Origin of the sequence: Megamonas rupellensis DSM 19944 (assembly GCF_000378365.1) — a bacterium.
Lineage (GTDB): Bacteria > Bacillota > Negativicutes > Selenomonadales > Selenomonadaceae > Megamonas > Megamonas funiformis.
The window spans coordinates 1-57,671 of sequence record NZ_KB899577.1; the positions used below are offsets into that span (position 1 = coordinate 1).

Genomic DNA, 57,671 nt, shown 5'->3' on the forward strand with positions numbered 1-57,671 from the left:
CTACAATATTATAAATAGTGTATTTAACAAGTTTTAAAATTCGGCAAGCTTCACCATCAACTAATTTATATTGAATTTCACAAATGCCACCAGTCGGATTAGCATTTGTATCATCTTCTAAATAAAGTGGAAATGTTCTTTTGACATACTCCCCATGCCTAAAGGCAGGGGATTCTTGGATACAAACGATACTTGCCTACTAAAATAGCAGGTCTTACTATATCTCTCCAAAGAAGGTTGATGCCCCAACCTTCCATATCTAAAAAAATTTATTAATAAAATATATTCTCTCTATCTTATTCTAGATAAATAAAAAAAATCCTATTTACCTAAAATATATCTTTCAATACCATAAGCTACACCATCTTCAAATACTGATGGAACTACAATTTTAGCACTATTTCTAGCTTTTACACTGCCATTTGCCATTGCCATACCCATTCCCACTGTAGATAAAATTTCAATATCATTATCTCCATCGCCAAAAGCATAGCTATCTTTTATATCTATATTCAATAACTCTAAAACCTTTAATGCTCCTGTAGCTTTGGAATTTTCTTTAGCATAGACTTCTAGATGGCAATAATTATGGTTCATATCCTCTACATAAGTCATATCTTCAGGCAAATTCTCTATGATATATTTTCTATCTTCATGTCTAGGTGAATCTATTTCTAATTTATAAACATCTATAGCTTTTTTATCATAATCGAAAGTCAATTGGTCAGCAAAAATTCCGTATTGCCCTAAACGATAGATTAGATATTCAAATTTTTTATCTACATAAGTATGAAAATCTCCTTGTAAGCTATACTGCATATCATGTTCATCACAAATAGATGTGATTTTTTCCACAAAAGATTTTTCAAGTGGCGCTCTATAAATAATCTTATCGTGGAAAAATATAACTGAACCATTGAGCAATACATAGCCATCGAAACCAAAATTTCTTATTTTTTCATCAAGAAAAGCAAGTGAACGACCACTAGCAATAAATACATAATGACCTTGCTCTTGCAATTTACGAATCGCTTTTTGTACGTTTTCACGCATATAACGATAATCTGGATGTGTACCTTCAATCAAAGTTCCATCAATATCAAAAAATACTGCTTTCATAACATACCTCATTACTAAAAATTTTATCTTTATTTTAATAATCTCTTTCAATCAATTCTATTTCTTGCTCTGTAGGATATATTCCATGCTCATAAATTTTTTCATAAATTCTTGGAATATTTTTCAATCTATTATTCATATCTATTATATCAAAGGATGCTAAATCTATATCATCATCTAATAACCATTCACAATAATTTTCATATTCTTCACCACTTTTTTCACTATAGGCTTCAGCAATACTTTTTAATCCATCAATACCACCACAATCTTCAATAATACCATATCCTTTACCTTTTAATACACGTGGTAAATCCTTTTTCGATAATCTTTCATCTATGATAATTTTTTCTAATTTTACATTTATTTCCCAATCATCACCAAAATCATATGTAAATCTAGTTTTAGGCATCATTGGTGTAATAAAGTGTTTCATTTTCACATCAAAAATATTAAAGTCATAAATCCTTTTATCTAATTCATTAGTTTCACTATCAGGTAATCCTATCTTTATTATATTTAATAAAAATTTTCTTGGTATCTCTATATTTTCTCTTCCCAATTCCTTTATTAATTTAGATTTATTCAATTCCATCTTAAATTCAAAATCAAACAAATGATTAGCTCTCATTTCAAAAAGAGTCATAACAATATATGCTAATCTTGCTAAAGAGATATCTTCCGAAACTTGAAAACGACGCCACATTCTTGGTTTATAACCTTTTAATTCAGCATTAAATTGATAAATCGAACAATTTGTCATAATATATTACCTTTTCTTCATTATAATTTTTTAAATTCTTCTTATAAAAATATTTGCATTATCTTTAGGAATATTGTACCATAAAAAAAAACTAAAATATATTAATATATCCGTTGTGCTAGTTAATTTCTAATAATTGTACTGTGTATACTAAAAAGCATTGTTCCAATCTTAGTTGAAATCCTATTAAAGATTTAACACATATTCTTTCTATGTCGAATAGATTTACTCAACTAGAAAAAAATGTTTCTATATATCTTCTCTTTCTTTTTAAATCATTTGTTATTTTTTCATCTTCCCGTATCTTCATATATCCCTTATCTGCAATAACTTTACTACATCTGTATTCACTAAGCAACGTTTTTACCAATGCAGTATCAGTTTTTGAAGCTTTCGTTACAACATATGCTCTTATTAGTCCGTTGTTATCAATTTCAAAATATCCTTTAAATCCGTAATAATACTGTTTTTTTTAGCATTAGCACAAGCCGGCAATGGTAAGCTGTCCATAATCAAATAAGCAGGATTTGGAGAATAGTTTTCAGATAAACTGATACATACGCATGTATTGTAGGGAAAAAAGAGCATTACAGCAAATACGATTAAAACGGGAAAGTTCAAGAATTTGACCTGGTTTAAAAACAATATTTTTCAAAAAGGAATAAAAACGGAATTGATTTGTAATATCTAAAGAAACCTGCCAACATAATAAAGAAAGAATAACAGCATCATTTAATTTTGATTGAGTAACATTTCTACGATATCGAATACGAAGTTAAAATTTGAAATTATTTGATTTACAATGATATTGCTTCAACATTATGCACACTTCTTTGAGTTGGTATACTTAGAAATGTACTCTTGTTAAACCTTTTTTCAAGCTATTTTTTAACTAGCACAACAGGTATATTATTAATAATTTATTATAGAAAGTAGTATGATTTTATGTCGCGCGTTTTTGATAAATTTTATTTTAAGCCTAAACAAACAATTTTAAGTATAGATTCTTTAATTAATGCTTCTCGATCTCATGATGAAAATATTGCTCCTTTTATTAACAACATGTTTTGTCCGGAATGTCTTCAAGCTCAATTAACATTCTGCCATGAAACCTCTAAACATAAAGCTTATTTAAAAAGAATTCCATCATCGAGCCATGCTCCTAATTGTTCATACAATTATAAATATGCCTCTAATTCCAGTATTAAAAAATATATTACCAGTTTATCTTCCAATCAAGTTGAAGATAAATTAAATTCTATTTTACATTTGTTAACGCGAAAAAATATAACAAGTACCTCTTTAATAGATAATTCTAAAGCCAATTCAAATAATCATAAAAATCCTTTATTAGTTTATGATATAAATAATTCTGTTTCTGGCGCTCTACCACAAAAAAAAGTTAATTCTTATTTAGATCCAAATATTATTGGTAATGATATTTATCTTTTCTATGGTGAGAATATTAAAATCAAACAAAATATCATTGATAAAAATAATAAAAAATTTTATCTTTTAGAGTTTAAAGCTAAAAATAAAAACCAAGAATGGACTTCCCGCTTTAAAATATTTAGAAATACTATACGCGATATTATAGATGAAAATGCTGAATATTATATTGCTACAATAGGCACACTAAATTTAAATTATTCAAAATTACAAATATCACCATTACTTCCTAATGCGTTAAAAATTAAACTCATGCCTAAATAAAACTATTTAACTATCCAAATTTAATAAAAAATTACTGAGGTTATATTATGTATCAACTAAAAAACTCAATAAAAAATACCATACACTATTCTTTTCTACTAAGTACAACTAATGCTATAACTCATATTGGTTATGGAATTGATAATAATTATGTTCGCTGTTGTTCTACATCTATTGTTTCTTTCTGTAAAAATAATCCTTAAGAAAAGTTTCATTTTCATATAATCTCTTCTATTATTTCCAAAGAAAATCTCAATAATCTACAAAAATTAGCTGAAAAATATAATATTAACTCATTGTGCTAGTTCATTTTTTATTGTATAAACTAATAAACATTGTTCCAATCTTAATCGAAATCCTAAAATAGATTGTACTCTTATTCTTTCTATATCAAATAAATTTACTAATTTAGAAAATACTGTCTCTATATATTTCCTCTTCTTTTTTAGAAATTTACTATTTTCTTGTTTCTTTTCTTTCATATTTTTTCTTGATGGTGTCCAAAACCATATTCCTTCTTTTTCCAATTTCTTTTTTAATTCATTACTTAGATATCCTTGGTCTGCTAAAATATATTGACATCTATATTGTCTTAACAAATCTTCTACCATTTTTATATCATGTTTAGATGCTTTACTCAATGTATATGCCCAAATGTATCCATCACTTCCTACTTCAAAGCTACCTTTCAATCCATAATAATATTGCTTTTTAGTGGCATTATAGCCAATATCTGCATAATCTGTAAGTACTTTACATCTTTTATTACGAAGAGGTTGACATAATGGTAGTGGTAAACTGTCAATAATTGTGTATTTAGGATTATTTGAATGTTGTTTTAATATACCAATACGTATCCATTGCAAAAAACAAAAAGCATTATTGCAAATACGATTAAAACGTGAACGCTCAGGAAGAGAAGATTTAGGAAAAATATTATTTTGCAAAAAGTAATAAAAACGAAGCTGAGTAGTAATTTTAAGCTCAACTTGCCAACAAAGTAAAGAAATAACAAGGACATCATCTAATTTACAGTGCTGAATATTTCTGCGATGGCGAATAGAAGAAGGAACATATTTTTGGTATAAAGGTTGAATAAATTTGTACCAATTTAATAAATGGGATTGAAATTTTAAAGTATTTAGCTTACAATGAGATTGGTTCAACATTAGATACACTTCTTTGTGATGAAATACTTAGAAATGTACTCTTGTTGAACTTTTTTTGCAAGTAAAAATTTTAACTAGCACAATACGTAAGATCTAATTATATTAATGGAGGTTTCATTATGTCAAAAGAGAAGATTATATCTAGTCTAGATAATCTTATTTTTGCTTGTCTAGTTATTTATTCATTAACTTTTATTACTAATATTAATACCAAATTTTTATTTTTCGCTTTTTATATATGTATTTTAAAATTATTTTTTATTAAACCCAAAATTAATTTATCCACAAAACATATTCATTTTATAATATTATTTATCACCTGTTTATTTATATCTCTTATATCTAATAACTTATTACAATTAGATAATATTACTGAATATAAATCTGATGTTCTAAATCCTCTAATTGGACTAATTATATTTTTTATTTATAAAATAACCTATAAGAAATTTTTAATATTATTATCAACTTTTTCTATTTCATTATCTATAAATGCCTTAATTATTTTATATCATTCTTATTTAGGAGAAGTTGGTCGTCCTGTAGGATTATGTGATTTTCATTATATGTTTTTAGCTGGTGTTAATTTATTAATAATACCATTTATTCTAACTTATTCTCTAAATAAAACTACATATTATAATAAATTACATTGGTTATTTCGTTTTACTATTTTTATAAATATTCCTGCTTTAATATTTGAAAATACTCGTATTGTTTGGTTAGCTTTTTGTATCATTTTTCCATTAGTAATTTTCCTAGGAATAAAAAATAAATTCAAAGCATTTCTTATCATTTGCTGTATAGCTATCTATAGCTTTGGAATCTTCCAAATGTCTCCACAATCCACAAATAGATTAGAAAGTATTACTAATAATAGCTATGAAAACCAACCTAATTATGAACGTTTATTAATGTGGCAATCAGCTTCTAATATGTTTATTGAACATCCTATTTTTGGTGTAGGCTATGGAAATTACTATACTAACTATATTTCAGAATATCGTTCTCCTTTAGCCAGAGAATACCAACGTCACCCACACAATACGTTCTTAGAGAAATTATCTGAAGCTGGTATTTTAGGAGGTATTAGTTATTTATTGCTAATATTATATTTTATTTTTAATAGCGTAAAAACTTTTATAAAAAACAAAAATCCTATTAATTTATCTTATTTAGCTTGCATATTAGCATATTCTATTGGTTGCTTAACAGATTGTTTATATTCATCATACAATTTAAAAGAATTAACTTATATATTTTACTTATTTACAGGAATATATTTGATTTTAAATTCTTATATAAAACAGGAGCATCAATATGAATAAAATTAGTATTATTATTCCTATTTATAACGTAGAACAATATTTACCACAATGTTTAGATAGTATTATTAATCAAACATATAAAAATTTGGAAATTATTTTGATAAATGATGGTTCTACTGACAATTCTGGTAAAATTTGTGACAATTATGCTAAAGTAGATAATCGCATCCATGTTTTTCATAAAAAAAATGAAGGTGTTAGTTCTGCTCGTAATCTAGGATTAGAGAAGTGTACTGGTGATTTTATAGGTTTTGTTGACCCAGATGATTTTATAGAACTTAATATGTACGAACTACTCTATAATGAACAACAAAAAACAAATGCCGATATTATCTGGTGTAACTATTGTAAAATATCATCTACAGGTAATATTATTTATCTAGGAGAAATAAATAATAACACTTTCTATGATTTAAGTCTAAAAAACAATAAAAAAATTTTTTCTAAAAACTTTTATTATATATTAAACATGAAAACATATATATGGAATAAATTATTTAAAAGAAAACTTTTTTATAATATTCGATTTCCATTAAAAAAAACTTTTGAAGATTTATTCATCTTTATGAGTTTAATTCTACAAACAAATACTATACAATTTATTTCTAAAACATTATATTATTATAGACAACGAGATACTAGTCTATGTGCAACATTTAATACATCAAAATTTAGTCTAGATTTTATCGAAGCAAGTATTATCTTTGGTATAGACTACAATTATTTCTACAATTCGAAGAAAGAATTAAATTTATATTTATTTAACATTTATCGTATAGCATTAAAAAATATTCTATTTAATAAACATAGAAATAAATTTCAAATACAAGAAAAAATAATTATAAAAGAAAGCAGAAAATTATTATATTCAAATTTACCATTTAAATACAAATTGGATATCATTCGAAGATGTTTAAATGTAAACCTATATTATAAAATGAAAATTAATTTTTCAACAAAAAAATTAAACTTTTAATATAAATATATTTTTTCAACATATATATTATATAGTAAAAATTTAATTTTATACTTTATTTTTCTATTATTAAAATTTTTTCTTAATCTAAAAAATAAAATAATATTTAAACTTATGAGGTATCTATGAACTTGATAAATTCTATAAAAAATACAATTACATTCGATTATAATACTAAAAAAAATAATTTTTCTTGTATTCATATTGGTTATGGCATTGATAACAATTTTGCACGATGTACAGGGACATCAATAACTTCTTTTTGTATAAATAACCCATCAAATAATTTTCATTTTCATATTCTTATATCGAACATATCCTCTGACAATATTATTAAATTTAAACTTTTATCTAAAAAATATTCTACTATTATTACTATATATGAAATTGATACATTTTTTTTAGAAAATTTAAATTTGCCAACAAAACAATATTGGAAATTACCTACTTATTTTCGATTTATTTTACCTCAAATTTTAAAAGAATATACAAAATTATTCTATATTGATGCTGATATAATTTGCATAAATGATGCTACCTCTTTATTTAATATAAATTTAGATAATAATATTATTGCTGCTGTTGCTGAACCTAATAATAAAATAATACTACAAAGATGTTCTACTCTAAATTTAAAAAGAAATATATATTTTAATGCCGGTATGTTAATTATTAATATAAAAAAATGGAATCAATTAGATATTTTTAAAAAATTAATACTAGAATTACAAACTAATCCTGATAAACTAGAATGTTTAGATCAAGATGCATTAAATATCGTTTTACAAGATAATGTCAAATATATTCAAGACTATTATAATTATCTCATTTTATATAATAGAGGTAAAAACTTAACACTCACTAATTCTAAAATTATATTATTACATTTTGCAGCTATACCTAAACCATGGCATTTAGCATGGACATTAAGTCCTAATTGTAATTCATTTACCAAAAATATTTATAAAAATTATGAAGATAATTCTCCTTGGAAAAATACTCCTTTAGTTATACCTTCTCATTATAAAGATATTCGTCGTTATGCTAAATATCTAAAACAACATAAATTATATTTAAAAAGCTTAAAATGGTATATAAAATATTCCATTGCTAAAATAAAACAACTTTATATTAAATAATACATTAGTACACACATCATAATTACTAGATATCTTTCATTAATAATTTTCCTATATCTATAACATTACTATTTTTCATTAATTTAATATAATTTTTATTATGATCTGTATTTATTAAATTCATAAAACTCATCGCTTTTTTACTACCATTAGAAAATTTATTAACATTTAATAATGCGGATGATTGATAACTTATTACTGATTTTAACTTAGAATTTGAAGCAAATAATAATTCAGCCGGTTCTATTCCATTATATATTTTTAACTGTTTAAAATTATTTTTATAATATTCTAGTTTTTCTTTGCTATCATTAGGATGAGGTTTATAATACAATACAGCTTTATTTCCTATTGATAATAATATTTTTTTTAAGCATTGTACTTCTTTTTCAATTGTAAATAAACCTTTTTCTACCATTGGTTGACTTAAATATAATATACTTTCTTCTTGAAATACTTCTTTTAATAACTGCTGAGATTTTAAATTTTGCATTGCTTGATTTATCATTTCAACAGTTATTTCTTTTGTCGCAGGCGATTTTCTCTGTAAAAGCCATGGTTGATACATGATATCTAATTTCCCTGCAGGACTTTCACCTTCTGCTTCTGTATTAATATACATATTTCCTTGTATTCCTGATATCCACTTTAATAAATATGTTTTTACTTTATGAAATAATGCATGACTCTTTTTACGCCTTCTATTTTCATTAATATATGAATATACACCATCTTCAAAACGATAAAATTCATTTTTACCAACAGCCATTACTAGTAATTGATTTACAGGAGATATATCTACCCCAATAAAAACTCTATCAATATTTAAGGGTTTAATATTTTTTTTTACATAATTAGCTTGTTTACGATAAGATTCTTTTTTATTTCTACTAGATAACCAATCTAATAATAAAAAAACTTGTTTATATCCACATTTTGTAGTTGACATATATGTCATTAACTCATTTATTTTCCATTTTTCATATCCATGAGGATGCATTAACACCAAATAATTTTCATCATTCTCATAAATACTATGTGTCAATATAAAGCAAGTTAATAAATGATATGGTGTATTTACTACAAATAAATTTTTCATAATTTATTTCCTCTATAATTTACTTTTTATTTTATAAACAGCATACTTTAAATACCAATATATTGATTTTAATTTTTTATTATATATAGCATAAGATTTTCCCATATGTTTCATTTGCTTATATGTCTTAGGTTCATCTAATGGTACATTTTTCCATAAAGAAATATTTGCATACTTCTCAAAAAATTTTTTTACTGGATGCATACACCATTTTTGCCACGGTTTAAATTTACCTACATAATGTAAAAAAACTACATCAGATGGTATATTATATATATATCTATTATGTTTATGCCTAACATCAAATTCATAATTATATATTTTATCCATATATATACATTTATTTTCTAAAATAATATTTAATATATCTTGATCATTAAACATAAATTTTTTCTTACTTTTTAATAAATTTAATATTTTATCATTAATATCATTTTTTATCCATTCTTTTATATTTATATACATGACTCCTGCATTAAAATATTTATTAGATATAAGTCCCAATTCTTTTATTTGTTGTTTTTCTACATATTTATTAGCCTCTTCTATTACTCCTACAATATTATCATCTATATTAAAATTTTTTAATAATTTAATACTATTAAGACATATAATATCTGCATCTAAATACAATACTTTATCTGTTATATCTTTTAAAATATTTGGTATTAAAAATCTATTATATGTTGCATGACTAATATATTCTGTTTTGGGTAAATTTTTAAATATATTTTCATCTATAACATATATATTTATTACAATATTATTATTTATTGCGAACTCTTGAACAATTTTTTCATTATCTTTTTTTATTTTTTTAATAATTATGTGAAATATTATATTTTCATCTCTATTATTTTCTAAAATAGATGTCATTAATACGCCTAGTGGTCTTATAAAATCATCATCTATACCAAAAACAATATGAAAATAATCATTTTTAATATCATTATTACCATAAACTATCTTTTTTTTTATTATATTCATTTTTTACTCCAAGTATATATTTATTTTTTTACTATATTCTTTTTTATATGATAATGCATATATATCACTTAATAGATTAATAATTATATTTGTTTTATTTAAATTCATTTTTTTAAATTCATTTTCTATTAAATTTTTATTTAAACTAAAAGCTTTTATCCATCCTTTATATCTAGCTATCCATCTAATTTTCTTTAATAAATTTGAAGATAAATATCCTACTTGATAACGGTATATTGCATATCCATAAGGATTTTTATAATATAATTTTTCACCTTGTTTTGTATAACCATCTTGTTTATACTCAAATAAATAAAATACATCATTTATTAATTTAATAGGCTTATCATAAGAAATTTGATAATATAACACATTTTCAGTAACAAATTTTTCATTTTCAAATACAGGAAAACTATATTGTTTTAATATTCTACTTATCCATATTAAAACTAATTCTCCTCTATATTTATGTTTTTCATATAAATCAAAAAACGATATTTTTCTCTTATCATCTATCCAACGTTTCCCCGTAGGATTTCCTGATAAATCACCTCTTCTCGAACAATATGCTACAAAATCAATTTCATTATTACTATCATTTTTCCAATAATTAATAATTATTTCTACTGCATTATTTGTTAATATATCATCTGAATCTACACATACAAATAATTCTGTATTGCATAATTCTACTGCCTTATTATGTGCTACATGTTTTCCTGAATTTTTTTGATATATATATTGTATTTCTATCTTATTTTCTTTTTTCCATTTATTTACTAACTCTTTAGTATTATCGCTAGAACCATCATCTATTATTAACCATAAAAAATTTTTATTTATTTGTTCACATAAAGACTTATATAAATCTAGTAACAGTTCTGCCCTATTATATGTAGGTGTAAAAATAGTTAAATATTTCATATTATATCTTTTATCCTTCTCTCATAATTTTTATACATAAGCTCTAAATTAAACTGCTCATGAATGAATTTATCTGCTTCTTTTACTAAAAGATTTCTTAAAGTTATATCTTCTTTCAACTTTATGATATTATCAGCTAAATCGAATTCATTATTTTCTTCAACTAATAATCCTGTTTTATTATCTAAAATAATTTCATTCACTCCGGCTACATTAGTTGCTATTATTGAGGTTTTTGAAGCCATTGCCTCACATAATACTAATGGTAACCCTTCATAATGTGTTGCTAATACAAAAACATCTAATTTAGGAAGTATTTCTTTAATATTCCCTTCAATTATTTTTATATTCTCTCTCAAATTATGTTCAACAATATATTGTTCGCATTTTTTTCTAGTTTTGCCTACACCCATTAATACTAAATTTATATTTTCTTGCTTTTCTTTTACCAAATATTCTATAGCTTTTATTAAAGTCATTTGATCTTTTTGTTTACTAAAACGTGCAACCATTCCTACAGTAAATATATCATGCTTTTCTTTTATTAAATCAAACTTATTGATATCTATACCATTATATATCACTTCAACTTTATTTTCATCTATACCTTGTTTAATTAAATGATTTGCTACACCTTTTGATACGCAAATATACTTATCTGTATATTTATCTAACTTTTTTGTTAAATATCTTCTAAACGGAGTATACTTTTCTGTATTATGTTCCACATGAATCAACTTTACTTCTATCTTAGCATAAGCCAACGCTAATTTTGTCCAAATATGTGTACTATATCCATGAACAATAATCAAATCTGGTTTACTATGTCTTATAAATTCACCCAATGATAAAATATAATCTATAGTACATCTATCTTTTATGACAATTATTCCTTTTAAATCAGTATTATTATATTTACGAAAAATATCTATTATTTCATATCCTTTAGTTTTTAAATAATTACTTATATCTATCGCAATATTCAAAGAACCTGATGGATTTCCCGAAACTATACTTAAAATTTTTTTCAATTAATTCACTTCCCTATGATTTTACCATCCAATTACCATCCAATTACCATCCAATTACCTTCTTTAAATTCAAGGACTTTCAGCTCTTACCATCCAATTACCATCCAATTACCATCCAATTACCATCCAATTAATTTCCCATTCTTAATCTATCTGCTAATTTTTGTACTCCTACATAAAGTTCTAGTTTTGTTAATGATTTTGAATATGCTCTACCTCGTCCATTACCTGTAATTACTATTAGGTCAGTATCACTTAATTCTTTTATTGCTCTTTGAAATACATATTTACTAAGTTTTAATTCTTCTTTTAACTCTTTTGCTGTATATTTATTTTTACCATTTTTATCAATATAAGTAAAAATCAACTTAGCTTCCTTTGATAAATTCGGATATGTAGAAATTACATCTACTCTCCATATTTTTATATTTGTTTCCTTAAAATTAGTTTCTACTTGTGGTTGTTTAAAACTATTAGTAATTGCAAAATCAAATATTTCTGGTCCGCCAGAACCTGCTCTCTCTGATAAACCTAATCTTCTAAATAATGTCATTATTACGGTATTTCTTGGACATGAATTTCCACCTTTTATAAATTCTTCTGTAGAAACTAACATCATTCCTGGATTATTAAATTCATAATAATTACTATATACATTAACAATTATAGATGATGTACTCACATAATAATCAGCATGGACAATCATATTTATTAATGCCTCTCGTAAAATCACTAGTAAATTTTCTGGAGATTTTCTTATTAAATTTTTCTCCAATTCAAAATCATCTTTTATTGTACTTTGTAATTTCTCCATTATAAGAAAAAAATAATTCATTAAATTTAAATTTAAAAAGGACATATCATCGGAAGCTACTCTATCATTCCATCTCGCATTATTTCCTCTTCTATCAAAATAATCTAAATGAAAATGCGGAAATCTATTTATTATAGCATCTATTTTTCCAAAAAATAATAAACCACCTTCTGTTATATAATATTTATTATCATTATAATCTAATTTTAAGGCTCCCATTTGTATTAAGAATTTTAATATATCCATATCCAAATACTTTTTATCATGTGTATGCTCAAAAATGTGTTGTCTATACTTTTGTATAGATAATAAATCTAAATCTCTTTCTATTGTATAATTTTTTAATAAGCCTACATCTTGAGCTAAATTTCTATTTCTCAATAGTATTTGTAACTGTTCTATATTAACTTTTACATCTGCTGAATTTAACCTAATATATGTATTTGTTAATACATTATTTAAATAAATAGGTTTCTGTTGATGAGTTGCTTCTGGTACATTAATAATAATTATTGATTTACCTTCTATTTCCTCTATTTGTACATCTTTATTAGATAAAAGATTATAATTTACTTTATTAGTATTTGATATACAGGTCCAAAAATCATCACATACTTTAGCTGGGTTTTCAACACCTGTAATTATAAATTTGTTTTCCTTTATATTTTTTATTTCAGTAATACCTAAAATAATTTTACCACCATGTGTATTTGCAAATGCACTATATGTTGACCAAACATCTTTCGGCAAATTTCTTTTACACTGTTTACATTCTATATCTTGATTTTCTGCTTCTAAATTATTTATAAAAGTAATTATATTTTCTTCTGTCTTCATTTAACATTAATATCTCCTATAAAACATTAATTAGTTTTATTATCTATTATCTCATTATATACTTCTATAATCTTTTTTATCATTATTTGATTAGCAAAATCTTTTTCTACTTTTTTCCTTGCATTTATTCCCATTTTGCTACATAAATCTTTATCTTGAGCTAATCTATTTATCTTATTTACTAAATCATCATCATCATTATATTTTACAAGAAATCCTGTTTCTTTATCACTTATAACTTCACTAATGCCACCAACATTAAAAGCTATAGCTGGCTTTTGCATTGCCATCCCTTCAGCTAAAACCAATCCAAATGTTTCAAAATATGATGGTAAAACCATTACATCTGCTATATCTATATAATTTTCTACATCTGTCTTATGACCTAATAAATGTACTCTATCTTGTAAATGATATTCTTTTATTTTTTTCTTTAAATCACTGAAACCTTTTCCTTTACCAATTACTACAAGATGCCATTTTTTACTAATTTCATAATTTTTCAATACATCAAGTAAATGCTGATGTCCTTTATTTCGCAAATTTTTAATACGCGAAACTATAATCATAGTAAAAGCCTCTTGTGGTATATTATATTTTTTTCGTAATAAATTTTTATTTTGTCTATTTGGCTTAAATTTTTCAATATCTACACCATTATAAACAACTTGTATTTTTTCAGCTAAAAAGCCTTCTTTTATTGCAGATTTCCTAGAAAACTCACTTACAGCAATAATCTTATCCACTTGATTTATAATGTCTTTCACTTTTGCTGGTAATACACCATGAGCTGTATATACTATAGGAATATCTAATTTATACTTATTTCGTGTCTTTACGACTACAATACCTGCTGCTTCCGAATTGGCATGTATTAAGTCTATATTATATTTTTCTACAATACGTTTTAATAATAATCCTGATATAAACTTACTTAATCTAATCGGTAAAAAAAAATGTTTTATTCCTTCTTTTTGTAATTCAACCGCCAACGCTCCACCAGCAGAAGCAATAAATACATTGTAGCCTAATGATTTTAAACTACGAGCTACTAATGCTACATATGATTCAGCACCACCTATATTCATACGAGGTACTAATAATAAAATTTTTTTCATAAAAAATTACTCCATAATTTTTCTTAAAGAATTAACAATATTTTCTACCTTTATATTTTCTGTTAAAACCTCGCAACGATATAATGATTTTTCAGGAGCCCATGCGTCTAGATGTGCTTTTGTATGAATATAAAATAAACAAACTGTAGGTACATCTACTGCCAAACCTAAATGCATAGTCCCTGTATCCACACTAATTAAAGCTTTACAATTAGCTAGTAGCGCTCCAAGTTGAGCAATAGTTGTCTTATCTACTAAATTTATAAAATCATCTTTAGCTATTTTAGACAATTCTTCTCCATATTCTTTTGCTACATTCCCTGCCCCTAATAGTAATAAAGTATAACCTTTACTTTTTAATGTTTGTATTAATTCTTTACAATCTTTTAAAGGCATATCTTTTTCTTTCTTTTTAGATGTAGTACATATTGCTACTAATTTATTATCTTGTATATTTAAACCTTCTAATAACACTTCAATATCATCATATGATGATTCTGGTGGTATAAATTTCATCGGTAATTCTCTTATAGCTTTTTTACTATATTGTTCTAATAAAATACTATTTTTAGTCTGTACTTTTGTCTTACCATGATAATCTATTTCTCTAGGATTATCTAATAAAAAATTTATTATACCTTTATTTTCAGCATATACTTTTTTAGCCCCAAATAATTTTGCTAAAACAATACCTCTTTCATTACCATAAATAACAAAAGCTGCTTCAAAGCCTAATTTAAATTTTTCTTTATATTCTTGATAAAAATTCCATGCTCCCTTTACACCATGATGTTTACCCTTTTTATCATAAGCTACTACTTCATCTACTCCATCACAGTAGGTTGCTACTTCTACAAATGGCTTATTAACAATAAAAGTTATATGTGAATCTGGATATAATATTTTTATATTTCTACATAAAGGATTAGTAAGTAAAGTATCTCCAAAAAAAGATGTATTAATAACTAAAAATTTTTTCATAAAATCTTTCCTTAAAAATTTATTGAATATCTTCTTCATATTCGTATAATATATTATTATACACTATATCTAAGGTTAGGAAAAATTATTATGTTTATACTATTATTGATTATTTTATGTATATTTTTTATCTTATATTTAAAATTTAAAAATTATGTACCAATTCTAATGTATCATCGTATAGCCGATATTCCTGGTGATAGAAATGCTCTACCTAAAGAAAAATTTGCCGAGCAACTAGAATATTTATCCACGCATAATTATCATACTATTACACCAGAACAATTATATAATCACTTCGTAAATAAGACTAAATTACCTAAAAATCCTGTTCTACTAACTTTTGATGATGGCTATCAGGATAATTATCTTGAAGCCTTACCGCTATTAAAAAAATACAATATGACTGCTGTTGTTTTTCCTATTTACAATTGGATTGGTAAACCTAACAAATGGGAAAATTTCGGTAAACAAGAAACTACTACCATGAATTTAGCAGAATTAAAATCTTGGCTTAATCACGGTCTAGATATCCAACCTCATACTGCCAACCATCCATTCCTAACTCAATGTAATGAGGAAAAATTAAATTTAGAAATTATTGATACCAAAACAAAATTTGAAAAATTATTAGATAAACCTATGGATTATCTTTGTTACCCATATGGTTTTTTCAATCAACAAGTAATAAATATAGTAAAAAAAGCAAATTATAAAATGGCATTTGCCATCTTTGAAAATGTTCCACTTTGGCATATTGACCTTTTTGCTCTTCCACGCATTCCTATACCTTCACACCAAAAAATGTGGGAATTCAAATTAAAAGTAAGCTCTATTCACATTATTTTCGTTGCAATGCGAAAATGGGAACGACAATTTAAACAGCTAAAAAATAAATTTAAATAAAAAAGAGCCTTAAGAATAAAAAAATTCTTAAGGCTCTTTATCTATCTAAAGCGAAAATATCTTATATGAATATATCTTCTTTTAAAGGAAATATCATATGTACAGCAAACAAGAGCTATATATGCTATGATTTCACAGCTTTCTTCCAATAATTGATTATAATTACCAAATTGTACCAAACCTCTATCAAATACACATTGACTCAATATACTTGTTACTATAAAAAACAAAAATTCACCTAATGGAATGTACCAGCAAATTCCTTGTCTTCTGCTTTGATAAAAATATACTACCAATAAAATCAAGGCTATTAATATTAAAATCCCTACTATTGGATAAACTACTGAACCATACCATAATTCATGCACTTTTACAAAAATCTGTTCACCATTTTTATCTATACCAATAGGATAAAATACACGACCCCAACTCAATTCTCTACCAATCATCAATATATAAATTATTATCGAAGCTACATAAAATTTTATACTATCATATAAAATAAAATCTCGTATTTTCCCTATACAAATTGCAATACCTAAAAATAAAATTACAACTTCTAAATTCTCTAAAAAATGATTTTCATAACTATATTCTATAGGTAAAACAAATGATAACCCAATAAAAATAATAGCTAAAATACACAAAATAACTAAAGCTTTTGTATATCTAATTTCAAAATTTAACATCTATATTCCTTCTTTATTTCTTTTTAAATGATATATCATAAGTAAAGCATACTAAAGAACAATATGCTAATATCTCTGTGCATTCTTCTAATAATTGACCATAATCTGCTAAAAACTTGATTAAATTTTTCTCAAATACTATCTGGCTCAATATCATCATAATTATAAATAAACGAATGCTATATCTAGGTATACTACAAATAATCTGTTCTTTTTTTATGTATTTATAAGTTTGTATCATTAAAAATAATGCTATTAAAACTAGTACTGCAATTATAGGATATACTATTGGACCATACCATATTTGATGGATATTCATAAAAATTTGTTCACCATTTTTATCAATACCGATAGGATAAAACACTCTACCATAACTTAATTCTCTAGCAATCATAACAATATAAAAAATACCACATGCTAAATAAAACTTATTAATTTTATCTTTATTTAAATTTGCAGTTTTATATAACATATTTATAAAACCAATTCCTAATACAAATACTTCTAGATTTTCTAACAAATGATTTTCATAACTACATTCTACCGGTAAAATAAAAGCTTGAGGCAATAAAAAAACCATCAAACCAATTAAAACATAATATGTCTTATGCATATATTTATCTACACAAACCATCAATACCATCCTTTACAAAAATTTAAATTTATTTTCATCTAAAATTCATTTTTATAAAATATACTATAATTGAGATAGTAGAATATTTTTTATCTATAAACAATAATAAAGAAGTAAATTTTAAATAATTTACTTCTTTATTTTTTATTATTTTTCAAAACTAGATTTTTCTGGCAAAATTCTATCAAATGCCTGTTTTATTCTTTCTTTCATAGGTTCAAAATCCACATTATCATTGTCATTTATACATATCATAGGCATTGCTTGATTTTCTATAATTTTAAATAGTTCTTGATTTTGTTCTACTCCATTATAGATTTCATAAACCTTACCTTTTACATGTCTTCCTATTGGATAAAAATTTCCTCTAGTCAATTGCCAATAACGAATAAGCCAATTATCTAAATCTAATTTACTTCTAAACTTATGTGACGAAGTATCATCTAATGATTCATATTCTTTTTCCCAAATATCTTCATATTCACTTTTCAAAAAAGAAAAAGCTAAATGATTATTTGCAAATCCTTTAAATCTATGTTGCCCATAAAAGATTAAATTACGTAAAGCATTCCAACCATAAGCTAAATTTACCCATTTACTAAAATGCTTTTTCATCTGTTCCTTTTTATCAAAATGTCCATTTAAAATTGTTACACAATTTAATTTTATAAATGGCATCATATCTTCTTTAGTAGTTGTACTAATTGTACTAGTTATCGCAAAATCTGTCGGCAAACAATCTTTACCTGCAAAAAACAATTCTCTTTTTACTGGTCTTAATAAAAACATATCATCATTAAAATAAACAAATCTTTCTGCTAAACCGTTTATTCTATGCAAATTTAATTCAATAGGCTGGGAACTAAATGTAGGTAAATATTTTTGTGGTATAAAATCGCTATGTTTAGCAATATTTAATTTGGGATTATCTATATTTAACCATTTAGGCAAATGACCATAAGTTACAAAATGTATTTTGTTAACCCATGGTGCAAATTTTTCTACAGCTCTAAACCAATATTGCATATTATCCCAATCACGAAAACGCACATTACGATTATCTGCATTTTTATTGGGACTATACTTTGCTTTTTCTGCTTGCCATACTGGATCATTACCATCAACCCAAGTAACTACAAAGTCAATTGGATAATCTTTTTCTATCATAATAATCTACCTTCTATGCTTCATTTTATTTTCATTTTTTAACACTATAATAAAATTGGGTTTTTATACATTTTTAATAAATAACATTAATAAGAAATCATAAAGTATAAAATGATTTCTTATTAATATTATTTATTTTTCAAAACTAGATTTTTCAGGTAAAATTTTATCAAATGCTTGTTTTATTCTCTCCTTCATAGGTTCAAAATCTACATTCTCATTATCATTTATACATATCATTGGCATCAATTGATTTTCTATACTCTTAAATAAATCTTGATTTTGCTCTACGCCATTATAAATTTCATAAACCTTACCTTTTACATGTCTTCCTATAGGTTCAAAGTCACCTTTTGCTAATTGCCAATAACGCATAAGCCACTGATTTTCATCTGTTTTATTTCTAAATTTATGCTTGCAAGTTTCATCTAACTCATCAAATTCCTTGTCCCATAAATCTATAAAAGTTGTTTTTAAATATGAAAAAGCCAAATGATTATTTGCAAAACATTTAAAATGATGTTCTCCACTTAATATTAAATTTCTTAAACTATTCCAACCATACTCTAAATTTATCCATTTACTAAAATACTTTTTCATTTGTTCTTTTTTATCAAAATGAGTATTTAATATTACTATATTATTAAACTTAACATATTGTACTGTATCTTTTTTATCAGCAACACTCAAAGTACTAGCAATAGCAAAATCCGTTGGTAGGCAATCTTTACCTGCAAAAAATAATTCTCTTTTTACAGGTCTTATTAAAAACATATCATCATTAAAATAAACAAATCTTTCAGCTAAACCCTCTATCCTATGTAAATTCAATTCAATAGAATGTGAACTAAATGTAGGTAAATATTCTTTTGGTATAAAATCACTATGTTTAACAATATTTAACTTTGGATTATCTGTATTTAACCATTTGGGCAAATGACCATAGGTTACAAAATGTATTTTGTTAACCCATGGTGCAAATTTTTCTACAGCTCTAAACCAATATTGCATATTATCCCAATCACGAAAACGCACATTGCGATTATCTGCATTTTTACTGGGACTATACTTTGCTTTTTCTGCTTGCCATACTGGGTCGTTGCCATCAACCCAAGTAACAACAAAGTCAATTGGATAATTTTCACTCATCTTTTAACAACTCGCTTTGTCTTAATTTTTCTATGACTTGATTTGGTTTTATACTTGCTAAGCAATCTATATTTTTAGCACAAGTACGCTTCCAACAACCATCACATTCATGACCTGCTAAAATCACATTTTCACTTTGTCTATATGGACCATTTCTATTAGGATCTGTTGGCCCCATAAGCATAATTGCAGGAATATTTAATGCAGCCGCCAAATGAAGGTTTCCTGTATCTCCTCCTACAACAGCCTTTGATAATTTAATAAGTCTAGCCGTTTGCATCAAACTCGTTTTTCCCACAAAATTTACAATATTATTTTCTCTAGCTAATTTAATAATAGCTTGTGATTTTTGTTCATCATCTTTTCCAAAACCAATTAAGACTACTTTTAGCTTATATTCTGCTAATAAATCACTTAATTTAGCAAAATTTTCCACAGACCAACATTTATTTATCCAATTAGTGCCCACTGCAAAAATTATAAATTTTTGATTTAATATATTCTCTTTAATCAATAAATTATCTACAAAATCAATTTCCTCTTGTGTATTAACTAAAGGAAATACTATATTTTCTGTATCACAATCTAAACATTTAACAGTATCTAAATATCTATCTACAATATGACCATTTTTATTATTGCCTACTATACGTTTACTGATTAAATTGCTACCTTCACGCATATCTACATAACCTATTTTTTTCTTTGCCTTGGCAGCAAATACTACAGCTGCTGACTTAAATAAACCTTGTAAATCTATAGATATATCATATTTTCTTTTTTGCAATAACTTAGCAAATGGTCGATAATTTTCTTTAAAACCATTCCATGATTTAAATGCTTTTTTATGAAAAATAATTATTTCATCTACATATGGATTGTGTTTCACCAATTCATATGCTGTAGGTTCCACAACCCATGTAATATGCGCATTAGGATATCGTTTTTTCAAAACATATGCTACAGGTAATGCATGAATTACATCTCCTATTGCACTTAATTTTACAATTAAAATATTCATAAAAACCTCATCAAATTCTTATCAAATATTATATATTTTCCATTCTTTGATTTTACCAATATTTTACAAAATAGTAAATACTTATTTACTATTTTATCTAAATAAAAACTACATCTCTAAAATATATACCTTAAAGATGTAGTTTTTTATTTATCAATATATCTCTAAAATTCTCTGTATGATATTTGTAGTAGAACAACCCTCTACTACTTTTATAAATTTTATCTTACCACCATATTTTTTTACTGTTGCTGTTTCTGGAAGAGATTCTTCTGTATAATCTCCACCTTTTACATAGATATCTGGTTTTACTTTACTGATTAATTTATCAGCTGTTGTTTCATCAAAAATAACTACATAATCTACAGCTTTTAAACTATCTATAACCTCTGCTCGCTCTTTTTGCGGAACAATTGGTCTTTTGTCTGATTTATACTGCTTTACAGACTGATCACTATTTAACCCTAAAATTAAATAATCTGCTAATTTACTAGCTTCATTTAAATAACGAACATGACCTGCATGTATTAAATCAAAAGTGCCATTAGTAAGTGCTATAGTTTTATTACCCTTACGCAAGATTTCACAAAACTTTTCAATATCTTGTATATCTATAATCATCACTAAAATCCTATCTGTAATTATTATTTTTTCAATACAGCAATTAATTCCTCATCAGAAACTGTAGCTGTTCCCATTTTACGTACAGCAATACCAGAAGCAAAATTAGAAAGTTCAGCTGCTTGACTTGGCATAGCACCTGTAGCTAATGCTGTAATAAAGGTAGCAACACATGTATCGCCTGCTCCTGATACATCAAATACTTCTGATTTATCAGATACTGGGATATTATGCACATCTCCATTTGCTTCAAATAAAGTCATACCTTTTTCGCCACGTGTAACTAAAATTCCCTTTGCTTGCATTTTTACTAAAAATTCCTGTGCCGCTTTATATAAGCTATCTTCATTATCTATTTTATAGCCTACAGCACTAGCTAATTCTGCATCATTTTGTTTTACATAATCAGTACCTACAAAATTGAAAATAGCATATCGAGAATCTATTATTGATGGTATATCATATTCTTTACTTAAAGATAAAATTAAATCACGAATTTTAGGTGTAATTGTTCCACTGCCATAATCGCTCATTACTACACCTTGCATCTGTGGCATGACCATTTGAATGTAATTCATCAATTCTTTTTCATATACTTCACTGATAGCTTCATTACATTCTCTATCAATACGTACTACCTGTTGACTTACTGTAGCTCTGCCACCTGCAATAACACGTGTCTTAGTAATAGTTTTGCGATTTTGATCACAAAACATACCTTCAGTATTTACATTATTTTCTTCTAATATTTGCTTTAAATTTAAAGCACCTTTATCTTCGCCTAAAATACCTACAGCAAAAGCCTTTCCGCCTAATGTAGCTACATTATTAACTACATTAGCAGCACCGCCAGCCACTGTTTTTTCTTCTGACTCTATCAATACTAAAACTGGCGCTTCACGAGAAATACGAGAAATATCACCTTTTAAATATATATCAGCAATCATATCACCAATAATTAAAATGCGTTTTCCCTTAAATTTTTCTACAAAATCAATCAATTCCGGCTTCATAAATTCACCTTTTTTCTCTATATATTAGAAATTCAAGAAATTAAAATGTAAACTCCATTTATCTTTTTTCTGTTCATATTTTAATTCAGTTTCTACACAATGCCAATCATGATACCAATAATAATCTAAATCTCTTAAACGAAGCTGATCTGACGCATCATATCCTGTTGCTACAACAAAGCGATTTTTATCATCAATAGTATAACTTAGACCTGCGGATACTTTTTTGGAATAATCTTCCAATCCATACTGGAATAAAGTATTTTCTGCACTAACTCTTGAATAATGATATCCTGTATAAGCTACTAATCTATCAGTTAATTCACCAAGTAAAGTCACATCATAATACAAACTATTATAATTGCTATCATCATAATCTTCATAAACTAAGCGATAACCTATGCTTGGAAATAATCTAAATTTACCTTCTGTATCTAAATTTATAGGATCATGATGAAGAGATAAATTATGTTCACGATGCCAACTTTTAATATTATTTTCTTCCCATAAACCATATTCATTATACAAATTAAAACTAAGTGGTGTATCACCTATTCTACTGCCATAATTATATATATATGCTATATTCTTTTCTAACCAACGATCATCATCATCTTCATATTTACCATTTTCTACTTTAAAAGTACTACCTGCATTATTCCAAGCTACACCATAAATATTTCTCATATCATGCTTAGTAGTATATTTTAAATCAGCATAAGCTTTTACATTATCCATCAGTGGTGCATCTAATTTATAACCGATAGATAAACCATCATCATCATTTATACGAATGCGCAATGGTATCCATTGATTATTTCCATCGCTATTAGCACCTATTTTAGTACTATATTCATCTGTTTGATAAATAACTTGTCCTTTGATCAAAAATTTCGCATTATATGCTACCATATGATCATCAGGATAAATTTCAATTTTATCAGCAGTCAAACAGTAATCTGGTTTTTTCGCAGGACAACGTGTCATAGTGCCATTGTAAATTATATAGTAATCAGGATAAAATTCTACTTGTTCCCCTGAAATATATCTATTATCTACACGACCTTTTACATTATTCATTACACCAGTTTTTTCATTATAATTATATTTTGTTTTCTCACTGTTGATATCAAGTGTTGGATTAGCTACCTGCATAACATGAGCATGAACAGGTATATCCACATCACCTGTATTTAAATTACCATTTGCATCTTCAGTAGTCATGCGTGAATAATTCTGAGTGATTTTTACATTGCCCTTACCATATACTTCACCTGTTACTGAATCATACATAATATCATTGCCCTCAAAAATAATTGGTGCTTCTTGAGGATTTTGTATAACAATGCCTTCTTTTTCATATTGAGCATCTAATTCTGCTTTAAATTCATTAATAGCTTTATTTTTTTCTTTATCTCTAGCTTCACGACGTTGGTCTTCAACATAATTTAAGATTTCAACATCAGTATCTGAAGCTAATACTGGCTGATTATATGTACATAAAGATAATGCACTTAATGATATCGCCCACAATATTTTTTTCTCTATTTTCATTAAAATATTCACCTATCTTAAAATAAATTTAACTAAATATACTTAAATTATTATACCATGATAATATCCTCTTTGCCGAATTACTTTTCGCTAAAATCTAAAAGGACTCTACATTTATTGTAGAGTCCTTTTTATTTATCTATTATATTTTTCTACTAAGGAACACAAATGCATTGCTTTTTCGTCTGTCAATGCATCTTTTTGCATACGCCAGCCCCAGTTAGTGCCTACTGTACCAGGTAAATTCATTCTAGCATTACTATCCAACTTCAAAACATCTTGCATTGGCAATATCGCCATCTTAGAAGCACTAGCATATGCTAATTTTACCAATTCATCTAATAAAGCCTCATTATCATCAACTTTAACTTCTAATAAATCTGCTAAAACTGCTTTATCCTGTGGAGATATATCCTCTTTAAGCCAGCCTAAAGTTGTATTATTATCATGAGTGCCTGTATAGACAATGCTATTTTTCGGACTGATAAAGTTTAATTTATGATATTTATTTGCATATAATTCAAATTGCAAAACTTTCATGCCTGGGAAATTACAACTATTTTTTAAAGCTTCGACTTCTGGAGTGATTACACCTAAATCTTCAGCAATAATTGGCACATCACCTAGATATTCTTTGATTTTATCAAATAAATCTTTGCCTGGACCTTTAACCCATTTACCAACACGAGCATTTGTAGCCATGCCAGATACTTCCCAATAAGCTTCAAAACCACGGAAATGGTCAATGCGAATTATATCTACTAAATTCAACAATGTAGCTATGCGTTTACGCCACCAACTATAGTCATCTCTTTGCATTACCTTCCAGAGATAATGTGGATTGCCCCAAAGTTGACCATCTTCACTGAAATAATCTGGTGGCACTCCTGCTGCTGTCTTTAAGGTGCCATCAGCATTCAAATTAAATAAATCTTGATGTACCCATACATCAGCACTATCATGCGATGGGAAAATTGGAACATCACCGACTATTTGTATGCCTTTTTCGTTTGCATAAGCATGTAAATCTTGCCACTGTTTAAAGAAAATATATTGTTTAAACTTAGCATAAGCAATATCTTGTGCCAAAGAAATTCTGCAAGACTCTAAAGCTTGAGGTTTACGCAATTTTATGTCTAAATTCCATTCATACCATGGTAAGTTTTTATAATATTTCTTTAATGCCATGAATAATGCATAATCTTCAAGCCAATAACTTTGTTGTTGACAAAAAGCTGTATAGTCTGCATCTGCTACAAAATTAGCAAAAGCTTTTGTTAAGATTTTTTCTTTATAAGCTTCTACTTTTACAAAATCTACTTTATCAACATCAGCTTTATAATCTAAAATAATATCTTTAGCTTCCAATAAATTAATTTCCACCAATTTTTCAGGTGAAATAAGCATAGTATTGCCAGCAAAAGCAGATGGAGATTGATATGGAGATGCTCCATATCCCACTGGATTTAATGGCAGAACTTGCCAAATCTTTTGTTTAGCTTTTACTAACCAATCCACAAAATTATAAACTTCTTTTCCTAAATCACCAATACCATAATCAGATGGAAGTGATGTTGGATGCATGATAATACCAGCTTTTCTAGCATATTCTATATTTTCTTTTTCCTGTTCAAATACTAGAGCTGTGAGCGGTTCAATTTCTATCTTAGCTTTATTATCTATGATTTCCACATCAGGATACATATTAGTTATTTCATGTAATTTACGCTGACAAAAACCATGAACATCAATTTCTATCGTCATAGTCTTTTCTTGATGACGATTTAACACCACTAAAATGCAATCATCATCCATTTTTTGTCCAAATCTATCTTTGCCTAATTTTGTAGTTCTCATATAAGCTAAGACATCATCTTGAGCATATACTGGTATATACCAACCAGTTTGCAATACTTGTCGATGATTGCGCAGTGCTATCATACGTGTAAAGAAATGACGTAAATTATTATCCGCTTCATCCCATTTATAGCTTGCTCTATTATGTGGGTCGCGATATCCCTGCATACCGATTTCATCGCCATAATAAATTGATGGTACCCCCGGCAATGTCATCTGCCAAATAACAGCTAATTTCAAACGAGCAATAGCTAAACGTAAATGAGCATCATCTAATTTGAATTTTGCCTGTACGCTAGCTGGCACATTTTCTACACTTGGAGCTTCGCCTAATATAGTCAAAATACGTTCTACATCATGACTACCTAATAAGTTCATCATAGCATAGAGATTTTCTTCAGGATAATTTTCATGCTGATTTAAAATACTTACTTCTGTTTCTTGAGCTGATTTATTTTTCAAAATAAAATCTAAAATAATTCTGCGCAATGGATAATTCATCGCACTATCCATTTCATAGCCACAAAGATATTCACGATGAACATTGTACGCTATTTTATTTGAAGCATCTTCCCATACTTCACCGATGATAACTGCATCTTTATCTAATTTCTTCAATTTTTGATAAAAACAACGTGTAAATTTCTGTGGCAATTCATCAATTACATCTAAACGCCAACCACTTATGCCTTTATCCATCCAAAAATTCATTACACTATCTTCACTGCGAATGATAAAATCCATATATGATGGTGTTGTTTCCTTTGTGTTTGGCATACTTGTAAAGCCCCACCAACAATCATATTTACAAGGATATTCCTTGAAATCATACCATTCATAATATGGAGACTCTTTGGATTGATATGCACCTACACTGTCAAAATTGCCAAAGCGATTGAAGTATATACTATCACTGCCAGTATGACTAAATACCCCATCTAAGATGATGCGAATTCCCATCTCTTTAGCTTGACTACAAAGCTGTGCAAATTCTTCATTAGTACCAAACATTGGGTCTACTTGATGATAATCTGCCGTATCATAATGATGATTAGCACGTGATTTAAAAATAGGATTAAAATAAATCACAGATATTCCCAAATCTTTTAAATAAGATAATTTCTCTTTTATACCTTGGATATTTCCGCCAAAATAATCATAAGTGATTACATTTTTAGTATCTGGGTCTAAATAATACATTGGTGGTTCATTCCAATCACAATGAAGCACCGCATGTTTTTTCTGTGGAATATTATTGCCACTACGATAAAATCTATCAGGGAAAATCTGATACATAACGGCTTTTTTAAACCAATCTGGCGTTTTTACATCTTTTTTAAATACTGTAATCTGATAAGATGGTGGCACCTCTAATGCTTCTTGACCAATACCACCCATTTGCGCCTTATTATTGCCATAATATAATAATTTACCATCAGCTAATTCAATTATAAAATAATACCAAACAAGACAACCATCTTCAGGCATATCTAAATCAATAAAATAATGTTTTTCATCCCATGAAGATTTTTTTAAATTATAATATATTGAACCACAAGTTTCTTGCCATGTATGTAAACGCACCAAAGAAACTTTATCTTTTAAATCAACATCAATTGCCAATCTCACAAAAGATTGTGTCGGCACTGCCCCTATAGGACTGCGATAATATAGATTTTGCGAATCATGAAAAATCATTTATATTATCCCTCCCCTGATTAAAACTTTAATTAAAACTTCAATCATCTATAAAATAATTATCGCTTAATACAGACCTTATTTTGTTGAGTAAGCAAAATTTTATAAAAGTCGTATTAAGCGATAAAATTTTTATTTTAAACTAATTATTAAGCCTTTAAGCTATTATACAATTCTTTATATTGTTTAGCTGATTCTTCCCAGCTGTAATCAGCAGTCATAGCATTTTCTACAAGATGAATATGTTTTCTATCATCAGCAATACCATCTATTGCACGTTTGATGGAGAATAATAATTCATGTGCATTGTAGTTATTAAAGCTAAAGCCATTACCAGTTTGAGTGTAATTGTTATATGCTTCAACAGTATCTTTTAAACCACCTGTAGCACGTACAATTGGCACAGTACCATAACGGAGAGCGATAAGCTGACCAATACCGCATGGTTCATATTGAGATGGCATCAAGAATAAATCACTTGCAGCATAAATTTGATGTGCTAATTCATTATTAAAGAAGATATTAGCAGATACTTTTTTCGGATAGCGCCATACAAGACCTTTGAACCAGTCTTCATATTGTCTATCGCCTGTACCTAAGATTACAAATTGTACATTTTCATATTCAAGTAATTCGTCTAAGATACGTGTAACTAAATCAAGACCTTTAGCTTCAACTAAACGAGTTACCATACCAATCATTGGAATTTTGCGATTTACTGGTAAGCCCAATTTTTTCTGAAGTTGTTCTTTATTATCACCTTTGATAGCAATTGCATTATGTACATCAAAGTTTTTAAAGATGTACTTATCAGTTTCTGGATTATAATCTTCATAATCAAGACCATTGATAATACCAGATAAATCTGCATCACGTTTTTGAAGCATACCTTCAAGACCTTCACCATAATAAGGATCCTGAATTTCTTTAGCATAACTGCGACTTACAGTAGTAACTTTGTCAGAATATACGATAGCACCTTTCATGAAGTTGATATCATCGAAGTATTCCAAATCACCATTGTTGAAGTATTTCCAATCAAGACCTAAAACATCTGGTAAATATCCTTTCCAGAAACGACCTTGATATTTCAAATTGTGAATAGTATATACTGTTTTAATCTTGTTATAGCGTACATCTTCATTATGTTCGAGTTTTAAATAAACGCTAATTAAACCAGTTTGCCAATCATTCATATGAATAATATCTGGCCAGAAATCAATATGAGGAAGCATTTCAAGAACAGCTCTGCAGAAGAAAGTAAATCTTTCTACATCATCTGGATAACCATAATATCCTTCACGATAGAAATATTCCTGATTATCAATGAAATAAAATGGTACATCTTTATAATCGTATCTATCAATACCTAGATATTTTTTACGCCAGGAAACATTGATTTCACCATCATAAATATGTTCCATATTATTGCGATATTCTTCTTTTATACCACTGTATTTTGGTATAACAACACGAACATCTACACCTTTTTGTTTTAATTCTTTAGGTAAAGAACCCGCTACATCTGCAAGACCGCCTGTTTTTACAAAAGGCACAGCTTCTGAGGCTACATATAAAACTTTTAACACTATAACACGACCTTCCTCTATGATTGTATATATAGCCCATATAATAAAAATTATATGGGCTATAACTTAAATTATTTCAAGGCATAAGCTTTAGCATTTTGACGTTGTTTTGATCTATTACCATTAAGTTTTACCTTTTCTGGTTTTTCAGCTTCAATTACTGTCTGTTTTTTAGCTTCAACAGGACGCAATTTCAATCTGAAATATACTGTACCAAGTGGTGGTAAAGTAATTTGAATAGATTGATTTAAATTATGCCAGAATACATCTTCTGATTTAAAGTCACCTTCATTTAATACATTAGAACCACCATATTCTTCTTTATCTGTATTAAATACTTCTTGATAAATACCTTTTTCAGGTACACCAATACGGTAACCATGACGCACTTCTGGAGTGAAGTTACATACTACAATGATGAAATCATCTTGGTCTTCAGCATAACGAATAAAGGAAATAACGCTATTTTCATTATCGTTACAATCAATCCAGCGGAAACCACGCCAATCAAAGTCTACTTGCCATAAAGCTTTATGTTCACAATAGAATTTATTCAATTCTTTAGAGAATCTCTGCATTTTTGTATGCATTGGATACAATTCAGCTAAATGCCAATCAAGACTATCGTCATATTTCCATTCGATAAATTGACCAAATTCGCCACCCATGAATAATAATTTTTTACCAGGGTGAGTCATCCAATAACCAAAGAAGGAACGAAGACCAGCGAATTTACGCCAATAATCGCCTGGCATCTTTTCAATTAAAGAGCATTTACCATGAACTACTTCATCATGAGATAATGGCAATACAAAGTTTTCAGAGAAAGCATACATCAAGGAGAATGTAATTTTATCATGATTCCATTTACGATAAATAGGATCAAGGCTCATATATTTGAGCATATCATTCATCCAGCCCATATTCCATTTATAGTTAAAGCCCATACCGCCCATATAAGTTGGACGAGAAATCATAGGCCATGATGTAGATTCTTCTGCCATCATTAAAGCATTAGGATGATATTTGAAAATCGCTTCATTTAGATTTTTAATCAATTCCATAGCTTCAAGGTTACCAGTGTCACCATATTTATTAGGTTCCCACTGACCTTCTTCACGACCGTAGTTTAGATACAACATATTAGCTACAGCATCAATTCTAAGCCCATCAATATGATATTCATTTAACCAAAATAGAGCATTAGAAATTAAGAAGCTATGCACTTCACGACGACCATAGTCGAAGTTAGTTGTACCCCATTGCCAATTTTCACGGCGTTTTTCATTATCGGATTCATATAAAGTTTCACCATCAAAACGGCGAAGACCATGAGCATCGTTACAGAAATGTCCTGGAACCCAGTCCATGATTACAGCAATACCATTTTGATGAGCTAAATCTACTAAATACATGAAGTCTTTTGGTTCACCATAACGACTAGTTACTGCATAATAACCAGTTGCTTGATAACCCCAAGAACCATCAAATGGATGTTCACAAAGTGGCATAAACTCAATATGAGTATAATTCATTTCTTTAACATAAGAGATGAGCTGTTTTGCTGCTTCTCTATAAGTTAAATAATTACCTTCAGCATCACGACGCCAAGAGCCTAAATGCACTTCATAGATGAGCATAGGTTTATCATAAGAAGCTTCTTGTTGCTGTTTTTTCTGCCATTTTTCATCATGCCATTCATAACCGCGTAAATCATAAACGCGAGAAGCTGTTTTTGGTTTCTTTTCAGCATAAAAAGCATAAGGGTCTGCTTTTAAGAAACGTTCTCCACCATTGAATGGCTCTATAGAATATTTATAAATTTCACCTTGCTGTAAATTAGGAATAAAAGTCACCCAAATTTCACCATCAGAAATTCTCTGCATTGGGTTTTCATTGTAATCCCAATTATTAAAATCTCCTACTACACTTATGGCTTTAGCATGAGGTGCCCAAACAGCAAAGCGTACGCCTTCTACTCCATCTTCTACTACAAAATGAGCTCCTAACATTTGATACGCATAGAAATTTGTACCTTGATGATACAAATACAAATCAAAATCTTTTAATGCGGATACTTCCATATTTTTAGTTCTCCTTTGGAGTCATTTATTTTAATAAGTTAATAGGTTCTACATTCCAGATATCTTTTGCATATTCGCTGATAGTTCTATCACTAGAGAAGATACCAGAATGTGCAATATTGATTAAGCTGGATTTTAACCAACCATAGCGGTCAAGATATTTACCTCTAATTTTTACATGAGCATCAATATAAGAATTGAAGTCTTTGAATACGAAATATTCATCATTACTATTGAATAAATAGTTGTGTAAGTCATGGAAGTCACCATTGCCTACGAATGGACCAGTCAATAATTCATCAACTACATTATGAATTGCTGGGTTTGTATTATATTCAGTCCATGCAGAATATAATCCATTTTTATAGTATTCCATTACTTCATTTTCTTTTAAGCCGAAGATAACACAATTATCTTCTCCAACTGCATCGCAGATTTCCACGTTAGCACCATCTAAAGTACCAAGTGTGATAGCACCGTTCATCATGAATTTCATGTTAGATGTACCGGAAGCTTCTTTACCTGCAAGAGAAATCTGTTCACTAACATCAGCTGCTGGGAATAATTTTTCTGCTAAAGTAACACCATAGTTTTCTAAGAATACTACATGTAAACAATCGTTTACATCTTTATCATTATTAACAATATTAGCTACATTGTTGATTAAACGAATTGTTTCTTTAGCGATATGGTAACCAGGAGCTGCTTTACCTGCAAACATATAAGTACGAGGTAACATTTCAGATTTGATAGATGGATTTGCTTTAATCAAATTATAAATATGCATTACATGTAAAATATTCATAATTTGACGTTTATAAGAATGAATACGTTTAACTTGAATGTCATATAAGGAATTAGGATCAATATTAAAGCCACTACGACGTTTGATATGACCAGCTAAATAAATTTTATGTTCTTTTTTAACTTCTGCTAATTTATCAAGGAATGCTGTATCATCTTTATAGTCTAATAAATCGATAAGACGAGATGGGTCTTTACGCCATTTATCAGAAATAGCTTCATCTATTAAGCTAGAAAGCTGTGGATTTGCAGCAATGAGCCAACGACGATGTGTAATACCATTAGTTTTATTATTGAATTTACCTGGGTAAATTTCATCAAAATCACGCATAGTATGTGCTTTTAAAATATCGCTATGAATTTTAGCAACACCATTTACACTGTGGCTACCAACAACAGAAAGACGAGCCATATGAACTACGCCATCTTGAATGATAGATACTCTGCGTACACGGTCTTCATCATTTGGATATTTTTTGCGAATATCTTCTAAGAAGCGTGCATTGATTTCTTCTACAATCATGTAGATACGTGGTACAAGATTTTTAAACATATCAATTGGCCAAGTTTCTAATGCTTCTGGCATAATTGTATGATTAGTATATGCTACTGTATTTTTAGTGATATCCCAAGCAGTATCCCAATCCATACCTTCTTGGTCAATGAGTACACGCATAAGTTCAGGAATTGCCATTGCTGGATGAGTATCATTGATATGAATAGCAATTTTTTTCGCGAAATCTTTTAAATCGCCTTTACGGCGTTTATAATGACGAACAATACTTTGAACACCAGCAGATACAAAGAAATATTCTTGAGTCAAACGAAGCATTTTACCTTCATAAGAGCTATCTTCTGGATACAAGCAAGAAGTGATTGCTTGTACACGATAAGATTGACGCAATCTTTCTTGTAACTGTTCTCTAGTACCTGATAAAGAAGCAAAATCTTGAGGAACTTCAGCATTCCAAAGACGAAGAGTATTTACTACATTATTGTGGTAACCTACGATTGGCACATCATAAGGAACAGCTGCAACTGTATTATATCCTTCATGAACTAATTTTAAAGAACCATCTTCTTGTTGAGCCATATAAGCATTACCGCCAAAATGAACATCAACTTCTTTATCAGCTTTGCGATATTCCCAAGCGAAACCATTTTTAAGCCAATTATCAGGAATTTCAACTTGTTGATTATCTATTATTTTTTGTTCAAACAGACCATATTGATAACGGATAGTACAACCATGACCTGGAAGGCCTAAGGAAGCCATAGAATCAATAAAGCAAGCAGCAAGACGGCCAAGACCACCATTACCTAAACCTGCATCTGGTTCCTGTTTAAAGAGTTCTGTAATATCAATATTCAAGTCTTTCAAGGCTTCTTTACAGATTTCTTTCATATCAAGATTGATCAAGTTTGTATTTAATAGACGACCTAATAAGAATTCAATGGAAAAATAATATACTTCTTTGCATTGATTTTCTTCATAGTATTTATTAGTCATAATCCAGTTTTCACTGATGTACTGACGAACTGTTCTAACTAAAGTCTGATATAATTCTTCTTTAGTTAATTCATTCCAATCTTTACCAAATAACATATTTGCTGTTTTTAAGAAATTTTTCTGTAATGAAGCTCTCTCTTCAATTTGCTTATTGATTATTCCTACACTCACTATTACTTCCCCCTATAAGTTTTTACCTTAATCGCACTACCCTGAAATAAAAACTCTATATTTCTAAAAAAACCAAAACCTATATATTAATATTTTATATTATATAATTTATATTATATATATTTATAAATACAGTAATTATCTCATAAAGTCAACTTTAGAGATAATTACTATATTTTTTAACCTATATTATTTTAATATCTTATCTTTTGTTAATCAAATAACTGTATTTTTTTCAATGATCAATGGATAATTTTCAGCACCTTTTAACCATTTACCATCGGATACTACTACATTTTTATCGCAAATTACATTTTCTACTAGAGCATCATCTTGTAATTCACAGTTCTGCATGATTACGCTATTTTTAACTTGAACGCCTTTTCCGATTTTAACACCACGGAATAAGATACTGTTTTCTACAGAACCTTCAATTACGCAACCATTTGCAACTAGAGAATTATTAACTTTTGCTTGTTTTTTGTACTGTACAGGAGCTTCATCACGAACTCTTGTATAGATTGGATTATAACCCATGAATAATTCTTCCCAAATTTCTGGTTCTAACAAGTCCATATTAGTTTTGAAATAGGAAATTGTAGAGCAGATTTCAGATACATAACCTTCATGTTGGAAGCCATAGATATTTAAATTATCCTGATGACGTAAAATACCATCAATCAAGAAATCATAGCCACCACGTTCATATGCTGTAGATATAATTTCCATGAATTTTTTACGGGACATTAAATAAATACCCATAAATACTTTGGAATTTTCATAAACAGCTGGACGGTTAGCAATTTCTGTAACAAGACCATTTTCACCAGTCTGTAAAATAGTTGCATTGTCTGGACGTTCTTTATTTTCAATATGGTAAACCATAGTGATATCAGCACCAGTATTCTGATGGAAACGAAGAGCTGTAGTAAAGTCTATATTATAAACAAAACGGCTGTTGCAGATTAATACATATTCTTGTTCAGACTGTCTGATAAAGCTCATATGTCTATAGAAAGACTGTAAGTTACCATTACGGCTATCTTTATCCATTTTTATAGCTGGTAAATAGAATAAACCATCATGACGACGTGCTAAATCCCAGTCTTTACCAGAACGAAGATGGTCTAAGATAGAACGAGATTTTGCTGGCATCATCATACCAATTTTTGTAATACCAGAGTTAACCATGCTAGATAAAGCAAAGTCTAATAAACGATAACGACCTGCAAAAGGTAATGTTGCAACAGGTCTTTTTGTTGTAAGTGTTCTTATTTGTTTATCGTCTTCATATAAATCCATTATTCCGAGAACATTTTTCATAATTATATCCCTCTCTTATTTTATCCCACATTTACATTTTCAGTTGCATCGGAAACAACCATTGGTCGTACAGTTTCACCTTCAGGAATTACTACAATAGTACCATCGTCACTACCTACTTGAGCAGTTGCTTCAATTTTGCTATTTTGAGCTACAATAGCTTTTTCAACAACAGCATCTGCTTCGATTTTTGCAAATGGCATAATTACAGAATTGCTTACTTTTGCACCTTTAGCAATGCGTACACCTGGGAATATAACAGAATTTTTTACTTCACCGCAAATCATAGAACCTTCGCTTACAAGAGAATTTTTAATTTTAGCTTTTGGTCCTACATAATGAGGTGGCATAGCCATATCCACGGAATAAATTTTCCATTTACCATTCATTTCAAATGGTTGTTTTTCTTTTAATAAATCCATGTTTGCTTCCCAAAGGCTATCGATTGTTCCTACATCTTTCCAATAACCTTCAAATGCATAGGAATATAATCTAGCTTGGTCAGCTAACATTTTTGGAATAATATTTTTACCAAAGTCATGACTAGAAGTTTCATCTTTAGCATCATTTTCTAAGTATTCACGTAAGAAATTCCAGCTAAAGATATAAATACCCATAGAAGCTAAATTGCTTTCTGGTTTAGCAGGTTTTTCGGCAAATTTAGTAATACGACCTTCTTTATCTGTGCTCATAATACCAAAACGAGAAGCTTCTTTCATTGGAACTTTAATTACACCAATTGTAGCTTCTGCTTTATTCATTTTATGTGCTTCAATCATTTTAGCATAATCCATTGTATAAATATGGTCACCAGATAAGATTAAAACATAGTCTGGATTAGCTTTATTGATAAAATTAATATTTTGGTAAATTGCATCTGCTGTGCCTTTGTACCAATCTGCACCTTTTTCTCTAGCATATGGAGGTAAAATATATACACCACCATTTTTGCGGTCAAGATTCCATGCTTCACCAGTACCTAAGTATGTATGCAATTCTAGTGGACGATATTGAGTAAGTACACCTACTGTTTCAATGCCAGAATTTGCACAGTTACTCAATGGAAAGTCGATGATACGATATTTTCCACCAAATGGCACAGCTGGTTTAGCTATATTTTTAGTTAAAGCTCCTAATCTACTCCCTTGACCACCAGCCAATATCATGGCTAAGCATTCTGTTTTTCTCATAATATAAAACCTCCTGAAAAAAATAAACATAGTCTACACATCTTGTCAATTTAGACAAAAATGCAGGAATTAATCTATAAAAACTATTAAAATTTACACAAACATAACATATTACTTATAAAAACTTAACAATCTTAACAATTGTCGTACATTTTATAAAATTTAGATTAAATAAATTTACACTTCCTTTCTATTTATAAAACTTCTCAAATAAATAAAATTCGTTACATTTTCATTTGACAATATTACAATTCTATATAAATTTTGTAAATCCTTCTTTTTTTTTAAAATTTTTTAAAAAAATAATAAAAAAAGCAGGACATTAAATTTGTCCTGCTAAAATCAACCCTTTTTTATATTTGCTTATCGCGGAAATTTGTAAACCAAATTTTTTAATCAATTCATCTTTTAAAGATAATAAATCTTCAATTTTTCCTTGTTTTAATTCAATTTCAACTTCACAAATAGGAGCTTTATTTTCTCTTCCTTGAACAAAACCAAGATCTAAAGCCACTTCTAGCTTAGAGTCCAGCCATGTTAGCTCTATACACTCACGCACAAAATCTGTTATTACTATCGGTAAAAATTTTTTATCCTTTGTAGTTTTAATCAAAGACCAAATGTCTTTATCTTCAGCAAATACATTTATATCTGGTGTCAACTTTGTTACTTTTTTATTAATTTCCACGCGTTCAAACAGACCATCACTGTTTACTTTTCCCGATTTGTACGTTGCTACGATACAATCATTTTCACAGCGTACACGATAAGCGATTTTATGTTTTTGATAGAAATTATCTTCCGTATCATAATAAATAGCCTTCATATCTATACGTTGCCATGATTGATCTTTATTTTCTTGCAAAAATCCACGTATATTTTCTATTTGGGCTTCATCTTTTATTTCCATTTTTACTTCTATTTCTTGATTATTCATGGATTTCCCAACAACCTTTCTCTTTCAATCTCAAAATAGCCTGATGTTTTGCTATTAAACTACTGCGATGAGCAATGCTGATAATTTTTGTATTTGGCAAATGAATTTTCAACATATCATATAAATTGCCCTCTAAATCTTCATCAAGTGCTGATGTCGCTTCATCTAAAAATACAAATTCTGGTCTATATAATAGAATTCGCGCAAAAGCTATTCTTTGTTGTTCACCTAAAGATAAAATTCTACTCCAATCATCAACAATATCCAATTTATCTGCTAAATTTTCTAACTTACAAGCTATGAGTATTTCTTTTATTTCTTCATCACTATATTTTTCACTGATTACTTCTTCAACTACAGGATAAGAAATTGCCTGTCTTAAGCTACCAAGTGGCAAATATGGTCTTTGTGGTAAAAATAAAAATTCTTCTTCTTTTGGCAAATAAACATTACCTTTTGCATAAGGCCAAAGACCTGCAAGTGTTCTTAAAAGAGTTGATTTACCCACACCAGAAGCACCCATGATCAATAAAGATTGATATTTCATCAAATCAATTGTACAATCCTTGATTAAAACATCTTTATTTTTATTAGGAAGGAAAACATCTACATTTTCTATACCGACTTTAATATTAGAAGCATTATCTATGATTAAATCAGATTTCAAATCTAAAGCTTCACTAACATGACGATTAAAACCATCTAAACGGCGGACTACAGAGCACCACTGTGCTATAGTTGTATAAGCATCTACAAAATATGACATTGCTCCTTGAACCTGTCCAAAAGCATTTGATACTTGCATAATCCAGCCCACTTGTACCTCTTTAGCAAACCAACGCGGTGCAGCCAATAATAATGGAATGATAATCGCCAATTGACCATAACCAGCTGTAAAGCCATTTAAGATTTTTTGACGAGTCATAATATCGCGGAAATTGCCAATTACAATCTTAAATCTAGTCAAGAAATTTTCTAATTCTGGTTTTTCACCACGATAAAAAGCAATCGACTCTGTATTTTCTCTTACACGCATCATCGCAAAACGGAAATCAGCTTCATATTTTTGCTGTTCATAATTTAAATTGATAAGTGCCTTACCCACCTTATGAGTGAGATACGTACCAACAATAGAATATACCAAAGATAACCAAACCATATAGCCATAGATAGTAAATTCATAACTGCCAATAGGCACAGTGATAATTCCTGATAAATTCCATAAAATTACAGTAAACGCCACCAAAGTTATCAATTGACGCACAAGACCAATCGTCAAAGATAAAGTCAACGCTACAAATTGATTAATATCCTCAGAAATACGCTGATCTGGGTTATCCATATCTTTTCCCATCAATTTCAACTTATAATAAGCTCTATTTTCCATCCATCTAACTAAATATTTATCAGTGAGCCATTCACGCCATTTTATCTGCAATAATTGTTGTAAATACACAGAATAAACGCCAATAGCTATATAAATAGCGGCAATCAAGGAAAATTTGCCTACTAAATACCAAAAACTATCAAATTCATAGGCTTGCAAAACATCCCAAAATTCTTTATACCAATCATTTACCAATACCGTCAAAAATACACTAGCTAAATTTAAAATTAAAACAACAGCTAAAATACCATAAGCCTTCCATTTTTGTTCAGAACGCCAATATCCTAGTGCTAAAATTTTAAAAGCCTGTAAATAATACATAATTTTTCTTGAAGTCAAACCATACACCTCTATCCTAAAATTAATTTTCATATCTTCTAAAAAAATATGCTAAAATATATATTATGTTCATTTCTTTGATGGCAAAGAAACGAACCAAAGAAAGCCACCGCAGATAAAATTTTAGCTTTGAAAAATATTATCATTTCATACAATGCTTAAAACTCGCTCCGCTCAAACAGTTAAGCAAAAACCGTATTCAATGATAATTTTTTTCAATAATCATGCGATTACCGCTAAATTTTATAATGCGGAAGAAATAACATATTATTTGTAGATAAAAATAACAACCGAATGTCCCTCACGTTAGCGAATTTTACGGTAGCCATAGGCTATTGGCAAGAATAAAATTATGGCTATGGTTTTAGCTCTACTGTTTGAGCAACGCGAGTTTAAAGCGTTATAGACATAATTTTATAATTGACAAAGTAAAATTGATATCGGGAGGTAGAGTTCTTTTGTTACTTTTCTTGCTCATGAAAGAAAAATAAATCTAAATAGCGTCTATATCATATGTTCATTTCTTTGATGGTAAAGAAACGAACCAAAGAAAGCCACCGCAGATAAAATTTTAGCTTTGCAAAATATTATCATTTCATACAATGCTTAAAACTCGCTCCGCTCAGACAGTTAAGCAAAAACCGTATTCAATGATAATTTTTTTCAATAATCATGCGATTACCGCTAAATTTTATAATGCGGAAGAAATAACAAATTATTTGTAACTAAAAATAATAACCAAATCTCCCTCACGTTAGCGAATTTTACGGTAGCCGTAGGCTATTGGCAAGGATAAAATTATGGCTATGGTTTTAGCTCTACTGTTTGAGCAACGCGAGTTTAGAGCGTTATAGACATAATTTTATAATTGACAAAGTAAAATTGATATCGGGAGGTAGAGTTCTTTTGTTACTTTTCTTGCTCATGAAAGAAAAGTAAATCTAAATAGCGTCTATATCATATGTTCATTTCTTTTATAGTAAAGAAACAAACAACACCATAGATAAAATTTTATAATCACCTTTATATTACTAATAAAAATAAAATCAATATCTCAAAATATTTTCTTTTTGATTTATTTTTCTTTTAATAAAAGAAAAATGAACATATAATATAAGGAGGAAAAAATTTTTTATGAATATTTTACTAGCTATCGCTGTTATGATTATTATCATTATTGTTAGTTATTTAGCTGATAGAAAATACCCTACAAAGAGAATATTTATTATTCCTTGTGGCATTATTTTACTTTGTTTTATAGCTGTCTATAGTTCTTTAGTGATGCCATCTTCTTCAAATTCTATCTCCACTGAGCAACGTTTGGCTATTTTAAATGAACAACCTTATTTTATAACATGGTACAATGATTATAAAGAAGATATCAATCAGCTAGATAGATTTGCTACAGTTTATCACAAAATCATTTCTAATTATGAAAATCAATCCATATCTGCAACTGAAGCTTTAAGTCAATTGCAAAGATTATATGATGAAACAAATGCTTTTAATAATTCACTACAAGATGCTTTACCGCCAAATGAATTATCACAAAATAATTATACATTAGTTTATAATATTTTGGAAAAAACTCGTGTTTATAGTTATAAATTAAATGAAACTGTTCGTCAAAGTATCGTAATCATCAACGAAGGAACTTACAATCAAATTGAGCATAAAGATATTGTAAATAATTTAAATCGCATTTATGCTATTGAAGCTCCTATAATGTTAGATATCAATAGCGAAGTATCGCAAATTAAAGATAATCTAACTATCCCAGAAAATTAATCACAAATATAATATAGATAAAATAAAAGGTGATACTTTTAGTATCACCTTTTTTATTATAATTATTATTATAAATCTTTTACAATTGTTTTGAGATATTCCGCAAAGTCACCAGATAAATCATCACGACGGAGAGCAAATTCTACTGTAGCTTTCAAAAAGCCTAATTTATCGCCTACATCATAACGTTTGCCAGTGAAATTATAAGCATAAACATTTTCACGTTTTGCCATAACTTTGAGTGCATCTGTTAACTGTATTTCTCCACCTTTACCTGGCTTAGTATTTTGTAATACTTCAAATACATCTGGAGTGATGATATATCTACCAAGCACTGCCATTTGACTTGGAGCTTCTTCAATACTTGGTTTTTCAATCATATCATTGACTTTCATCAATTGTTCATTGATAGTTGGTACGCCTGCTACAATACCATAAGAAGAAACTTTTTCTTTTGGCACTTGTTGGCAACCTAAAATAGTAGCACCTGTTTGTGTGTACATATCCATCAATTGTTTTAAAGCTGGCATTTCAGGATTATAAACTATATCGTCACCTAATAATACAGCAAATGGTTCATTATCAATGAATGCTCTAGCACATAAAATGGCATCACCTAAACCACGCATATGTTTTTGACGAATGTAATGCACATTTATTTCTGATGTTTCCTGTACCATTTCCAATAATTTAGTTTTACCTTTAGCTTTTAATTCAGCTTCTAAAATTGGCGCACTATCAAAATGGTCTTCAATTGCACGTTTAGCATGACCACTGATGATCAAAATATCTTCAATACCGCTAGAGATAGCTTCTTCTACTATGTACTGAATTGTAGGCTTATCTACTATTGGTAACATTTCTTTAGGTGTTGCTTTTGTCGCTGGCAAAAAACGAGTACCAAAACCAGCAGCAGGTATAACAGCTTTGCGAATACGTTTCATAACAATCTACTCCCTATAATCTACTCAAATAAATAAAATACTTTAAATTATGACAATTTTATACAATCAAAATTTATTATAGCATAAAAAAAGATTTTCTTCATGAAATTATTTATTCAATCTATCATGAAGAAAATCTCTGTTTTTATTTTTATTAATGATTGACCTGTTTAGCTAAAGTTTCATTCATATGTCTTATACCTTCTTCTAAATTAGCCAAGTGTTTATCCATGCGAAATAACAAAAAACTTGCTACTACCATAGGAAAACCATAATTTGCTATATACGTAAAAATATATTCCATATTATCACCTTAATTCTTTATTTCTCTAGAGATTTATTAATAAAAGCTAATGCTTTACGATAATTTTTGCTTACAGCTTGTACAGATATATGCAATAGTTTTGCTACTTGTTTATATTTTAATCCTTTAAATACTACCAAAATAAAGACTTTATATTGTTTAGGTGGCAATTGATGAATAAGTTTCATTATATCTAATCTAGAAGAAATACTGTCTGCTAAATCCTCATCTACTGCCAATAAATCCCCAAATTCTTTTATTTCATCTTCATCATCTGTATTCATTTGAGCAGATAATGACACTTCATTTTGCCAAATACGCAAATATCTACGAAATAAAGTATGCACACCTTGATATACTTTTACTTTAGCATAACCGGCAAACGGCACACCTAAAGACTCATTAAAATCTTTAATTGCCTGATAAAAACTAATCACAGCTTCTTCATATGCCTCTTCTTGAATAGATATTAAATGATGTTGTCTAGAAGCACTATTTAATAAATTCTTATACTTATTTAATAATAACTGTATAGCATAATTATCTCCAGCTTTAGCTTTTATTAATAGTCTTTCCATCTAATCGTCTTCTTTCTATCATCAAGAGAATAATTTAAAAGAAAAAGGGGTGACACGCACCCCTTTTTCCTTATTCCGCAGTGATTTCTGCTGTGTCCTGACGATTTACACTACCTAAATTATATTTTTGTAAGCCCGATATTTTTTGACCGATATCTAAAATATCATCTTCTGTCAAAGACGGATTGATATAGCCGAAACTACGACTGCTATAACTAGCTTTACCTGTAGAAGTAGTACCTGTTTCTACTTTAATGATGATTTCACATTCTGCATTTTTCTTAACTGCCATAATACATTCCTCCTAATAAACTATAAAATAAAATTATAAATTAAACTTAAGCTAAAACATCTTGTGTAGTAGTTGTGATATATGCTTCTTTAATCGCTGTTGCTTTATGATTATCTTTGATAATAGCCTGTGTATCAATCATTTTCTGCATGACTACATCGACTTCGCTCTTTGTCAATTCATCTTTAGGGTCTGCTAAATTATATTTAAAATCGTCTCCATTATCTAAAGTAAATACCATTGTTAATTTGCGTGTATCTGCCATTAAAAATCACTCCTTAATTTTAAAATTTAAAAATACATCATAGCTTTGATTGATAACATCTTTTGCCGCCGTTTCTTATTCATCTTATCAACTCCTTACACTTATTTACTTGCAACTTAGATGGCAAAAATCAACCCCTAAATCAAAAAATTTTTTCTTAGCAAATAAAAAAGACAAACTATTATCCAAAATTACATAATAGTTTGCCTTTCGCTATATGTGCAGTTATGAATTTAAACTTTATATATTTTCTGCGAAGTATTTTCTAAACTTATATTTTTAATGTCAAATAAATTCGAGGCGTAAAATTTATCCATTCTCATACCAAAACCAATACAAATTTTAAAAATAGTATCTTCTGTAGGATTACGACTTTTTTCACTTAATAAGCTAGCCACAGTTGAAGGTGGCATTCCTGCTTTATTTGCCAAGCCATTTATGCTCAAATTATAAGCCTTACATAATTCCAAAATCCTATAATCTACTGCCTTTATAAGTAGCATTATAATCATCTCGCTTTTTTTTAGATTAACTATATTATACTCTTATAAAAATAAAATGTATTCGACATGTCGTAAATTTTTATAAAAATAACAAAAAATTTTTCTAAAATTACTCCAAAGGTTTATTTTCTTCCTTTAAACTGCAAGTAAATCATTAAAGGAGTGATTACTTATGCAAAATTTTCAAGTAGTAGATATCTCAGCTTGGCAAGAAAACTTAAACTGGCAAGAACTAAAAGAAAATAATATTCAAGGCGTTATCATCAAAATAGGTGAATACGCTCATCTAAATGAAATGTTTATTTCACATGTGAATAATGCTGTAGCTTATAATCTTCTCTATGGTATATATTATTATACTCATGCCTCAACAATTAATGAAGCCATAGCCGAAGCTAACTGGGTAGATAAACAGATAAAAACATATCTCAACGGACAAAATCCACCACTTGGCATTTGGTATGATGCAGAAGATAAATCTATGCTCAAGTATAATATCAATGTAGCTTATATGATTGGCAACTTCATCAATCGACTAAATGAATTAAATTATAATTATGTAGGTCTATATAGTTCCTATAATTGGCTCACCAATATCATTGACTTAAATCTACTTGCAGATTATATCCCCATCTGGTCTGCCCAATATTATTATAAAAACAGCTTTAAACTAGAATATCCTAATCGCATTTGCAAGATATGGCAATACACAGATCATAAGCAAATAGATGATATGATACTTGATTGTAATATTTACTATGCATAAACTATACTAAAAGAAAACCTCAAAGAAAATATCTTCTTTGAGGTTTTTTTCTATCTATTTCTATCTATTATTGTACATTCTAAAATAATAATCTTTGTATTCACCACTGATGATTTTTTCCCACCAAGATTTATGTGTCAAATACCATTCAATAGTTTTCTTAATTCCATCATCAAATTTAGTAGCAGGAAGCCAACCATGTTCATCATGAATTTTAGTAGGATCAATAGCATATCTACGATCATGACCTGGTCTGTCTGTTACAAATTCAATTAAATCTTCACTTTTACCAAGTTCTCTAATAATTGTTTTCACAACTTCTAAATTAGTACGTTCATTATGACCACCAATATTATATACTTCGCCAATTTTTCCTTTGCGAATGATTAAATCTATAGCAGAGCAATGATCTTCTACATAGAGCCAATCACGTACATTTTCACCTTTACCATACACTGGTAATTTTTTATCATTTAAAGCATTTGCTATCATGAGTGGAATTAATTTTTCGGGGAAGTGATATGGTCCATAGTTATTTGAACAGCGAGAAATAGTCACAGGTAATTTATACGTGCGATAATATGCCTGCACTAATAAATCTGCTGAAGCTTTCGAAGCTGAATATGGACTAGAAGTATGCAGTGGTGTTGTTTCCGTAAAGAATAAATCTGGTCTATCAAGAGGTAAATCTCCATAAACTTCGTCTGTAGATACTTGATGATAGCGAATATTACCATATTTACGACAAGTATCCATCAGTACACTTGTACCGATTACATTTGTCTGCAAAAAGATTTCTGGATTTTCAATAAATCAATCCTAAATAAAATTGCTACCGATAAATTCTAATCCACCAGTTACTAATATTTTCATTATTTATATTTAAAAATATATTTTCTAATAAATAAAAACATCCGCAAAAAAAGATAGATATTGATAGGTGGAAAATCTACCTATCAATATCATTAAAAAATATATTTTTTAATGGTGTAATGTTATAACTCCACTACCTCCTGTTACATATATAGTATCTCCTATTATCATATTACCAGCTTCACTAACTAAAAATAATGCCATATTTGCTATTTCTAAAGGAACTGCATATCTTTTTGATATACTATTAAGATTATATATAGTATCATCTTTCTTTTTCCCTAACATTGGTGTTGCAGTTGGTCCTGGTGCTATTGCATTTACAACTATTCCATATGGTAATAATTTATCAGCTAATCCTAAGGTAAAACCTCTTATTGCCCATTTTGACATTTCATAAGCAGTCCATGCTGGTCTTAATGCTGATGAAGACGATATATTTAAAATATGTCCTTTTATATTATGTTCAATCATATATTTACTCATATACTGACACATAAAAAATGTTCCTTTTGTATTTATATCCATAATTGAATCATACTCATCTTCTTTCATATTTTCAAAAGAAGATTTTGCTACTATGCCCGCTGAATTGACTAAAATGTCAATTTTCTTTTTATCAAAAAAAGTACTTGCTTCTAAAATTTTATTATTTAATTCATTTATGTCTAATACATCTAAAATAATATATTTACAACTTCCCAATTTTCCTAATTTATCACAACATTTTCTTAACTTATTTTCATTTCTACCAGCTATTATAACATTACATCCATGTTTAATAAAATTTTCTGCAATTGCATATCCAATACCGCTACTTCCTCCACTTATTAATGCTACCTTATCTTTTAATAAATCACTTTTATTTTTTATTTCAACAACTGGTATATATTTTTTTTCTTTAAAAATATTTATTAAATTTATAATTTTATTCTTTAAACTCATATTATATTACCTTATTTTTTTATAAAATTTTTTAATAAAAGTATACCTTTTTCTCCCAATGTATCTTTTACCATTTTTTTAACTATGCCTTTTTTAGATTTTTTTATATTTCTTATAATCTTATGAGCTTCACTTTCATCTTTACTATCTGTAAATACTTCAAAAACAATAGATTTTTCTAGTATATTAGGATTAACAAATTTTTCTAAGTTGCTTAAATACTCTTCTTTATTTTTAGCAGAAATATATTCAAAACCTAAATCTTCAGCATAATGTTTAATTAAAACTGCTGATTTTTTACCATAATGATTTGCTGCTGCTATATAATCATTTGTCTTTTCTCCAAACTTAGCACCCAAATGATTATACATTGTAAATTCTGCACCTTTACCATTATTTATAATCATTAATCTTAAATTATTTTTCACATGATGATTTCCTAATGAGTTCATATCATAAAAAAATGATAAATCTCCAACTATACCAAAAAATAATTTATTAGAATCAAATAAAGAAGCCCCTATAAGTGATGAGGTATTTCCATCAATACCAAAACCACCTGTATTTGAATATCCCCTTACAGTACTAGACACCTCAAAATAATTCCAGGATCTTAAAGTATTTAAAATACCTAAATGTAATACACTATTTTCTGGTAAATGACTAATTGTATTCTTAGCAATCCATGGATTAGAAAAAGGTATTTCAGGTATATTATTATAAATATCTTTATATTCATTTTGCCATTCAAGTAAAAAAGTATTTTGTTGTTTATTAGTAGATATATGTGCTAATTCTATATATTTTTCAAAAAAATCTTTTTCATTCATTTCAAAAACATATTGTAAATTTTTAAATGTATCACAAATTTTACCATCAAAATTTATTCTCCATGTTTTATTAGAGAAAATTACTACATATGAACCAGATATATCTCCTATATGCAATAATAAATCTACGGAACAACATGCTGCTCTATAACATTCTTGTGATGCTACTAGTGATGGAAATACCTGATATTTTCCTTTATAATTACTTGTATGGTCACAAAAAACTACTGCATTATATAAACTACAAAATTCATCCACTCTATCTGTTAGTTCTTTTGACCATTCTCTGTGAGCTCCTACATATATACCAATTTTTCCCTTAGGTATTTCTGGCATTTTTGAATTATAATATATACGTTTAATAACCCTTACATCAGGTAATTCTTTTACATCATAAATTGAACTATAATTCGTAACTAAATTTATATGAACTGGACCTCCACCATGATGTTTTAAACCTAAAATAGCTTCATTTATTCTCACTTCACAAGACCATCTATCTTCATCATTATATATTTCTGAAATATATACACTCAAATTAAAAATATCATTAGGCTCTACAGATCTATCTATAACTTGCGGTACATTATGTCCTATCCTATCAATTCTTTGCGTTGATGTAATTGCTAATATCGGTAATTTACGATAAAAAGCTTCTGTAAGACCTGGCATATAATTTCTAGAAGCTGTTGCTCCTGTACAACTTAATACCACAGGTTCCCCACTTTCAGCAGCTAATCCACAAGCCATATATGCTGCTGATCGTTCATCTACAGAAGAATATATTTCAAAATATGGATCATTTTGTAAACTAGCTACTAAACAAATATTAGTAGCTCCCGGACTGGCTATAATTTTTTTTATACCATGTTTTTTCATTAAAGCTATCAAAATTTGCGTATGCTTTTCATTTGTATAAAAAGTATCCATTATCTCACACTCTTTTTTCTATAAAATATTTTTAATTTTTATTTTAAATTTTATAAATAAATCTTTCTCTTCTTTATTGAAAGATAATAACCACATAATAATTAAATAACTGATAACAAATATCAATAATTTTATTACTAAAAAAACTATACTACCTATCCCAAATAAATAATTTAATATCACTCCAATAAAACTACATAATAATATTTTAATTGTAATACAACTTATTTGTTTCCAAAATAATTTAATATCTATTTTTAAATATTTTTCAAAAAACCAATTCATTATTAAACCATTAGAAATAAATAATGATAATCCAGAGGCAAAAGCACATCCTATAGCTCCATAATATACAGCTAATGGTATAGCTATAGCAATATTAAACAAACCTGTCCCAGCATATACATATGCTCTAAAATTATAAACATTTTTAGCTTGCATAATACAATTTCCTATATTTTGAATTAAATTTACTGTAAATGGTGTAATAATTATCAATGTTATATAATAAGCATCTATAAAATCTTCATTAGTCCATATTACAATAAATTCTTTTCCAAACACAAAAAAACCACTTAATACTAATCCCAATAAATAATATTGTAATCTCCCTATTCTAAGAAATTCATTTGATAATATTTTATTTGATACTCTACTTGCTACCATTTTAGTTATTTTAGGTAAATATATACCACTTATTGTTGTAGATAATGCCATATAATTCATATAAATCAATGAAGATATAGAATATACTGCTACTATTGCTGTACCACTTATTATACCTAAAATAACCTGATTTGTTTTCCAAAATATTTGATCTACTATTGTTACTATAAAAACACTTAATGCTAATTTACTCATTTCTTTGAAAGCGTCTTTATCCCAAAATGAATATTTTATTATTATTTTTAATTTACAATGACAATAATACATTCTCATTAATACTAATATAAGATTTATTACAGTCATTACAAATACCATTGCTAATGCAGTTGGCTCAATTTGCATCATTGCTATTACTGCAAATGGTTGTAATACTAACTGTATAGTTTCAATACCCTTCATAAATAAAAATTTTTCATTTGCAGTTATTATTGAACGATACATCATTCCCATAAAAGTAATTATCATATTAAAAATCAATAATATAAAAATATATTTAGCACTTATCAATTCTTGATTAGTTAAACCTGTTTTAAATATTTCATCTAAAAAAGTATATACAAAAGAACCTATTATTAATGTTATTAAACAAATAACAAAATATATTCTTTGAGTCATTGCTAAAAAGTTTTCTAATAACTTAAAATTATTTTCTATTTTATATTTTATATATAATCTTATAGTAGATGCTGTTAATCCAAAGTCCATTACACTAAAATAAGCTATAATTGATCCCATAAGCTGATATAATCCATATTCTGATTGTCCCATATAGTATAATAAAATAGGAACATATACAAAATTTACTATTGTTTGGATTATCATATTAATATATGATAATCCAATACCTATACTTCTTTGATTCATAAAAATACCTACTTATATAATCCACTTTTTAATATATTTATATAATCCACATTGATTTAAATAATATTTAATATTTAATTTAAAACTTACATTTACATTATTTATTTTTAAATTTCTATATATTATTCTACTATCTTTCCATTTAAAATACCCAATAGCTGTATCTAATCTTATTATTTCCCATTCATTTTTAACCATTTGAAAATATCTATCATATAATGATTTTTCTAAGTTTATTGTCTTCAAAATATTATCAATGCCTTTTATACTATCATCTATTCTTTTCATCATTTCTTCATATGTTCTTTTTTTATTTGAATGACTATTTTTATATATAACATACGTAAATAAATACTTATCAACTTTCCCCATATCATAATTAAATGCTATAGGTAGTAACATTTGAAGATTCTGCCCTTGACCAGTTACTATTATTTGTTTGCTGGGATTTTGTTTTAAAAAAAATGAACTTCTCATCATCCAAGCTCCTCCAGCTAATACTACTTTATTTAATAATATATCATTAACATTTTCTAATCTATCTTTAGATAAAACTTTATTCCATTTTTTTACTACATTATCTAAATTATCTTCCCTTACTAAATTAGTATTACAATAAACTAATCCAACTGATTTATTTTCTTCCAAATACTTAACTTTTTCTTCTATATTTGTCGGTAACAAAATATCATCTGAATCTGGCCACATCAAATAATCACCTGAAAAGTATTTTAACCCATTATTTAATGCTACATCTTGACCTGAATTTTTTTGTTTTAAATAAATAAATTTATATCCTTTATCTATAAATCTACTTTTATATGATAAAATAATTTCCTCTGTATTATCAGTAGATCCATCATTTATTAAAATAATTTCTATATTATCATATGTCTGTTTCAATATTGAATTTAAATATAGTTGAATCTTTCCATTTCCATTATAGCACGGTGTAATTATTGATACTAAAGGCTTCAAAATATTTTTCTCCCTTCAAAAAACTCAATACAACTATAAATATATATATTTTTTCTACAATAAGCAAATTTATCAAATTAATTATTAATATAAAAACTTAACAAATCCCTAAATCATTCTAAATTTAAAGCTTTTTTCATATATACTGTAGAGCGTTCTATTTCTCGTTCTTGAATAGCTTTTACATTACTAAAATCCATATTCAAAATTTTTTCATCAGATAAATTACATTCACCATTTACAATATATCTATCTTGATATCCAAATAATTCCATTAATGTATCTATACGAGATATCATATCTGCTACTCCTTTTTGTTGTCTATTAACGACTAAAAATGGAGTATTCATTAAAATTGAAAATACACACGCATGGAAAGAATCTGTTGCTACTAATTGTGCATGATCTATTAAATATACAAACTCTTCTACTCTTGAAGTATATAAATCAAAATCATTTTTATCCATTAAATTATAGATTTTCCAATTGTTTTTCTTTGCAATACTTTTAATTATTGGTGATGGATTTCCTAAAAAATAAGTAAGAATATATTTTTCTCCATTATACCATTCTGGAACCATTTCTATTTTTTGCCATTCTTCTTTAGATAATAAAATTGTTGGATCTACTACTACTTCCACTTTTATTCCTATTAATTCTTCAATTAATTTAGCTCCAGCCACTTCTCTAACAGAAATATTTTTCATTTCTATTAAGTTATTTTGAAAAATTTTCTTAGTTTTAATATTATCTATGTCTGTTACTCCAAAACTTGCCGCATAAGATATTCTTTTCTTTTTATCAGCAAATTTTAAAAACTTTTCATTATAATATTGTTCATAATGTGGATTCCATACTTGATCACTGCCTACTATAAAATAATCATATTCTTCATTTAAATTATTTCTTATTTTATAATCATATTTTATTTTTATATACTTATTTGAAAACTTCTTTATATTATATTCTCTAATGCACTCTTTAACATAATTATATTTAAAATCAATATATGCATTTTTCCATCTTAAAATACATTTTAAAATTAATTTCCAATTCCATGTAGGCAACTCTGGCAAATAATGATTTTTTTCAAACCAAATAGTATCTACGGTTTCTATATAAATAGATAAAAATTTTTGCAAAGCATAATTTTGTAATCTATTCCCATAATTATTATTAGTGCATAATGTTAATATTGCTACTTTCATAAAATACCTCACCCAAATTATTTAATTAAATTTTACATTATTTCTAATAAAATATTATTTAAAAATATAGGTTCTACTATACTTTCATAACCTGCACCAAGTAAAAAATAAACACCAATAAAAGCTATTATACTATAAATAATAAAATTTAATGCATTATAAAAAACCTTTTTATAATATATTTGTCCTTTCGGTAAAACTAAAGATATACTTATATAATTAAATAAAATCATACTTCTATATATACGAATAAAAGTTGGTTCCCAATAATATAACGGAACTATTAATAATGATATTAAATTTAAATACCAAACAAAACTTATAAAATCAATGGAGCTATCTTTTATATAAATTTTACAACTTTTATAAAATCTATAATATAAATAAACAAACCCAATATGAAATACGCTCCATAAAATAAAACTCAATATAGGATATTTTATTTTTTCATGTAAAATATTAAAATAAAGTTCAACTTTTTCTGAGCTAAAAAATATAGATAATATATCCGTTATAAATGGCATTAATAATATTACAATAAATAATAAAAAAATTAATATTATTTTCTTATTTTTACTTCTCATTAAAATTGGAATCAATAAATATATAAAAAATCCAAAAGCTGCCTGATGTATAAATCCTGAAATTATTATTAATAAACTAAATATAAACTTCTTATTTTTAAATAAAAAAATCATTCCTATTAAACCAATTATAGATGCTATAAAAAATCTTTTTTGTATTACACAATCAATAAAAGGATATAAAAAATATAAACTCATTACAAAACAATAATTTTTAGAAAAATTATATACTATATAACATATAGCTCCTATGGCAAAAATTAATAAGATAGCATTTAATTGTATAAAATTTAATCCATTCGTGCCAGATAAATAACATAGATAACTATATAATGTATAATTATCTCCACTTTGACTAGATTCAAAAATTAGCTGATGTACCCCCATATCTATAGAATTTAAATTTCCAGCCAACAATATATACATCCATAAAAGTTGCAAAACAAATAAAAATATAGAATTTTTTTTTATAAAACCTAATATCACAAAAATTAAAGTTATTAACATAAAAAAGACTGTACCTATTTCCATATACAAATCCCGCCTTTATTTTATAAAACTATTTAATAATATATGAAATTCTTTTGTGATATTTTTTCTAAATATCAATCGTTCTTTTATCAAAATTTTACTATTTTCTTCTGTTAAATAATAATTAGATTGTTTTATCATTTTATTTGCAAATTCATTCATATTTTCGCAAATAAATACATTTGTTAAACCTTTTATAGGTATATTCTCTGTTCCAATTTTTGTAGAAATTATTTCTAAACCATTTGCAATTGCCGTTAAAACTCTATTTTTAGTTCCCCCACCTGCAATTAACGGAATACAATGTACATCTCTATTTATTTGACAAATATCTTGATAATGTTCTATCCAAGTAAAATACTCTACATTCAAATATCTTACTTGACTAAATATATCTGCTATCCATTTATTAGCTTTTCCCACTACAACAATGGATAATTTATCATCATTTTTTTCTAATAATCTATTAAGATTTTCTGCTAAATTTTTTATATTTTGTCCTACATAAGAATATCGCATATCTCCTGCAAAAATAAAACGTTTATTCTTATCATTAGAAACCTCTATTTTTTCTAAATCTACCATTGAATATGATAATAATGGATGTCTTAAAAAAACTACTTTTTCTTTATCTGAATTTATCTTTAAATAACTTTGTAGCCAATCACGATCATTTTCACCAACAACTATATATTTATTAACTTTAGGAATATATTTTTTTTCAAAAAAAACAAACCTTTTATAATAAAGATATTGATATACTTTCTTTACTATATTTATAGATTCATCTTTCATATATACATCATATTTCCTTTTTCCAACCATACTGCTAGCATCAGGTGCTAATACTATTATTTTTTCTAATATATTAGATGGCATATATCCTAATAAAAAATCTGGATATAATAAAATTTTATCATATTTTTCTAATGAATTTTTGTATTTTCCTTGATAAATTCCCCATGTATTTAATTGTGCTATATATTTATTTTTAGAAGAATTAACTATAAAAGTATCTATATTTATATCACTTTTTTGCTTTAATAATTCTTGTATCTCCCAGATAAGACCAGATGGTCCTCCTGTATTTTTTTTATTAGGAGCTATTGATGTTACAATTGCTAAATTCATTATTTCCTCCTATTTATTAACTATTATAGTAACCTGTTAATCTACGTTTTATTTTTTCACGCAAATTTTTACTACGTAATTTAAAATAATGCAAATTAAAATGTTTTATTTTAATTTTTTTAAATGTTTTTTTATCAATATCACTAAATTCCAATTCGTCAAAAGCATTTGGTATAATTTTATACTTATTCCTATATAAATTAGTTAAATTAATCTTCATTTTACGAGATTGTAAATGTATATACATATATTTTTTTATATAAACTTTATCATTCTCTAATATATATCTCAATAAATTACCATTATCCCAAACAAAAAAAGCTTTTTTTAATTTTTCTATTGTATACGTTTTTTTATCTTCATTTAATTTTGTTAATCTAAAATCAGATGATTTAGTATAAATATTAGCTTGATCTTCTCTATAGCGTATTTTTAAATTTTCTTGTTCCATTATATTATTTATACTACCATTAAATTCTTCATCAAAAGAGTTTGTTCGATTTCTTTGCATTACAATCTTATAACGTTCTTCACCATTCAAGTTTACTTTAAATAAATTATTTATTTTTTTATTATTCTTATATAAGCTACAATGTCCAAAAACACATATTTTATCGTACTTCATCAAATCTTCATCTTTTATAAAATCAGATATATTTCCCCAAATAACATCAGTATCACAATACCCCCAAAACTGATATTCTTTTATATATTCTTCAAAAATCAATCCATAAGCTGGTCTAAAATCGCACAATTTATATGGACTATTTAACATTATCGGAAAATCAAACAATTCTTGTATTCTTTTTTTTAATTTATCAAATGTAGTATATATAACTTTTACATTATCTGGATACTTAAATTTTCTAGTATCATCTGTAAAAATTAACCATTCAAAATTTTTATTATAAGCACAAGAATTTAAAAATAGTTGAAAATAATTATTAAATTTACCAAAATATGGAATAATAAATACTATTTTTTTCATATAATTCTCCTTCTACAAAGACATATTTTTAGGTCAAATCATAAAAATCCATTATACATTCCAATTTTTTCAGATAGAATATTTATTCCCTACACTAAATATCATTTATAATAACATAACCAATCCATATATAAATATATTATTATTTATTATATATTCTACAAATAAATAATAATATAAATTCAATATTATTTTTATAAAATATATTTTATTAAAAACTTAATAAATTCATATATTAATTCTAACTAAATTAACGAAGATATTTTTTTAATTTTTCTGCTAGAAATGTCATTATCATTACTCCCAAAACAAAAGATTTTTTACAAAAAAAATAATAGATTCTCCATTTAAGATCTAAATATTTAAAATTAAATTTTTTAAAAGAAACTTTATATTCATTATCATTTAATATATTTTTTATTAGTAAATATTTCTTACATAATGTCTCATTAGAATTCATTACATTTCTTGATAATCCTAATAAATCAAAAATTATTCTATTATTTAAAGCCTCATAAAAATCTTTTCCTAATTTATTTTTCTTTATAAATTCAAAAACATACTTTTGAAAATTCTTTCTAGTTATAAATAAATTATTATTATAAGTATGCAACATTGATAATTCATTCATTTTATTATAATGATAATATACATTTGGTATATAAAGTACTTTATTAAAATGATAAAATACTTCTATATTAAAAAACACATCTTCTGCAGGTCCTATCTTTTTTACATCTATAAATTTTATATCTCTTAAAAACTTTTTAAAATATAATTTTCCCCAAGGTGGATTTAAATCATGCATTGCATCAGGATGTGCCTTTTCTCTTTCTATAGGGCCAAACAATCTTCTATAAATCTTATTTTTCATTTCATTTCCAGAAATAATAAATTCTTGGTTTCCCAAGATTTTATTTTTTCTAGATATATTTTTAAATTCTCTTATATAAGAAAATATAACACAATCAACATCTTCATTATTAATAATCTTAGATATGCATATTTCTATACAATCTAAGTCTAACCAATCATCTGCATCAACAAACATTATTAAATCGCCTTGTATACAATTTAACCCAAAGTTTCTTGCTCCTGAACTACCAGAATTTTCTATATGAAAAACTCTACATCGTTTATCTATGTTTGCATATCTATCACAAATTTTCCCACTATTATCTTTCGAACCATCATCTACTAAAATAATATCTAAATTTTTATATGATTGATTTATTAAACTTTCTAGGCATTTTTTCAAGTAAGATTCTGCATTATATACAGGCACAATTATACTTACTTTATATATTTCATTAATCATTTATTCCTCCATATTTATAATTTATACAAATAATATATATTATCAACCAACTTATCTGCTAAAAAATTTTCTAAGAAAATTTTTCTTGCATTAATTCCCAAAAGCTTTAATTTAGATTTATCTAATTTAGACAATATCGACACTAAACTATTTAAATCATCCATATCAAAAATATATCCATTTTTATTATTTTTTATAAGTTCTGGTAAAGCTCCTCTATTACTTACTATTACTGGTTTTAAATTTCTCATTGCTTCAATAGCAACTAAACCAAAACCTTCCCAACGAGAAGGCATTATTACTGCATCACATGCCTGATAATATTCATCAATATCTTTGTTATCAACCCAACCTAAATAAGTAACATATTCTGTATTTTGAGGCAATTTATTATCCAATACACTAGTTCCTATTACATATAAATGAATATTTTCTAATTTCACTTTATCATATACATCTAAAAATAGATCTAAGCCTTTTTGTCTATCCAATCTACCAACAAATAATAAATTTATTTTATTATCATTCCAATTTAACTTTAAATTAGACTTATTTATTTTATCTTCTACACCATTATAAATCATTATCATTTTATTTTTATTTAAACCATATTTAATAGCTTGATTTTGTTCATAATTGGATATATTTATAATTTTATCTGTTGGTATAGATAAAATTTTTTCTACTAAAACATATATATTTTTTTTATAATTATATGTATCCATTAAAAAAGCCCAACCATGT

Annotated in this window: 51 protein-coding genes and 1 pseudogene (1 of these 52 running past the window's edge); 7 read left to right on the forward strand and 45 right to left on the reverse strand. The window is 27.1% G+C overall.

Annotation, left to right across the window (positions count from 1 at the left end):
* Positions 1–321 precede the first annotated feature (321 nt).
* From F553_RS0105860 to F553_RS12675, 4 genes are all read right to left on the reverse strand, one after another.
* Positions 322–1,119, reverse strand: a complete 798-nt coding sequence (locus tag F553_RS0105860) for a Cof-type HAD-IIB family hydrolase (protein ID WP_018999374.1) — start codon at positions 1,117–1,119, stop codon at positions 322–324.
* A 34-nt stretch (positions 1,120–1,153) separates the two neighbouring features.
* Entirely contained in the window at positions 1,154–1,882 is a 729-nt protein-coding gene (locus F553_RS0105865; protein WP_018999375.1) for a plasmid pRiA4b ORF-3 family protein, read from the reverse strand.
* Positions 1,883–2,111: 229 nt separating this feature from the next.
* Entirely contained in the window at positions 2,112–2,315 is a 204-nt protein-coding gene (locus tag F553_RS12670) for a transposase (protein ID WP_341871231.1), read from the reverse strand.
* The gene (locus F553_RS12675) at positions 2,297–2,503 is read right to left on the reverse strand and encodes a hypothetical protein (protein ID WP_244263937.1); all 207 of its coding nucleotides are present in this window, start codon (positions 2,501–2,503) and stop codon (positions 2,297–2,299) included. The genes F553_RS12670 and F553_RS12675 overlap by 19 nt, the downstream gene beginning before the upstream one ends.
* Positions 2,504–2,827: 324 nt before the next feature.
* Here F553_RS12675 and F553_RS0105870 point away from each other — a divergent pair, with 324 nt between their 5' ends.
* A complete protein-coding gene (locus F553_RS0105870; RefSeq protein WP_018999376.1) occupies positions 2,828–3,595 on the forward strand; it encodes a hypothetical protein in 768 nt (255 codons plus the stop codon).
* 293 nt (positions 3,596–3,888) lie between these two features.
* On the opposite strand, the gene F553_RS0105875 is transcribed toward F553_RS0105870, so the two are convergent.
* Positions 3,889–4,764 (reverse strand): IS982 family transposase, encoded by an 876-nt coding sequence (locus F553_RS0105875; RefSeq protein WP_018999377.1) that lies wholly within the window; start codon positions 4,762–4,764, stop codon positions 3,889–3,891.
* A 119-nt stretch (positions 4,765–4,883) separates the two neighbouring features.
* On the opposite strand from F553_RS0105875, the gene F553_RS0105880 reads away from it, so the two are divergent.
* The 3 genes from F553_RS0105880 to F553_RS12095 all read left to right on the forward strand — a co-directional run bounded on the left by F553_RS0105880 (position 4,884) and on the right by F553_RS12095 (position 8,207).
* Positions 4,884–6,092 (forward strand): O-antigen ligase family protein, encoded by a 1,209-nt coding sequence (locus F553_RS0105880; protein WP_008539635.1) that lies wholly within the window; start codon positions 4,884–4,886, stop codon positions 6,090–6,092.
* Entirely contained in the window at positions 6,085–7,068 is a 984-nt protein-coding gene (locus F553_RS12200) for a glycosyltransferase family 2 protein (RefSeq protein ID WP_018999378.1), read from the forward strand. The genes F553_RS0105880 and F553_RS12200 overlap by 8 nt, the downstream gene beginning before the upstream one ends.
* A 131-nt stretch (positions 7,069–7,199) precedes the next feature.
* Positions 7,200–8,207, forward strand: coding sequence for a glycosyltransferase family 8 protein (locus F553_RS12095; protein ID WP_167319314.1), 1,008 nt, complete (start codon positions 7,200–7,202; stop codon positions 8,205–8,207).
* 25 nt (positions 8,208–8,232) lie between these two features.
* On the opposite strand, the gene F553_RS0105895 is transcribed toward F553_RS12095, so the two are convergent.
* From F553_RS0105895 to F553_RS0105925, 7 genes are all read right to left on the reverse strand, one after another.
* Positions 8,233–9,306, reverse strand: coding sequence for a glycosyltransferase family 52 (locus F553_RS0105895; protein ID WP_018999380.1), 1,074 nt, complete (start codon positions 9,304–9,306; stop codon positions 8,233–8,235).
* 12 nt (positions 9,307–9,318) lie between these two features.
* The gene (locus tag F553_RS0105900) at positions 9,319–10,293 is read right to left on the reverse strand and encodes a glycosyltransferase family 8 protein (protein WP_018999381.1); all 975 of its coding nucleotides are present in this window, start codon (positions 10,291–10,293) and stop codon (positions 9,319–9,321) included.
* A 3-nt stretch (positions 10,294–10,296) separates the two neighbouring features.
* Positions 10,297–11,217, reverse strand: coding sequence for a glycosyltransferase family 2 protein (locus F553_RS11735; protein ID WP_018999382.1), 921 nt, complete (start codon positions 11,215–11,217; stop codon positions 10,297–10,299).
* Positions 11,214–12,248 carry a glycosyltransferase family 4 protein gene (locus F553_RS0105910; RefSeq protein ID WP_018999383.1) on the reverse strand — a complete coding sequence of 345 codons (1,035 nt, stop codon included), beginning with the start codon at positions 12,246–12,248 and terminating at the stop codon, positions 11,214–11,216. The genes F553_RS11735 and F553_RS0105910 overlap by 4 nt, the downstream gene beginning before the upstream one ends.
* A 130-nt stretch (positions 12,249–12,378) precedes the next feature.
* Positions 12,379–13,899 (reverse strand): RNA/DNA-binding domain-containing protein, encoded by a 1,521-nt coding sequence (locus F553_RS0105915; protein WP_018999384.1) that lies wholly within the window; start codon positions 13,897–13,899, stop codon positions 12,379–12,381.
* 26 nt (positions 13,900–13,925) lie between these two features.
* Positions 13,926–15,017, reverse strand: a complete 1,092-nt coding sequence (locus tag F553_RS0105920; protein ID WP_018999385.1) for a glycosyltransferase family 4 protein — start codon at positions 15,015–15,017, stop codon at positions 13,926–13,928.
* A 6-nt stretch (positions 15,018–15,023) separates the two neighbouring features.
* The gene (locus tag F553_RS0105925) at positions 15,024–15,998 is read right to left on the reverse strand and encodes a glycosyltransferase family 9 protein (protein WP_018999386.1); all 975 of its coding nucleotides are present in this window, start codon (positions 15,996–15,998) and stop codon (positions 15,024–15,026) included.
* 90 nt (positions 15,999–16,088) lie between these two features.
* Between F553_RS0105925 and F553_RS0105930 the strand changes: the two genes are divergently transcribed.
* Positions 16,089–16,904 carry a polysaccharide deacetylase family protein gene (locus tag F553_RS0105930; RefSeq protein WP_018999387.1) on the forward strand — a complete coding sequence of 272 codons (816 nt, stop codon included), beginning with the start codon at positions 16,089–16,091 and terminating at the stop codon, positions 16,902–16,904.
* 41 nt (positions 16,905–16,945) lie between these two features.
* On the opposite strand, the gene F553_RS0105935 is transcribed toward F553_RS0105930, so the two are convergent.
* The 16 genes from F553_RS0105935 to F553_RS0106010 form a co-directional block, all read right to left on the reverse strand.
* Positions 16,946–17,593, reverse strand: coding sequence for a hypothetical protein (locus F553_RS0105935; RefSeq protein ID WP_018999388.1), 648 nt, complete (start codon positions 17,591–17,593; stop codon positions 16,946–16,948).
* 13 nt (positions 17,594–17,606) lie between these two features.
* Positions 17,607–18,227: a hypothetical protein gene (locus F553_RS0105940; RefSeq protein WP_018999389.1), complete on the reverse strand. Its 621-nt coding sequence runs from the start codon at positions 18,225–18,227 to the stop codon at positions 17,607–17,609.
* Between the two features lie 147 nt (positions 18,228–18,374).
* Complete coding sequence (locus tag F553_RS0105945; protein ID WP_018999390.1) at positions 18,375–19,394, reverse strand: stealth family protein; 1,020 nt, start codon at positions 19,392–19,394, stop codon at positions 18,375–18,377.
* Between the two features lie 132 nt (positions 19,395–19,526).
* Positions 19,527–20,543 (reverse strand): stealth family protein, encoded by a 1,017-nt coding sequence (locus F553_RS0105950; protein ID WP_018999391.1) that lies wholly within the window; start codon positions 20,541–20,543, stop codon positions 19,527–19,529.
* The gene (gene waaC, locus F553_RS0105955; protein WP_018999392.1) at positions 20,536–21,564 is read right to left on the reverse strand and encodes a lipopolysaccharide heptosyltransferase I; all 1,029 of its coding nucleotides are present in this window, start codon (positions 21,562–21,564) and stop codon (positions 20,536–20,538) included. Before waaC ends, F553_RS0105950 begins: the two co-directional genes overlap by 8 nt.
* A gap of 153 nt (positions 21,565–21,717) precedes the next feature.
* Positions 21,718–22,185, reverse strand: a complete 468-nt coding sequence (rfaE2, locus tag F553_RS0105960) for a D-glycero-beta-D-manno-heptose 1-phosphate adenylyltransferase (protein ID WP_008539613.1) — start codon at positions 22,183–22,185, stop codon at positions 21,718–21,720.
* 23 nt (positions 22,186–22,208) lie between these two features.
* On the reverse strand, positions 22,209–23,198 hold the full coding sequence (locus F553_RS0105965; protein ID WP_018999393.1) for a bifunctional heptose 7-phosphate kinase/heptose 1-phosphate adenyltransferase: 990 nt from the start codon (positions 23,196–23,198) through the stop codon (positions 22,209–22,211).
* Between the two features lie 24 nt (positions 23,199–23,222).
* Positions 23,223–24,752 (reverse strand): LPS-assembly protein LptD, encoded by a 1,530-nt coding sequence (locus tag F553_RS0105970; RefSeq protein ID WP_018999394.1) that lies wholly within the window; start codon positions 24,750–24,752, stop codon positions 23,223–23,225.
* Between the two features lie 135 nt (positions 24,753–24,887).
* Complete coding sequence (gene malQ, locus F553_RS12295) at positions 24,888–28,307, reverse strand: 4-alpha-glucanotransferase (protein WP_018999395.1); 3,420 nt, start codon at positions 28,305–28,307, stop codon at positions 24,888–24,890.
* A 149-nt stretch (positions 28,308–28,456) separates the two neighbouring features.
* Positions 28,457–29,896, reverse strand: coding sequence for a glycogen synthase GlgA (gene glgA, locus F553_RS0105980; protein ID WP_018999396.1), 1,440 nt, complete (start codon positions 29,894–29,896; stop codon positions 28,457–28,459).
* Between the two features lie 71 nt (positions 29,897–29,967).
* Positions 29,968–31,980, reverse strand: a complete 2,013-nt coding sequence (gene glgB / locus F553_RS0105985) for a 1,4-alpha-glucan branching protein GlgB (RefSeq protein WP_018999397.1) — start codon at positions 31,978–31,980, stop codon at positions 29,968–29,970.
* Positions 31,981–32,005: 25 nt separating this feature from the next.
* On the reverse strand, positions 32,006–34,465 hold the full coding sequence (locus F553_RS0105990) for a glycogen/starch/alpha-glucan family phosphorylase (RefSeq protein WP_018999398.1): 2,460 nt from the start codon (positions 34,463–34,465) through the stop codon (positions 32,006–32,008).
* A 216-nt stretch (positions 34,466–34,681) separates the two neighbouring features.
* On the reverse strand, positions 34,682–35,788 hold the full coding sequence (gene glgD, locus F553_RS0105995; protein ID WP_018999399.1) for a glucose-1-phosphate adenylyltransferase subunit GlgD: 1,107 nt from the start codon (positions 35,786–35,788) through the stop codon (positions 34,682–34,684).
* Positions 35,789–35,808: 20 nt separating this feature from the next.
* A complete protein-coding gene (locus tag F553_RS0106000) occupies positions 35,809–36,978 on the reverse strand; it encodes a glucose-1-phosphate adenylyltransferase (RefSeq protein WP_018999400.1) in 1,170 nt (389 codons plus the stop codon).
* Between the two features lie 322 nt (positions 36,979–37,300).
* Positions 37,301–37,915, reverse strand: coding sequence for a CYTH domain-containing protein (locus tag F553_RS0106005; RefSeq protein WP_018999401.1), 615 nt, complete (start codon positions 37,913–37,915; stop codon positions 37,301–37,303).
* Entirely contained in the window at positions 37,908–39,623 is a 1,716-nt protein-coding gene (locus tag F553_RS0106010) for an ABC transporter ATP-binding protein/permease (protein ID WP_033405594.1), read from the reverse strand. The genes F553_RS0106005 and F553_RS0106010 overlap by 8 nt, the downstream gene beginning before the upstream one ends.
* A 1,152-nt stretch (positions 39,624–40,775) precedes the next feature.
* Here F553_RS0106010 and F553_RS0106015 point away from each other — a divergent pair.
* Positions 40,776–41,429: a hypothetical protein gene (locus tag F553_RS0106015; RefSeq protein WP_018999403.1), complete on the forward strand. Its 654-nt coding sequence runs from the start codon at positions 40,776–40,778 to the stop codon at positions 41,427–41,429.
* 68 nt (positions 41,430–41,497) lie between these two features.
* Here the strand turns inward: F553_RS0106015 and galU are convergent, their stop codons facing one another.
* From galU to F553_RS0106045, 6 genes are all read right to left on the reverse strand, one after another.
* Complete coding sequence (gene galU, locus F553_RS0106020) at positions 41,498–42,373, reverse strand: UTP--glucose-1-phosphate uridylyltransferase GalU (RefSeq protein ID WP_018999404.1); 876 nt, start codon at positions 42,371–42,373, stop codon at positions 41,498–41,500.
* 154 nt (positions 42,374–42,527) lie between these two features.
* Complete coding sequence (locus F553_RS12300) at positions 42,528–42,677, reverse strand: YvrJ family protein (RefSeq protein WP_008539595.1); 150 nt, start codon at positions 42,675–42,677, stop codon at positions 42,528–42,530.
* A gap of 17 nt (positions 42,678–42,694) precedes the next feature.
* The gene (locus tag F553_RS0106030; protein WP_018999405.1) at positions 42,695–43,255 is read right to left on the reverse strand and encodes a sigma-70 family RNA polymerase sigma factor; all 561 of its coding nucleotides are present in this window, start codon (positions 43,253–43,255) and stop codon (positions 42,695–42,697) included.
* Positions 43,256–43,325: 70 nt separating this feature from the next.
* Positions 43,326–43,547 (reverse strand): DUF1659 domain-containing protein, encoded by a 222-nt coding sequence (locus F553_RS0106035; protein WP_018999406.1) that lies wholly within the window; start codon positions 43,545–43,547, stop codon positions 43,326–43,328.
* 46 nt (positions 43,548–43,593) lie between these two features.
* Positions 43,594–43,812 (reverse strand): DUF2922 domain-containing protein, encoded by a 219-nt coding sequence (locus F553_RS0106040; protein ID WP_018999407.1) that lies wholly within the window; start codon positions 43,810–43,812, stop codon positions 43,594–43,596.
* Between the two features lie 233 nt (positions 43,813–44,045).
* Positions 44,046–44,315 (reverse strand): helix-turn-helix domain-containing protein, encoded by a 270-nt coding sequence (locus F553_RS0106045; RefSeq protein ID WP_018999408.1) that lies wholly within the window; start codon positions 44,313–44,315, stop codon positions 44,046–44,048.
* Positions 44,316–44,487: 172 nt separating this feature from the next.
* Here F553_RS0106045 and F553_RS0106050 point away from each other — a divergent pair, with 172 nt between their 5' ends.
* Entirely contained in the window at positions 44,488–45,081 is a 594-nt protein-coding gene (locus F553_RS0106050; RefSeq protein ID WP_018999409.1) for a GH25 family lysozyme, read from the forward strand.
* Positions 45,082–45,141: 60 nt separating this feature from the next.
* Here the strand turns inward: F553_RS0106050 and rfbB are convergent.
* From rfbB to F553_RS0106105, 11 genes and pseudogenes are all read right to left on the reverse strand, one after another.
* Positions 45,142–45,891: pseudogene (gene rfbB, locus F553_RS12100) on the reverse strand (dTDP-glucose 4,6-dehydratase); the annotation flags it as partial.
* A gap of 171 nt (positions 45,892–46,062) precedes the next feature.
* Positions 46,063–46,899, reverse strand: coding sequence for an SDR family NAD(P)-dependent oxidoreductase (locus F553_RS0106060; RefSeq protein WP_018999411.1), 837 nt, complete (start codon positions 46,897–46,899; stop codon positions 46,063–46,065).
* An 11-nt stretch (positions 46,900–46,910) separates the two neighbouring features.
* Positions 46,911–48,659, reverse strand: a complete 1,749-nt coding sequence (locus tag F553_RS0106065) for a thiamine pyrophosphate-binding protein (RefSeq protein WP_018999412.1) — start codon at positions 48,657–48,659, stop codon at positions 46,911–46,913.
* Between the two features lie 18 nt (positions 48,660–48,677).
* A complete protein-coding gene (locus tag F553_RS0106070) occupies positions 48,678–50,189 on the reverse strand; it encodes a lipopolysaccharide biosynthesis protein (RefSeq protein ID WP_018999413.1) in 1,512 nt (503 codons plus the stop codon).
* Positions 50,190–50,201: 12 nt separating this feature from the next.
* Complete coding sequence (locus tag F553_RS11745; RefSeq protein WP_018999414.1) at positions 50,202–51,167, reverse strand: glycosyltransferase family 2 protein; 966 nt, start codon at positions 51,165–51,167, stop codon at positions 50,202–50,204.
* Positions 51,168–51,280: 113 nt separating this feature from the next.
* Positions 51,281–52,375, reverse strand: a complete 1,095-nt coding sequence (locus tag F553_RS0106080; RefSeq protein WP_018999415.1) for a polysaccharide pyruvyl transferase family protein — start codon at positions 52,373–52,375, stop codon at positions 51,281–51,283.
* Between the two features lie 32 nt (positions 52,376–52,407).
* Positions 52,408–53,490 (reverse strand): EpsG family protein, encoded by a 1,083-nt coding sequence (locus F553_RS0106085; protein WP_018999416.1) that lies wholly within the window; start codon positions 53,488–53,490, stop codon positions 52,408–52,410.
* Positions 53,491–53,505: 15 nt separating this feature from the next.
* On the reverse strand, positions 53,506–54,621 hold the full coding sequence (locus F553_RS0106090; RefSeq protein WP_018999417.1) for a glycosyltransferase: 1,116 nt from the start codon (positions 54,619–54,621) through the stop codon (positions 53,506–53,508).
* A gap of 16 nt (positions 54,622–54,637) precedes the next feature.
* Positions 54,638–55,609, reverse strand: coding sequence for a DUF6625 family protein (locus F553_RS0106095; protein WP_018999418.1), 972 nt, complete (start codon positions 55,607–55,609; stop codon positions 54,638–54,640).
* Between the two features lie 250 nt (positions 55,610–55,859).
* Positions 55,860–56,927, reverse strand: a complete 1,068-nt coding sequence (locus F553_RS0106100; RefSeq protein WP_018999419.1) for a glycosyltransferase family 2 protein — start codon at positions 56,925–56,927, stop codon at positions 55,860–55,862.
* Positions 56,928–56,941: 14 nt separating this feature from the next.
* Positions 56,942–57,671, reverse strand: the 3' portion of a protein-coding gene (locus F553_RS0106105; RefSeq protein ID WP_018999420.1) for a glycosyltransferase. The gene runs 335 nt beyond the window's last position; only the last 730 of its 1,065 coding nucleotides appear in the window; its start codon lies beyond the right edge, outside the window; it ends in the stop codon at positions 56,942–56,944.

Bases quoted from the DNA above. Each gene is read 5' to 3' on its own strand.
- galU (WP_018999404.1), bottom strand. From the start codon at position 42,373: ATGAAACGTATTCGCAAAGCTGTTATACCTGCTGCTGGTTTTGGTACT.
- F553_RS0105920 (WP_018999385.1), bottom strand. From the start codon at position 15,017: ATGAAAAAAATTTTATTATTAGTACCTCGTATGAATATAGGTGGTGCT.
- F553_RS0105915 (WP_018999384.1), bottom strand. From the start codon at position 13,899: ATGAAGACAGAAGAAAATATAATTACTTTTATAAATAATTTAGAAGCA.
- F553_RS0105875 (WP_018999377.1), bottom strand. From the start codon at position 4,764: ATGTTGAACCAATCTCATTGTAAGCTAAATACTTTAAAATTTCAATCC.
- F553_RS0106000 (WP_018999400.1), bottom strand. From the start codon at position 36,978: ATGAGAAAAACAGAATGCTTAGCCATGATATTGGCTGGTGGTCAAGGG.
- F553_RS12200 (WP_018999378.1), top strand. From the start codon at position 6,085: ATGAATAAAATTAGTATTATTATTCCTATTTATAACGTAGAACAATAT.
- F553_RS0106060 (WP_018999411.1), bottom strand. From the start codon at position 46,899: ATGAGTTTAAAGAATAAAATTATAAATTTAATAAATATTTTTAAAGAA.
- F553_RS0106035 (WP_018999406.1), bottom strand. From the start codon at position 43,547: ATGGCAGTTAAGAAAAATGCAGAATGTGAAATCATCATTAAAGTAGAA.
- F553_RS0106080 (WP_018999415.1), bottom strand. From the start codon at position 52,375: ATGAAAGTAGCAATATTAACATTATGCACTAATAATAATTATGGGAAT.
- waaC (WP_018999392.1), bottom strand. From the start codon at position 21,564: ATGAATATTTTAATTGTAAAATTAAGTGCAATAGGAGATGTAATTCAT.
- F553_RS11735 (WP_018999382.1), bottom strand. From the start codon at position 11,217: ATGAAATATTTAACTATTTTTACACCTACATATAATAGGGCAGAACTG.
- F553_RS0105925 (WP_018999386.1), bottom strand. From the start codon at position 15,998: ATGAAAAAATTTTTAGTTATTAATACATCTTTTTTTGGAGATACTTTA.
- F553_RS0105950 (WP_018999391.1), bottom strand. From the start codon at position 20,543: ATGAGTGAAAATTATCCAATTGACTTTGTTGTTACTTGGGTTGATGGC.
- F553_RS0106085 (WP_018999416.1), bottom strand. From the start codon at position 53,490: ATGGAAATAGGTACAGTCTTTTTTATGTTAATAACTTTAATTTTTGTG.
- F553_RS0106005 (WP_018999401.1), bottom strand. From the start codon at position 37,915: ATGAATAATCAAGAAATAGAAGTAAAAATGGAAATAAAAGATGAAGCC.
- F553_RS0105930 (WP_018999387.1), top strand. From the start codon at position 16,089: ATGTTTATACTATTATTGATTATTTTATGTATATTTTTTATCTTATAT.
- glgB (WP_018999397.1), bottom strand. From the start codon at position 31,980: ATGGAAGTATCCGCATTAAAAGATTTTGATTTGTATTTGTATCATCAA.
- glgD (WP_018999399.1), bottom strand. From the start codon at position 35,788: ATGAAAAATGTTCTCGGAATAATGGATTTATATGAAGACGATAAACAA.
- malQ (WP_018999395.1), bottom strand. From the start codon at position 28,307: ATGATTTTTCATGATTCGCAAAATCTATATTATCGCAGTCCTATAGGG.
- F553_RS0105880 (WP_008539635.1), top strand. From the start codon at position 4,884: ATGTCAAAAGAGAAGATTATATCTAGTCTAGATAATCTTATTTTTGCT.
- F553_RS0105940 (WP_018999389.1), bottom strand. From the start codon at position 18,227: ATGGTTTGTGTAGATAAATATATGCATAAGACATATTATGTTTTAATT.
- F553_RS0106070 (WP_018999413.1), bottom strand. From the start codon at position 50,189: ATGAATCAAAGAAGTATAGGTATTGGATTATCATATATTAATATGATA.
- F553_RS0106100 (WP_018999419.1), bottom strand. From the start codon at position 56,927: ATGATTAATGAAATATATAAAGTAAGTATAATTGTGCCTGTATATAAT.
- F553_RS0106030 (WP_018999405.1), bottom strand. From the start codon at position 43,255: ATGGAAAGACTATTAATAAAAGCTAAAGCTGGAGATAATTATGCTATA.
- F553_RS0106090 (WP_018999417.1), bottom strand. From the start codon at position 54,621: ATGAATTTAGCAATTGTAACATCAATAGCTCCTAATAAAAAAAATACA.
- F553_RS0106040 (WP_018999407.1), bottom strand. From the start codon at position 43,812: ATGGCAGATACACGCAAATTAACAATGGTATTTACTTTAGATAATGGA.
- rfaE2 (WP_008539613.1), bottom strand. From the start codon at position 22,185: ATGATTATAGATATACAAGATATTGAAAAGTTTTGTGAAATCTTGCGT.
- F553_RS0105965 (WP_018999393.1), bottom strand. From the start codon at position 23,198: ATGAAGCCGGAATTGATTGATTTTGTAGAAAAATTTAAGGGAAAACGC.
- F553_RS0105895 (WP_018999380.1), bottom strand. From the start codon at position 9,306: ATGAAAAATTTATTTGTAGTAAATACACCATATCATTTATTAACTTGC.
- F553_RS0106045 (WP_018999408.1), bottom strand. From the start codon at position 44,315: ATGCTACTTATAAAGGCAGTAGATTATAGGATTTTGGAATTATGTAAG.
- F553_RS0106010 (WP_033405594.1), bottom strand. From the start codon at position 39,623: ATGTATTATTTACAGGCTTTTAAAATTTTAGCACTAGGATATTGGCGT.
- F553_RS0105900 (WP_018999381.1), bottom strand. From the start codon at position 10,293: ATGAATATAATAAAAAAAAAGATAGTTTATGGTAATAATGATATTAAA.
- F553_RS12300 (WP_008539595.1), bottom strand. From the start codon at position 42,677: ATGGAATATATTTTTACGTATATAGCAAATTATGGTTTTCCTATGGTA.
- F553_RS0106065 (WP_018999412.1), bottom strand. From the start codon at position 48,659: ATGGATACTTTTTATACAAATGAAAAGCATACGCAAATTTTGATAGCT.
- F553_RS0106015 (WP_018999403.1), top strand. From the start codon at position 40,776: ATGAATATTTTACTAGCTATCGCTGTTATGATTATTATCATTATTGTT.
- F553_RS0105860 (WP_018999374.1), bottom strand. From the start codon at position 1,119: ATGAAAGCAGTATTTTTTGATATTGATGGAACTTTGATTGAAGGTACA.
- F553_RS0105870 (WP_018999376.1), top strand. From the start codon at position 2,828: ATGTCGCGCGTTTTTGATAAATTTTATTTTAAGCCTAAACAAACAATT.
- F553_RS0105935 (WP_018999388.1), bottom strand. From the start codon at position 17,593: ATGTTAAATTTTGAAATTAGATATACAAAAGCTTTAGTTATTTTGTGT.
- F553_RS0105970 (WP_018999394.1), bottom strand. From the start codon at position 24,752: ATGAAAATAGAGAAAAAAATATTGTGGGCGATATCATTAAGTGCATTA.
- F553_RS0105945 (WP_018999390.1), bottom strand. From the start codon at position 19,394: ATGATAGAAAAAGATTATCCAATTGACTTTGTAGTTACTTGGGTTGAT.
- F553_RS0106050 (WP_018999409.1), top strand. From the start codon at position 44,488: ATGCAAAATTTTCAAGTAGTAGATATCTCAGCTTGGCAAGAAAACTTA.
- F553_RS0106095 (WP_018999418.1), bottom strand. From the start codon at position 55,609: ATGAAAAAAATAGTATTTATTATTCCATATTTTGGTAAATTTAATAAT.
- F553_RS0105865 (WP_018999375.1), bottom strand. From the start codon at position 1,882: ATGACAAATTGTTCGATTTATCAATTTAATGCTGAATTAAAAGGTTAT.